We start from the raw sequence: 57,671 nt of genomic DNA, 5'->3' as shown, positions 1-57,671 counted from the left end.
GCGGTTTTCTTGGCCGCGGGCGCCTTGGCTGCTGCCGCTTTTCGGAACGGCTTCTTGGCGCCGCCGCCGCCCTTGGCTTCTTTCTCGGCAATCAACGCCAGCGCGTCCTCGATCGTCACCGACTGCGGATCCTTGCCCTTGGGCAAGGTGGCATTGACCTTGCCGAAATTCACGTAAGGCCCGTATTTGCCGTCGCGTACGACGATCTTGCCACCGCCGTCGGGGTGTTCGCCAAGCTCCTTGAGCGCTGCGGCAGTGCCGCCATTGCGGCCGCCCTTGCCCTTCAACTGCTTCTCGGCGATCACCGACACGGCGCGGTTCAGCCCGATCGAGAACACGTCCTCGATGCTGTCGAGATTGGCGTAGGTGCCGTCATGCAGGACGAACGGGCCGTAGCGGCCGAGCCCGGCCGAGATCATCTTGGCCGTTTCCGGATGCTGGCCGACGTCGCGCGGCAGCGACAGCAGCGCCAGCGCCTTCTCGTGGTCGATCGATTCTGCCGTCCAGCCCTTGGGCAGACTGGAGCGCTTGGCTTCCTTGCCGTCGCCGCGCTGCAGATAGGGGCCGAAGCGGCCGCTGCGCAGCGTGATTTCCTCTGACGTATAAGGATCCTTGCCAATGACTTTGGTACCGTCTTCGCCGCCGCCATTCTCGCCATTGGGGTTGGCAGCGTCGCCGAGCTGGCGGGTGAAGGAGCATTCGGGATAGTTCGAGCAACCGACGAACGCACCGAACTTGCCGAGCTTCAGCGACAGGTTGCCGGTGCCGCATTTCGGGCAGATGCGCGGATTGGAGCCATCCTCGCGCGCGGGAAACACCAGCGGCGCCAGTTCCTCGTTGAGCGCATCCAGCACGTCGGTGACGCGCAACTCCTTGATGTCGCCGACGGCGCCCGAAAAATCCTTCCAGAAATCGCGCAGCACATCCTTCCAGGCGAGCTTGCCGTCGGAAATCTCGTCGAGCTTTTCCTCGAGGGACGCGGTGAAGTCGTACTCGACATAGCGCTTGAAGAAGCTTTCGAGGAAAGCCGACAGCAGGCGGCCCTTGGCCTGCGGCACCAGCCGGCGCTTGTCGATGGTGACGTAGTCGCGGTCTTCGAGCGTCTTCAGGATCGCCGTGTAGGTAGAAGGCCGGCCGATGCCGAGCTCTTCCAGCTTCTTGATCAGCGAAGCCTCGGAATAACGCGGCGGCGGTTCGGTGGTGTGCTGGGTGGCGTTGATCGCCTGGCGGGCAAGCTGCTCGCCGGCGCGGATCTCGGGCAGGCGACGGTTTTCCTCGTCTTCCGCGTCGTCTTCCTTCTGGTCGGTGTAGGCGGCAATGAAGCCGTCGAAGCGAACGACCGAGCCGACGGCGCGAAGTTCGGCTGTGCGCGATCCGTTGACCGCCTCGATTTCGGCGGTGGTGCGCTCGATTTCGGCCGGCTGCATCTGGCTGGCGATGGCGCGCTTCCAGATCAACTCATAGAGGCGCATCTGGTCGGAATCGAGATATTGCCTGACCGATGCCGGAGTGCGCATGAAATCCGTCGGGCGGATCGCTTCGTGCGCTTCCTGGGCATTCTTGGCCTTGGTCGTGTAAAAGCGTGGCTTTTCCGGCAGGTATTTCGGACCGAATTCCTTGGCGATGGCGTCGCGTGCGGCGTCGATCGCCTCGGGTGCCATCTGGACGCCGTCGGTTCGCATATAGGTGATCAGGCCGGTGGTCTCGCCGCCGATCTCCATGCCTTCATAGAGCCTCTGCGCCACCTGCATGGTGCGGCTGGCCGAGAAGCCAAGGCCCGATGAAGCGGCCTGCTGCAACGTCGAGGTGGTAAAGGGCGGGCCGGGATTGCGCTTGGTCGGCTTGGCTTCGACCGACACGGCCTTGAAGGTTGCGCCTTCGAGCATCGTCTTGATGTCGTCGGCCTGCGCCTTGTTGGAAATGTCGAGCTTTTGCAGCCTCTTGCGATCGAAGGCGGTCAGCCGCGCTTCGAAATTCTCGTTGCGCGGCGTGCCCAGCAGAGCCGCGATCTGCCAGTATTCCTCGCGGATGAAGCGCTCGATCTCGGATTCGCGGTCGCAGACCAAGCGCAGCGCAACCGACTGGACGCGTCCGGCCGAGCGGGCGCCCGGCAGTTTGCGCCACAGCACCGGCGACAGCGTGAAGCCGACGAGATAATCCAGCGCCCGACGGGCGAGATAGGCATCGACCAGCGGCGCATCGATCTGGCGCGGATTGGCCATCGCTTCCAGCACCGACGACTTGGTGATGGCGTTGAAGACGACGCGGCTGACCGGCTTGTCCTTCAGCGCGCGCTTCTGCTTCAGCACCTCCAGCACATGCCAGGAGATGGCTTCACCCTCGCGATCCGGGTCAGTTGCGAGGATCAGGCCGTCGGCATCCTTGACCGCCTTGGCGATGTCGGCAAGCCGCTTGCCCGAAGCGGTGTCGACCGCCCAGGACATGGCGAAATCCTCGTCCGGACGCACTGAGCCGTCCTTGGCTGGCAAATCGCGGACATGGCCGAACGAGGCCAGAACCTTGTAGTTCTTGCCGAGGTATTTGTTGATTGTCTTTGCCTTGGCCGGCGATTCGACGACGACGACGTCCATGAGGTCTCATATCAGCTGTGGTGCGGCAGAAGAATTCCGCTGCGCGCGACGAAATCTCGTTCATGTGTCGCTCACATGGCGGCGCTTTTGCATCCGGTCAAGGGGAAGCGCCCAAATTGCGGGGCTCTCCGCAGCAATACACTCTTAGAGTGTATGGAGGAAATCACAGAATTTTGGAAAAGGGGATGGTGATCCCTAGTCGTCGGAAATGACCCTATGTCATCGGAAACGACCCGATCTGCTTTCCACCCGAGTCGCTGAACCGAAACCGGAGGTTTGTTGCAAGGTGGTCGACGCCGGTGGCCCGCTGCATGAAGATTGCCCGGCGACCAGCCCTTGTACCGCCATCAGGCGGCTGGGTACCGAGTACGCTAGTCGGCCTTGACGATATGCCAGACCTCGCCGACGCCGTCGCCGCTCACATCGCCGGGCTTCTTGTCCTTGATAAAGGTATAGACCGGCTTGCCGTCATAGGCCCACATCTTGGTGCCGTCGGTGCGGCCGACAACGCTCCATTCGTCTTCCGGCTTGGCGCCGGCTGCGGCCTTCAGCGGCGGCCAGTTGGTGGCGCATTTGTCGTAGCAGTTGCTCTTGCCCTTTTCGTCCTTGTCATAGGTATAAAGCGTCATGCCGTTGGCGTCGGTGTAGATCCTGGTGCCATTGACCTCGGCTTCCTTCCACGCGTCGGCGGCGAAGGATGCAGCGGTGCTGAGCAACAGCGCTGCCAGCCCAACGGTTATGGTTTTCATGGAAATCTCCCTGACTGATATATGGAGACGCGCGGGAAATCGCGGCCTCATCGCATCAACGCCTGCGGGTCGCCGTTTCTTCCCCGGCAAGTGCGTTCGGCAAGGGATGATCTTGCCAACACAATGGTGATTGGTGGACAAGGCTGCGCGTCGCTATATCAGCCACGGCACTGGAGTTCTTGGAAATGGCATTGGACATCGGCTATGTCAGCGCGGTCGGGGCGGGAGCGATCTCGTTCCTGTCGCCTTGCGTGCTGCCGCTGGTGCCGCCCTATCTCTGCTATATGGCAGGCGTCTCGGTCGACGATTTCCGCGGCAATGCGGGTGCGACGGCGCGCGAAGGCGCGCGCGGTGCGCTGCTCTATTCCTCGATCGCCTTCGTGCTAGGCTTTTCCACAGTGTTCGTTGCGCTCGGAGCCGGTGCATCGACCATCGGCCGGCTGCTGCGGGTCTGGCAGGAGCAACTGGCGATGGGCGCCGGTGTGCTGATCATCCTGATGGGCCTGAACTTCCTCGGCATCCTGCGCATCCCGCTTTTGTCGCGCGAGGCGCGCTTCCAGGCGCAAGGCAAGCCGGCGAGTGTGATCGCCGCCTATGTGATGGGGCTGGCTTTCGCGTTCGGCTGGACGCCATGCATCGGCCCGGTATTGGGGCCGATCCTGACACTGGCCGGCGGCCGCGAGACGGTGGGTGAGGGCGCGCTGTTGCTTGCCGCCTATTCGCTCGGCCTGGGCGTCCCATTCCTGATTGCGGCGCTGTTTTCGGGCGCCTTCATGCGCTTCCTCGGCAAGTTCCGCGTCCATCTCGGCGTAGTCGAAAAGGCGATCGGCGCGCTGCTGGTCGTCGCCGGCGTGTTCTTCCTCACCGGCGGCGTGCAGGCCGTGTCTTATTGGCTGCTGGAGAATTTTCCGGTGCTGGGAAGATTGGGGTAGGCACCCGACATTAGATCTGGACCCACGATTGGGAGTCAGCTGCTCCACCATCTCACCGGAATTTAACCGCATTGGTGCAGCATGGCGCCACTGTTAGCATGTCCTGATTCCCAACCCCTTCACATGGTTGTCCTTCCATGAGCCAGAGATCCTGCCTGTCCGTCATCCTCGCCGCCGGCGAAGGCACGCGCATGAAGAGCGCGTTGCCGAAGGTGCTGCACCAGATTGCCGGGCTGCCGATGGTCGCCCATGTGGTGAAGGCTGCCGAGGCCGCAGGCGCCGGCAGCCAGGTGCTGGTGATTGGCCATGGCGCGGAAGAGATGCGCAAGGCGGCGGCAAAATTCGCTCCGAAAGCCGAGACCTTTGTGCAGGAAAAGCGCCTCGGCACCGCGCATGCCGTTCTTGCTGCTCGCGAAGCGATATCAAAGGGTTATGACGATATCCTGGTGATGTTCGGTGACACGCCGCTGATCGACGCGGATGCGCTCACCGTGGCGCGGCTGAAACTGGCGGAAGGTGCTGCCGTCGTCATCATCGGCTTTCGTACCCCCAATCCAACTGGCTATGGCCGGCTGATCGAAAAGAGTGGCAAACTGGTCGCCATCCGCGAGGAGAAGGATTGCAGCGAGGAAGAGCGCAAGATCACTTTCTGCAATGGCGGGCTGATGGCGGTGGCCGGCGCCCAAGCTCTGATGCTGCTCGAAGCCGTCGGCAACAAGAATGCCAAGGGCGAGTATTACCTCACCGACATCGTCGAGATAGCCAGCGGGCGCGGTCTCGATGTCGTTGCGACTGAGGCCAGTTTCGAGAATGCGCTCGGCATCAACAATCGCGCTGAACTGGCGCAGGCCGAAGGCATCTGGCAGCAGCGTCGGCGCCAGGAGGTAATGCTGTCGGGCGTGACGCTGATTGCGCCCGAGACCGTGTACTTCTCGCACGATACCGAGATCGGCGCCGATACGATCGTCGAGCCCAATGTCTGGTTTGGTCCGGGCGTGAAGATCGCCACGGGCGCCAAGATCCATGCTTTCAGCCATATCGAAGGCGCCACCATCGCTTCCAACTGCGATATCGGACCATACGCTCGCCTGCGGCCGGGTGCCGATCTTAGACAGAAGGCCAAGGTCGGTAATTTCTGTGAGGTCAAGCAGGCTGTTATCGAGGAGGGCGCCAAGGTCAATCATCTGACCTATATCGGCGATGCGCGGGTTGGCGCGGGCGCCAATATCGGCGCTGGCACCATCACCTGCAACTATGACGGCTATTCGAAGTTTTTCACCGACATCGGCGCGGGCGCCTTTGTCGGCTCGAATTCCTCACTGGTGGCCCCTGTCACCATAGGCATGGGCGCCTACATCGCCTCGGGCAGCGTGATCACCGAAAGCGTGCCTGAAGACGCGCTGGCCTTCGGCCGCGCCCGCCAGAAGACGATCCCAGGCAAGGGCAAGGAGCTGCGCGAACGCTTTGCTTCGGCCGCGGCTGCGAAGGAAAAGTAAGTAAGCCCGGCCCCTGCAAAAACGCGAACGATTGCAGTAACCGGATTGCAAGAGCGGTCTGTCATGGTGCATCGACAGGAAGAAGCGTTCCGTTACACGGGGCGAAATACAATGTGACTTTCGCGGCAGGCCGGCCATCCCTAGATAGCGCTGGTTTTCCATGGGGAATCGGGGGCTGTCTGGATGTGCGGAATCGTTGGAATTGTCGGCCACTCGCAGGTTGCGCCGCTCATCGTCGATGCGCTGAAGCGGCTCGAATATCGCGGGTATGACTCGGCCGGCGTCGCTACCATCGAGCACGGCCAGCTTGGCCGCCGCCGCGCCGAAGGCAAGCTGGTCAACCTCGAACGCTTGCTGAAAAACGAGCCGCTCGACGGCACGATCGGCATCGGCCACACGCGCTGGGCGACGCATGGCGTACCCAACGAGACCAATGCGCATCCGCATTTTTCCGACGGAGTCGCTATCGTCCACAATGGCATCATCGAGAATTTCGCCGAGTTGCGCGAAGAACTGATCCGCGACGGCTATTCTTTCTCGTCGCAGACCGACACCGAGGTCGTGGCGCATCTGGTGGCTCGCGAACTTGCCAAGGGGCTGAAGCCGGTTGATGCCGCGCACCAGGCGCTGAAGCGACTGGAAGGCGCTTTCGCGCTGGCCATCATGTTCAAGGGCGATGAAGACCTGATCGTCGGCGCCCGCAACGGTCCGCCGCTGGCTGTCGGCCATGGCGATGGCGAGATGTTTTTAGGGTCCGACGCCATCGCGCTCGCCCCGTTCACCAATTCGATCACCTATCTCGAAGATGGCGACTGGGCGGTGGTGCGCAGCGATGGCGTCGCAATCTTCGACATTGACGGCACAAAGGTCGACCGGAAGCGCCAGCAGTCGCTCTCGACCAGTTTCATGGTCGACAAAGGCAATAGGCGCCACTTCATGGAGAAGGAAATCCATGAACAGCCCGAGGTGATCTCGCACACGCTGGCGAATTATCTCGACTTTGTCGGCGGCGTCTCCAAGCCGCTCGATCTGCCGTTCGATTTCGCAGCGATCGACCGGCTGGCGATTTCGGCTTGCGGTACGGCGTATCTCGCCGGCCTGATCGGCAAATACTGGTTCGAGCGCTATGCGCGGCTGCCGGTCGACATCGATGTCGCCTCCGAATTCCGCTACCGCGAAATGCCGCTGTCGAAGAGCGACGCGGCTTTCTTCATCTCACAGTCGGGCGAGACCGCCGACACGCTGGCCTCGCTGCGCTACTGCCGCAAGGCGGGGATGAAGATTGGCGCCGTCGTCAACGTGCGGGAATCGACCATGGCGCGCGAATCCGACGTCGTGCTGCCGACGCTGGCCGGGCCGGAGATCGGCGTCGCCTCGACCAAGGCGTTCACCTGCCAGCTTTCGGTGCTGGCATCGCTCGCCGTGCGCGCCGGTGTGGCGCGTGGCACGATTTCGAAGGAGCAGGAAAAGATCTTTGTGCGCGAGCTTTCGGAGGCGCCGCGCTTTGCCAACCAGGTGCTGAAGCTCGATCATCAAATCGAAAAGATCGCGCGCGAGCTCGCGCACTACAAGAACGTGCTCTATCTCGGCCGTGACACCAATTTTCCGCTGGCCATGGAAGGTGCGCTAAAACTCAAGGAAATCTCGTATATTCATGCCGAAGGCTATGCAGCGGGCGAGCTGAAGCATGGCCCGATCGCACTGATCGACGAGAACATGCCGGTCATCGTCATCGCGCCGCATGACCGCATTTTCGAAAAGACCGTGTCGAACATGCAGGAAGTGGCGGCGCGCGGCGGCAAGATCATCCTGATCACCGACAGCAAGGGTGCGGCGCTGACGAGCGTGAAGACGATGGAGACGATCGTGCTGCCGGACGTGCCGGAAATCATCTCGCCGATCATCTACGCGCTGCCGATCCAGATGCTGGCCTATTTCACCGCCGTGTTCATGGGCACCGATGTCGACCAGCCGCGCAATCTGGCGAAATCGGTGACGGTGGAGTAAGTTCTGCCTCCCAAATTGGGAGGTTGAGCCGAGTGGCATCGAAATTCGCACGTCCAGTTCATCCTGGAGAATTCCTGCGCGAAGAATATCTCGCCCCGCTCGGCATGAGTGCCGGCGCGCTGGCAAAAAAGCTCAATCTTCCGCGCACCCGTATTGAACGCATTGCCAAGGAGGAGATCGGCTTGACCCCCGATACGGCCCTCCGCCTCGCCAGATTTTTCAACACCACACCCGAATTCTGGATGAATTTTCAACAGGCCTATGAGCTTGAAACCGAAGCCAGGAAACTGGCGCCGGAACTTGAGAAAATCGAACCGCTGGAAACGGCGGCATAATCGGCGCTTTAAAAACTTCGCAGTTCCAATACGCCCTCTGGTTCACTATGTTGCGCTGCAACCCGCGCCCCGGTGAACCATGTCCGATGCTCCCAAGACCTCCGGCGTGACCCGGCTGAGGAACTATTTCCTCACAGGCTTCGTCGTCTGTGCGCCACTGGCGATCACCGCCTATATCGCCTGGTCGTTCATCGGCTGGGTCGATTCCTGGGTGAAGCCCTATATTCCGTTGCGCTACAGTCCTGATACGTACCTGCCGTTTCCGGTTCCGGGGTTCGGGCTGATCGTGGCGCTGATCCTGATCACGCTGATCGGTTTCCTGACGGCCAACATCGTCGGCCGCGCCATCGTCAATTTCGGCGAACGCCTGCTTGGCCGTATGCCGCTGGTGCGCGGCATCTATGGCTCGCTGAAGCAGATTTTCGAGACCGTGCTGTCGAACAAGGGCGACATGTTCCGACAGGTCGGGCTGGTCGAATATCCGCGCAAGGGCGTCTGGTCGCTGGTGTTCGTCGCCAGCGAGAAGGAGACCGAGATCAACCAGAAGCTCGACCAGGCAGGCGATCCGCTGATTGCCGTCTTCATGCCCTGCACACCGAACCCGACGACCGGCTTTCTGATGTATGTGCCGAAGTCGGACATCGTGCTGCTCGACATGACGATCGAGGACGGCGCCAAGCTGATCGTCTCGGCCGGGCTGGTGGCGCCCGAGGTCAAGCAAATGGTCGTCGTGAATGGCGAGCCGATCGAGGGAATGCTAGCCAACCCGTCGGTTGCCGCCTTGGCTCAGCCGGCGCGCAGGAGCCGCACGGCCTCGTCGCGTCCGAACAAATAAAGCAGCAGACGCAGCGCCTCGCCACGCTCGGATTGCAGCTCCGGGTCGCGCGACAGGATCAGCCTGGCGTCGTCACGGGCGGCCTCCAGAAGGTCGGCATGCGCCTCGATGCGCGCCACCTGGAAACCCGGCGTGCCGGACTGGCGGGTGCCCAGCAATTCGCCTTCGCCGCGCAACTTCAGGTCTTCCTCGGCAATCAGAAACCCGTCTTCGGTCTCGCGCATTACCGACAGCCGGCGTTTCGCGGTCTCGCCGAGCGGGTCCTTGTAGAGCAGCACGCAGGAGGACGGCTTGTCGCCGCGCCCCACACGCCCGCGCAACTGGTGCAACTGGGCGAGGCCAAAGCGTTCGGCATGTTCGATGACCATGACGGTGGCGTCCGGCACATCGACGCCGACCTCGATGACCGTCGTTGCGATCAGGATGCGTGTCTCGCCCTGCTTGAAGGCGCGCATCGCCTCGTCCTTGTCGGCACCCTTCATGCGGCCATGGACAAGGCCGATGCGGTCGCCGAACAGCGGCTTCAGCGAGGCAAAACGGTCCTCGGCCGACATCAGCTTGATCTCTTCGGATTCCTCGACCAGCGGACAGATCCAGTAGATCTTCTGGCCGCCGGCAACGGCGTCGACCATGCGGCCGACCAGTTCGTCCAGCCTTTCCAGCGGCAAGGTGACGGTGCGGATCGGCTGGCGGCCGGCCGGCTTTTCCGTCAGCTTCGACACGTCCATGTCGCCGAAGGCGGTCAGCACCAGCGTGCGCGGGATTGGTGTCGCCGTCATCACCAGCATGTCTGGTGCATCGCCCTTGGCGGTGATGGCAAGGCGCTGGTGGACGCCGAAGCGGTGCTGCTCGTCGATGACGGCGAGGACCAGGTCGTGGAAGGTGACGGTCTCCTGGAACAGCGCGTGGGTACCGACGACGATATCGATCTCGCCGCTGGCCAGGCCTGCCAACGTATCGGTGCGCTCGCGGCCCTTTTCACGGCCGGTTAGAATGGCGATGCGCAGTCCGACCTTGGCGGCAAGCGGCGCGATCGTCGCCAGGTGCTGGCGCGCCAGGATTTCCGTCGGCGCCATCAAGGCGGCCTGGCCGCCGGCCTCGACGGCACGCGCCATGGCCAGCAGCGCCACAACCGTCTTGCCGGAGCCGACATCGCCCTGCAAAAGCCGCAGCATGCGTTCGGGATCGGCGAGGTCGGCATTGATTTCGGCCAGCGCAAACTCCTGGCTTGATGTCAGCAAGTAGGGCAGTGCGGCACGCAGTTTCTCGACGATGCTGCCGTCGCCGACCAGGGGACGGCCAGACAGGCGGCGGACTTTTGCCCGCACCAGCGCCAGCGATACCTGGCCCGCCAGCAACTCGTCATAGGCCAGCCGCCGCCATGCGGCGGCGTCGACAGAGACGTCGATCGGGTCTGCCGGATTGTGGATGCGGGCGAGCGCATCGCCAAAGGCCGAAAAGGTGTGCCGGCGCATGAAGGCGCCGTCCTGCCATTCGGGAAATTCAGGCACGCGCGCAAGCGCCTGGCCGATCGCCCGGCGCAGCACCTTGCCCGAGAGCCCTGCGGTGAGCGGATAGACCGGTTCGACCAGCGGCAGGTTCTCCGCTTCGCTGGCCAGCGCTATATGATCGGGGTGGACCATGGTCGGGCGGCCGTTGAACCATTCCATGCGGCCGGAGACCACCACATGCTCGCCCTCGGGCATCGCCTTTTCGAGATAGGAAGCATGCGCATGAAAGAAGGTCAGCGCGATCTCACCGGTGTCGTCATGGGCATAGACCCGGTAGGGTACCGACCTGTTGCCGCGCGGCGGCGGCTGGTGGCGGTCGATGCGCACGTCGAGCGTTACGATCTGGCCTTCAGCGGATCCTGCGATACCCGGACGGCTGCGGCGGTCGATGACGGTGTGCGGCAGCACGAACAGAAGGTCGGCGGCGCGGGCGGCGCGATCACCGAGATCGGCGGTGACGACTTTCTCGATCAGGGCGCCAACCTTCGGCCCGACGCCGGCAAGCGAAGTGATCGGGACAAACAAGGGATCGAGGATGGTGGGGCGCATGATGTCAGCTTATGTTGCGACGGGTACAGCGCAAGGCTGACAGCACCTTCTATCCACGCTATATGCGCCGCAGCAAGCGAGGATGCGGCACAATGACCGGAACGACGAGATCAAGCGAGGGGCTGGACGCCCACCGCCGTAAGCTTCTGTTTCGCTCCTGGCATCGCGGCATGCGCGAGATGGACCTGATCCTCGGCACTTTCGCCGACGCCGAGATCGGTGCCTTGACCGGCGAGGAAATCGACCAATATGAGAAGCTCCTCGACATTCCCGACACTGAATTCCTGCCCATGGTCACCGGCGAACGCCCGGTCCCGGCAGATATCGATTGTGCCGTCCTGCAAAAGATCCTGGCTTTCCGCCACTCCATGACATTCTGAACACAAGCAATTCCAGGAAAAGTGCGAAGCGGTTTTCCGTCCGGAATTGCGACAAGCAAGACAGTGATTTCATGAGCCTCATTCCCATCATCGGTCTGCCGAAAGGCCGCGCCGGCCAGTTCATCGTCGACGGCGTCGCCGACGGCTACGAAGCCTTCGCGCTTGTGCAGGCGGCACTCGAGATCGCGCCCGACAAGCCGGTGCTGTTCGTGGCGCGCGACGGCCAGCGGCTGCCGGCGATCATCGAGGCACTGTCCTTCGCGGCACCAGGTCTGCCGATCCTCGAACTACCGGCCTGGGATTGTCTGCCCTACGACCGCGTGTCGCCCGGTTCGGACGCGGCCGCCAAGCGCCTCGATGCGCTGACCGCCATGACCGCGCTGGCGAAAAAGCCTCATCGCGCCGTCATCCTCACCACTGCCAATGCACTGCTGCAGCGCATTCCGCCGGCCGAACTGGTCGAGGCACAGACTTTCCACGCCAGGCCCGGCAACCAGATCGACATGAACGCACTGGTGTCGCGGCTGGAAACATCCGGCTTCGAACGCGTGCCGACGGTGCGCGGCATCGGCGAATTCGCGGTGCGCGGCGGCATTCTCGACCTGTTTGCCCCCGGCTGGACGGAGGCGCTCAGGCTAGACTTCTTCGGCGACACGCTGGAATCGATTCGTGTCTTCGATGCCGCCACCCAGCGCACCACCGGCCAACGCAAGTCGATGGCGCTGCAGGCGATGAGTGAAGTGGCGCTGACGCCGGAAACGATCAGCCGCTTCCGCCGCTCCTATATCGAAGCTTTTGGCGCGCCGCAGCGCGACGACGGGCTCTATGCGGCGGTCAGCGAAGGCAGGCGCTTCGCCGGCATGGAGCACTGGCTGCCGTTCTTCTACGAGCGGTTGGAGACAGTGTTCGACTATCTAACCGATACACCTGTCGTCTTCGACCATCTGGCGCATGAGGCGCTGGCCGAACGCCACACGCTGATCCTCGATCACTACGAGGCGCGCAAGAAGCAGGCCGACGGTGCGCTCAGGGATGCCGTGCCCTACAAGCCGGTGCCGCCGGATCTGCTCTATCTCTCGCCGGAAAACCTGATCGCCTCGCTCGGGCCGCGCGAAGCGATCGATTTCACGCCGTTCGATGCGCCCGATGCCGGCGCGAAGAAAGTCTACCACGCCGGTTCGCGGCACGGCCGCAGCTTCGTCGAGGAACGCGCCGACCCCAGCATCAATGTGTTCGACGTCGTGGTCAAACACATCGCCGACGAGCGCGCGGCGCGCCGCCGCGTCGTCGTCGCCGGCTGGACCGAAGGTTCACTCGACCGGCTTGGCCAGATCCTTGGCGAGCACCATCTCGGCAACCTCAAGCAGGTCGCGACCCTGGCGGAAGCCGAAAAGCTCGAGCCGGGGCAGGCGGCGCTCGCCGTGCTGCCGCTCGAATCCGGCTTCGAAACCGAGAAACTGATCGTCGTCGCCGAACAGGATATTCTCGGCGACCGGCTGATCCGGCGCTCGAAGCGCAAGAAGCGTCCCTCGGATTTCATTGCCGAAGCCTCGGCGCTGTCGGCGGGCGACATCGTCGTCCATGCAGACCATGGCATCGGCCGTTTCGTCGGTCTGCGTACCATCGAGGCAGTCGGCGCGCCGCATGATTGCCTGGAACTCCACTATGCCGGCGACGACCGGCTGTTCCTGCCAGTCGAAAACATCGAGCTTTTGTCGCGCTACGGTTCTGACACCGCCGAGGCGACGCTGGACAAGCTCGGGGGCGGCGCCTGGCAGTCGCGCAAGGCGCGGCTGAAGAAGCGCCTGCTCGACATGGCCGGGCAATTGATCCGCATCGCCGCCGAACGGCAGATGCGCGCCGCACCGGCGCTGGTGCCGGCCGAAGGCCTCTACGGCGAGTTCTCCGCCCGCTTCCCCTACGAGGAGACCGACGACCAGCAGACGGCGATCGACTCGGTGCGCGACGACCTTGGCGCCGGCAAGCCGATGGACCGGCTGATCTGCGGCGATGTCGGCTTCGGCAAAACCGAGGTAGCGTTGCGGGCCGCCTTCATCGCGGCGATGGAAGGATTTCAGGTGGCGGTGGTGGTGCCGACGACACTGTTGTCGCGCCAGCATTTCAAGACGTTTTCGCAGCGTTTCTCAGGCCTGCCGATCCGCGTTGCCCAAGCCTCGCGTCTGGTCGGTGCCAAGGAACTGGCGGAAACGAAGAAGGGCATTGCCGAGGGCCAGGTCGACATCGTCATCGGCACCCATGCGCTGCTTGGCTCCGCGATCTCGTTCAAGAACCTTGGCCTGCTGATCATCGACGAGGAGCAGCACTTTGGCGTCAAGCACAAGGAACGGCTGAAGGACCTGAAGACCGATGTGCACGTGCTAACGCTGTCGGCGACGCCGATCCCGCGTACGCTGCAACTGGCGCTGACCGGGGTGCGCGAGCTGTCGCTGATCGCCACGCCGCCGGTCGACCGCCTGGCGGTGCGCACCTTCATCTCGCCCTTCGATCCGCTGGTGATCCGTGAGACGCTGCTTCGCGAACGCTATCGCGGCGGGCATTCCTTCTATGTCGTTCCGCGCATCAGCGATCTCTCAGAAATCCATGATTTCCTGAGAGAATCCGTACCTGAACTGAAAGTTGCGGTGGCCCATGGCCAAATGCCGTCGGGCGAACTCGACGACATCATGAATGCCTTCTACGACGGCCAGTACGACGTGTTGCTGTCGACCACCATCGTCGAATCCGGCCTCGACATCCCAACGGCCAACACGCTGATCATCCATCGCGCCGACATGTTCGGCCTGTCGCAACTCTACCAATTGCGCGGCCGCGTCGGGCGTTCGAAGGTGCGCGCCTATGCGCTGTTCACGCTGCCGGCCAACCGCAAGCTGACCGACACCGCTGAGCGCCGACTGAAGGTGCTGCAATCGCTCGACACGTTGGGCGCCGGCTTCCAGCTGGCCAGCCACGACCTCGACATCAGGGGCGCGGGCAATCTTCTGGGCGAAGAGCAGTCCGGCCACATCAAGGAGGTCGGCTTCGAACTCTACCAGCAGATGCTGGAAGAGGCCGTCGCCGAGGTGAAGGACTCCGGCGAGGTGCAGGATGGCGGCTGGTCGCCGCAGATTGCCGTCGGCACGGCGGTGATGATTCCGGAAGGCTATGTGCCGGACCTGCAGCTCAGGCTGGCGCTTTATCGGCGTCTCGGCGATCTCGAAAACACCGAGGAAATCGATGCTTTCGGCGCCGAGCTGATCGACCGCTTCGGCCCGCTGCCGGAGGAAGTCAAGCATCTCTTGAAGATCGTCTTCATCAAGGCGCTGTGCCGCAAGGCCAATGTCGAGAAGCTCGACGCCGGGCCGAAGGGCGTCGTCATCCATTTCCGCAAGCGTGAATTCTCAAACCCGGTCGGGCTGGTCCGGTTCATCGGCGAGCAGGGTTCGCTGGCCAAGATCCGGCCGGATCACAGCGTCGTGTTCGTGCGCGATTGGCCAACGGCCGAGAAGCGGCTGGCGGGCTCCGCGGTCGTCATGACACAACTGGCGCGGCTGGTGGAGAAGGCGGCGGCGTAGGGCAGGGATAGGACACCGCCTCGCCAGGCGGGCATTCGCCACGCAGCCAAATCCGGTCTAGAATAGGAAATCGGCTTCGTGTATGGAGCCGCGATCCCTTTATGGGGCGGGTTGGCGGGCGATGGCGCCCATTTGTTTGTTAGACGCAATTCCGGGCGGAAAACCGCTTCATACTTTTCCTGGAATTGCTCGGAGAGAGCGTTGGGTGCAGCGATGACGAAATGGTCGCCGAATTCTTGGAGAGCAAAACCGATCAAGCAGGTTCCTGCCTATCCGGACCTTGCCGCGCTGAAGACCACGGAAGCCCAGCTCGCGACCTTTCCGCCGCTGGTTTTTGCAGGTGAGGCACGCAAGCTGAAGAAGCAGCTTGCGGCCGTCGCTGCCGGTGACGCATTCCTTCTCCAGGGTGGCGATTGCGCCGAGAGCTTCGCCGAGCATGGCGCGGACAACATCCGTGATTTCTTCCGCGTCTTCCTACAGATGTCGGTGGTGCTGACCTTCGCCGGCGCACAGCCGGTGGTGAAGGTCGGCCGCGTAGCCGGCCAGTTCGCCAAGCCGCGTTCGTCCGACAACGAGACCAAGGGCGGGGTGACGCTGCCCAGCTATCGCGGCGACATCATCAACGGCATCGAATTCGACGCCAAGTCGCGCATTCCCGATCCTGCCCGCCAGGAGATGGCGTACCGCCAGTCGGCGGCGACGCTCAACCTTCTGCGCGCCTTCGCGCAGGGCGGCTATGCCAGCCTGGAGAATGTGCATAGCTGGATGCTCGGCTTCGTGTCCGACAGCCCGCAGGGCGAAAAGTATGAATCGCTCGCCAACCGCATCACCGAGACGATGGACTTCATGAAGGCCGTCGGCATCACCTCGGAAACCAATTACGCCCTGCGCGAAACCGATTTCTACACCAGCCACGAGGCGTTGCTGCTCGGCTACGAGGAGGCGCTGACACGCGTCGATTCGACCTCCGGCGACTGGTATGCCACCTCGGGCCATATGATCTGGATCGGCGACCGCACACGCCAGCCCGACCATGCGCATGTCGAATATTGCCGCGGCATCAAGAACCCGCTCGGCCTGAAATGCGGCCCGTCGCTGACGCCGGACGGGTTGCTGGAACTGATCGACCTGCTCAACCCCGAGAACGAGCCAGGCCGGCTGACGCTGATCGCGCGCTTCGGTTCCGACAAGGTCGCCGACCATCTGCCGAAGCTGGTGCGCGCGGTGCAGAAGGAAGGCCGCAGCGTGGTGTGGTCGTCGGACCCGATGCACGGCAACACGATCGAGGCCGCCGGCTACAAGACGCGGCCGTTCGACCGAATCCTGAAGGAGGTGCAGACCTTCTTCGAGGTGCACCGCGCCGAAGGCACGCATCCGGGCGGTATCCATGTCGAGATGACCGGCAAGAACGTCACCGAATGCACCGGTGGCGCGCGCGCCATCACCGCCGAGGAGTTGCAGGACCGCTACCACACCCATTGCGATCCGCGCCTCAACGCCGACCAGGCGATCGAACTGGCCTTCCTGGTCTCGGATCTGTTGAAGAAGAGCCACCCGGTGCAGCACAAGCACGCCGTCAACGGCTGATTTTCGCCGCGATCCGGATGAATTCATGAAAAGGCGCCCGAGAAATCGGGCGCTTTTTGTTTTCAGCCCTGCGTTCGTGCTGCCGGCACAGGCGCGAGGGGCAGGCAGGAACCGAAGGTATCAGTCCTTCTTGTAGAGCAGCCAGCTCTTGCCGGCCCGACCGGCCATCGTCGAGTGCCTGGTGACGCGGTTGCGGCCACTGACCTTCGAGCGATAGAGCGCCCGGTCGGCCTTGGTGTAGAGGTCCTCGGGCCCCTCGGCCTCGGATGCCATGCAGATGCCCATCGAGACGGTGACGGTGCCGTAATTGGTACCGGTCTGGCTGCTGGTGAACGGCGTCTCCTCGATCAGGGCGCGAATGCGCTCGGCTATCTCGTAGGTGGCATCCTCGCTGGCGCCCTCGATGATCAGCGCGAACTCCTCGCCGCCGGTGCGGGCAACGAACATGTCGCCGCGAATGCCTGTCTGGAAAATGTCGGCTATGATCTGGATGATCTTGTCGCCGACCGGGTGGCCGTAGCGGTCGTTGATGTCCTTGAAACGGTCGATGTCGGCAAGGATCAAGGCGTTGAACAGGATACCCTTGTTGCTGTTGTAGATCTTCGTAATTTCCTTGTCGAAGGCGCGGCGATTCCAGATATGGGTCAAGGGATCGGTATCGGCCAGCCGCTTGTATTCCTCGAGCTTCGACTTGACGCTCTCCAGTTCGGCAGTCTTGTCGCGGAGCGTCGAGGCCACCTGCCGACCGTGATCGATCGTCGAATTGGTGGCAACCGACATGGCATTGGCAATCTTCTGCAAAAGATCCTGAGACAGAAGGCTGCGGCCGCTGAGGCCACTCGATGTCTCATCGAGGATCCTGCCGTATTTCTCGATGTGGCTACGCTCGCTCCGCAACAGCGAGGCGACCTCTTCAAGCTCCCTGGCAATAACGTCCCTGGCATGCTCGACGATGCCGGGGCCATGGTTCTGGGCAAAGAAAGTGCGCCCGATCTGGTCCAGTTCATCCTGTGTCGGCCGGTTGCTCAGCGAAACGACGGCGAGGCTGAGTTCGCGATTCGTGCCGCTCAGGGCCTCGTAGAAGATCTCGTAGTTGCGCGGCAGGCCGAGCACGCCCAGCTGGCGCATTGTGGCGATGACACTGGCTGCGATGTCGGTCTTTCGTTCTGTGGGGACGGCTGCCAGCTGCATGTTCTGATCACTCTTCCCCTCGGATCCCGCCGTAGAATTTGCAGGTTCCACGTGTCGCCGTCCTGGGGAATGCCACCCGATAGTCCACAATTTGCGACGAGACGCGTCCCCACCCACGACCTTCGCTTGCCGTGACCATAAATGCGCCGGCGCTAAAGTTTCCTTAATTTGTAAAGTGCGGACACGTTTTTCTCTATTTGCGGCTGTAGAAGCTTGAATGAAACTGAATTTCGGGTTCGCGGCGCCAGCATGTGTCGCATTTGCTGGCGCGTGGCTGCCGCAAAGCTGGAAACGTGATGGCGAAGCTCGTGCCAGGCAGAGTTTTCTCCAAGAAGGAGTCGCCATGAGTGATGGTCATCAAGGCTCGTGTCTGTGCGGAGCGGTCCGCTTCAGAACGCACGGAGCGCTGCGTGGCGTCGTCTATTGTCATTGTTCGCAATGCCGCAAGCAGAGCGGACATTTCTACGCCGCGACCAATGTTGCCAATGCCGATATCGTGATCGAGGGCAAGGAAAACATCACCTGGTACGAGGCGTCTGCCTTCGCCAGGCGTGGTTTTTGCAAGGCGTGCGGATCGGTGATGTTCTGGGAGCCGCGACACCAGGACTACATCTCAGTCATGGCAGGGTCGTTCGACAAGCCGACAGGCCTTGAGGGCGAATGCCATATTTTCGTCGGCGACAAGGGCGACTATTATTCGATCGACGACGGCCTGCCACAGTTTGAGAAATCGACACCGTCCATACCGGTCGCCGAATGATTCTTGGAAAAATCGCCTTATTTCGTTGATCTGGCCAGCAATTGCATTATCCCGTGCCGGTGATTCGGAAAGGGGTTTGGCATGCAGCGGCTGATCGGCGCTTATTTCAATTCGGTGCGGGCGTTTCGCAAGCTGGCGGCCAGCGAGAAGGCTTTCCAGCAGGAACTGGTGCTGCTTGCGCTTGCCTTGCCGCTCGGCTGGTTCGTTTCGATCTCATGGCGCGGTTATGCCTTGTTGATCGGCGCGGTGCTGCTGCTGATTCTGGTCGAAGTGCTGAACACCGGCATCGAGGCGGCATGCGATGCCTTCAGCCGCGAGTTCAATGTCGACATTCAACTGGCGAAGGACTGCGGTTCGCTGGCGGTGCTGATTTCGGTGCTCATCGTCGCCGGCGTCTGGGGCATCGCCATCATCGAGCGGATCACGGGCCTACCGATTTAGCAGGAGGTGCTGGAATATCCAGGTGATGGCGGCATGACCTGAATCTCAAGCACATCCAGCTCAGCTCTCCCTGGCGTGCTCCCTGTTAGCGATGTGACGGGCAACGAACCAAGCAAGGATCGCCACGGTCAGGCCGATGCCCAGCCCGACCAGCAACCGCTCGTGGCGCATCAATGCCGGGCCGATGAAGTGCTCGGCTCCCAGTCCAAAGACATAACCTATCGTGCCGAACAGCACCGCCCAGATCGCCGACGAAATAGCGTTGAGGATGACGAAGAGCGGCGCGGGGATATTGGAAAGCCCGGCCGCGATGCCGCCGACGAGGCGCATGCCGTAGATATAGCGGTTCGACAGGACGAAAATGTTCGGATGGGTGTTGAGCAGGCGAAAGGCGCGGCGAAAGCCGGGTCGCTTGCGCAATCTGACGACATAGCGATGGTCGGCAAAGCTTCGTCCAAGGATGAAGAAGAAGGTATCGCCGACGAAGGCGCCGAGGCCAGCCGCGACAAAGGCGTGCCACAGGACGAAGACCTGCTGATGCGAGAAGAAGCCGCCGAGGATGGCGGCACTTTCACCCTCGGCAACGCAGCCGAGAAATATGGCAAGCAGTCCATATTGTTCGATGAAATGATGGATGGCCTCCGTCATGAGGGCTGGGTCTGGGGGGCAAGTCGCTCGTCAATCCGCTTCACCTGTTCGGCTATCTGCGCGATCTCGTCGCGCATGCGATGATCTGGCTGTGGCGCAGCTCGTCCAGCTTTTCGTGCAGCGCCATGATCTCGATCTCGGCTTTGAGGTTGACCTCGTAATCGTGCGCGGCGTCGATCCGATCGCGCGCCGCTTGTCGGTTCTGCGACATCATGATCACCGGCGCCTGCAAGGCGGCAATCATCGAGAGGACGAGGTTGAGGAAGATGAAAGGGTAGGGGTCGAACGATTCTCGCCCCAGCAGCCACCAATTGGCACCGATCCAGAGGATCAGGAAGGCTATGAAGGACAGGATGAACGTCCACGAGCCGCCGACGCGCGCAATGGCGTCGGCGATACGGTCGCCCACGCCCTGAAGGCCGGCAAGATTGACATTGATGTCCTGCGCTATGGGCTTGCGGTCGACGGTACTCTGCAGCACCCGCCTCTCAAGTTCGCTCAGGCTCTCCGGGTTTCGCCTCAGCCAGCGATTGGCGAGTTCCGGCACGGTCTTGTTCATGGATGTCTCCATACAAAGCATCGGCTTGGCAGCCTGATTTCCATATAGGAAGATGCCGATCGTCAAAAGCACGACGCGAGGACGCAAGCAGAATGGCCGATTTCGCAAAAATCCGCGCACGTGCCGCAAAACGCAAGGGTGGCGAAGCGGAGCTTTCGTCACTGCTGGGCCCCGCGCCCGACAATGCCGCCGTGGCTGAGATCGCGGACGATCGCATTCTGTCTGTTATGGCCGAGCGCGTGTTTGCCGCCGGTTTCGTCTGGCGCGTCATCGAACAGAAATGGCCGGGCTTCGAAGAGGCGTTTCTCCACTTCGAGCCGAAACGGCTGTTGTTCCAGCCCGATGATTTCTGGCACGATCTGGCTTCCGACCAGCGCATCGTGCGCAATCCGCAGAAGATCAAATCCGTTCGCGACAACGCTGCCTTCGTCGAGCGCGTGTCGAAGGAGCATGGTGGCTTCGGCGAATTCCTCGCCAACTGGCCGGCCGACGACCAAGTCGGGCTGATGGCCTATCTCGGCAAACATGGCAGCCGGCTCGGCGGCAACACCGGCCAGTATTTCCTGCGCTGGCTGGGCTGGGATGCCTTCGTCATTTCGGGCGATATGGCGGCGGCATTGCGCGACTCGGGGCTCGAAATCGCCGAAAGCCCGACCTCGAAGAGAGATCTCGACAAGATCCAGGCCCAGATCAACCAGTGGGCGGCACAGACACATCTGCCGCGCCGCCACATATCGCGCATCCTGGCGATGTCGATCGGGGAGAACCATTCTCCGCAATCGTTGCGCGAATATATGGGTGACGACTGATCGCCGGCAGTGCGGCCACGATCAGTCAGAATTGGTCCAAACGAACGCCATTGCCCGACGAAATTTGCCGCGCTAAGTCAGCAGGCATGACCAAGATCCTCGACATCCTGCGCATTGCAATCGCCCAGCTAAACCCGACCGTCGGTGACGTCGCCGGCAATCTCGCCAAGGCCCGCGAGGCGAGAGCCGATGCTGCCCGCCAAGGCGCCGATCTCGTGCTCTATACCGAGCTTTTCCTTGCCGGCTATCCGCCGGAAGATCTGGTGCTGAAGCCGGCTTTCCTGAAGGCCTGCGAAAAAGCGGCACAGGACTTTGCCGCCGATACCGCCGACGGCGGTCCGGGCGTCATCATCGGCACGCCACTGAAGCGCAAGAGCGGCACGCACAATTCGATTGTCTTCGCCGATGGCGGCAAGATCATCGCCGAGCGCTACAAGCTCGATCTGCCGAATTACGGCGAATTCGACGAGAAGCGCGTTTTCCAGGCCGGGCCCGAAATTCAGGGGCCGGTCAATTTCCGCGGCGTGCGGATCGGAATTCCGATCTGCGAGGACATCTGGGGCGATGTCGACATTTGCGAGACGCTGGCCGAAAGCGGGGCGGAAATCCTGCTGGTGCCGAACGGCTCGCCCTATTATCGCGCCAAGATCGATGTTCGCCACCAGGTCGTCATCCGCCAGGTCATCGAATGCGGGCTGCCGATGATCTATGCCAACCAGCTTGGCGGCCAGGACGAGCTGATCTTTGACGGCGCCTCGTTTGCCATAGGTTCTAACAAGACACTGGCCTTCCAGATGAGCCAGTTCGAGGAAGCAATCGACGTCACCACCTGGAAACGGCAAGCCGAAGGGTGGGTCTGCTCGGAAGGGCCGATGTCGAAAATCCCGGACAGGGAAGAGGCCGACTATCGCGCCTGCATGCTCGGCCTGCGCGACTACGTCAACAAGAACGGTTTCAAGAATGTCGTGCTTGGTCTCTCGGGCGGCATCGATTCGGCGATATGCGCGGCCCTTGCCGTCGATGCACTCGGCGAGGAGCGCCTTCGCGCGGTGATGATGCCTTACCGCTATACCTCGAAGGACTCGCTGAAGGACGCCGAGGACTGCGCCCGCGCGCTCGGCTGCCGCTATGACATCGTGCCGATCTTCGAGCCGGTCGAAGGCTTCCTGCACGCTTTGACGCAGATGTTCGAAGGAACCAAGGAAGGCATCACCGAGGAGAATTTACAGAGCCGCGCGCGCGGCACCATCCTGATGGCGATCTCCAACAAGTTCGGCTCGATGGTCGTCACCACCGGCAACAAGAGCGAGATGTCGGTCGGCTATGCCACACTCTATGGCGACATGAATGGCGGCTTCAATCCGATCAAGGACCTCTACAAGATGCAGGTCTATGCGCTGTCGCGCTGGCGCAACAGCCATGTGCCGCCGGGCGCGCTCGGGCCTTCTGGCGAGGTGATCCCGAAGAACATCATCGACAAGGCGCCGTCGGCGGAATTGCGCGAGAACCAGACCGACCAGGACTCGCTGCCGCCCTATCCGGTGCTGGACGACATCCTCGAATGCCTGGTCGAGAACGAAATGGGCGTCGACGACATCGTTGCGCGCGGCCATGACCGGGCGACGGTGACGCGCATCGAGCACTTGCTCTACATCGCCGAATACAAGCGCCGGCAGGCGGCTCCGGGGGTGAAGATCACAAAGAAGAATTTCGGCCGCGACCGCCGCTACCCCATTACCAATCGTTTCAGGGATGGAGGCTAGACGCTGAAAGCCCGCGGCTGGCTTACATCAGCCATTGTTGCAAAATAATCGCAGTGGTTGGGCCAGATACACTTTTGGCGTGCGCTGATCTTGGCGATGCATCGGGGCGTCTCTATAAGGGGCCTCTCCGCGATTCATTTGCGGGAGGTCTGAATGGCAGTATTTCAAATGGTAATGCGAGGCCGCGAAGCTTAGGTCTCACCCGGCGCTCCGCGAAGGTTTGCCCTTCGAGCCGATGCCGGATTGAGCACAGGCTTATGCCGATGCCGGTCGCCGCCCGATTACGGGCGAGACGCCAAATATGCCGCTCCGCTTTCCGGGCACTCGTTGGCCCCTTGCGCGGCTACTTCAATTTTCGACCTTACTGGGATCGGGCTCGTTTGCGCCCGAATGACATCATGGCTCGTTTTCGAATCGATTTGCGCGCGGGCGCGTTTCGCAGCGTTCTTGGCTTCACGCTCACCCATTGGCGGCGCCAGCCGTGGCGGCTTTCGCTCATCATGGGCGGCTTCCTGCTGTCGACGCTGGCCGACGTCCTGACGCCGCTCTATTCCGGCCGGCTGGTCGACGCCGTCGCCAGCAGCGCCGGTGCCGACGCGATTGCCTGGAATGCCGCGATGACTGCGTTTTCGATGCTGATGACCCTTGCATTGACCGGCGTTGTTTTGCGCAACCTTGCCTTCATGGGCATCGTCGAATTGACGCTGAAAATGATGGCGGATATCGCTGCCGACGCGTTCCATCGCGTCCAGCGCTTTTCCACCGACTGGCATGCCAACAGCTTTGCCGGCTCGACCGTGCGCAAGGTGACACGCGGCATGTGGGCGCTCGACCTGCTCAACGACACGATCCTCATCGCGCTGCTGCCGTCCGTCGTCATGCTGGTCGGCTCGACGCTGCTGCTCGGCTGGTTCTGGCCGCTGATGGGCGCGGTCGTTGCCGCCGGTTCGGTGCTGTTCATCATGGTCACGACGATGCTGTCGCTTGGCTATGTCGCGCCGGCGGCAAGGCTCGCGAACACCTGGGACACGCGCCTCGGCGGCTCGCTGGCCGATGCGGTGAGCTGCAACGCCGTGGTCAAGGGCTTTGGCGCCGAGGAGCGCGAGGAGCGACGCCTCGCCAGGGTCGTCGCCAAATGGCGTGCGCGCACACGGCGCACCTGGGTGCGCGGCACCATCAACGGCACCACGCAAGGGGCGCTGCTGGTGGCCATGCGCGCCGCGGTGATCGGCCTGGCGCTGATGCTGTGGTCGTGGGGTCAGGCGAGCGCCGGTGACGTCGCCTTCGTTCTGACCTCGTTTTTCGTGCTGCAGGGCTATCTCAGAGATATCGGCACGCATATCCGCAATCTGCAGCGCTCGATCAACGATATGGAGGAGCTGGTCGATTTCCAGTCCGAACCGCTCGGTATCGAGGACCGGCGCGGCGCCAAGCCGATCCGGATCACTGAAGGACGGATCGGCTTCGATAACGTCACCTTTCACTACGGCAGTCACCGATCGGCGCTCTATCGTGATTTTTCGGTCGACATCGCGCCGGGGGAACGTGTCGGGCTCGTCGGCCATTCGGGTTCGGGCAAGACGACCTTCGTCAAGCTCATCCAGCGGCTCTATGACGTGAATGCGGGAAAAATCCTGGTCGACGGCAAGGACATCTCGCAGGTGGCGCAAGCGTCGCTGCGGGGGCAGATCGCCATCGTCCAGCAAGAGCCGATCCTGTTCCATCGGTCGCTGGCCGAAAACATCGCCTATAGCAGGCCGAGCGCGACGCAGGATGAGATCGAGCATGCGGCGCGGCTGGCGAGCGCGCATGATTTCATCACCAACCTGCCGAAGGGCTACGGCACTCTGGTCGGCGAGCGCGGTGTGAAACTGTCGGGCGGCGAGCGTCAGCGCGTGGCGATCGCGCGAGCCTTTCTTGCCGATGCGCGCATCCTGATCCTGGACGAGGCGACATCGAGCCTCGATTCCGAATCGGAAGTGCTGATCCAGCAGGCGATGGAGCGGCTGATGGTCGGTCGCACCACGTTGGTCATCGCGCACCGGCTTTCGACGGTGCGGGCGCTCGACAGGCTGCTGGTCTTCGATCGCGGCAAGATCGTCGAGGAAGGCTCGCATGACGAGCTGATCCGGCTGAAGGGCGGCATTTACCGCCGTCTGTTCGAGCGCCAGGCGCTGGAACTGACCAAGGGTCTAGTGATCTGACCCTGAGATGGCCGCCGGCTTCGGCCGACGGCCAGCTCGATTAGGCACTATCAGCCAGCGAAAGCGGCGCAGCGCAAATCTGTCACCCAGCGTATACCGGCCAAGCAAATCCGACTGTGGAGTGCCTTTCCAGCTCCTGGGTTTGAGACGTCTGTTTACGTTACCCACCGAAGATGCGTTGTTTCTGTCATTGCCTAATATAAACATACACAAGCAGCCCGGAGCGGTCCTTACGATGCATCTTGTTTCCGCAAATGGCGGTCCCGAAAAGCTTGCTGCGCCGTCGGTGCTGGAATCTCGGCACGGCTCGGTTCGGCCGCTCGCTGCCTCAGATCTCGAGGGCGTCGCCGCACTCTTCCTGACCAAGTTTCGCCGACGGCGGCGGCGTCGTCTCTTTGAACGCGCGATCGCGGAGACGGCCGATTATATGAGAGAGATTTATCTTGACCCTGCCAGCCAGACCGGCGTGAGCAGCGCTCTCGTCCAGATCAACCGGCAGGGTCGTCTGGGTGGTTTCCTCGGCGTCCTGAAAGCCCGCTACGAGCTCAAGGGAGCGGCATTGAACGCGGCGATCATCGGTCCACTCATGGCCGACCCCGGCACCGATGACGGTACGGCCGGACCGCAATTGCTGCGCGCATTGCACCAAGGCGAATTCGATCTGCAGCTGACCGATTCGGCCAACCGGACATCTTTGGCCTTCGCGCGCCCGATGAAATATCAGCTTCTGCCGGTGCATTGTCTCGGATGGACCTATGTTTTCCGGCCGGCCGCGATGGCCGCCGCCACGCTGCACCGTAAATGGCCCGGCCTGCTTCGCTTGGCGCTCGATCCCTGCGCACGAGCACTGGATAGTCTTGCGAAAAGACGGTTCGAGCCCCCCGTCCAGGCTTCGCCGTCGCAACGCGTCTACTGCAAGCCGATCGATGCCGCACAATTTGCCGAGCGGCTGCCGACCCTCCTGTCCGATTACTCCCTTCGTCCAAGTTGGAAGAATGGCGAGTTGCCACGGCTGCTCGCACTGGCGGCCGAGAAGCGGGCCGACGGCCCACTTCATTTTGGTGGAAGCTACGACGAGACGGGCAAAATGCTCGGTTGTTATGCCTTCTACGGTCAAGCCGGCGACATCGCGAGTCTGTTGCAAATCCAGGCGTCCGGATCGCACTGGCGCGCGACGCTGGACGGTCTCATCGCGGCTGCGTGGGCAATGGACTGCGTGGGTATCACCGGGCAGACACAGAGCAGATTCATGCCTCAACTCTTCGGCTATAAGAATCTCTTCTTCCGCTATGCCGGGGGGACGATGGTCCGCTCGCGAATCGCCGAGGTTGCGGAAGCGGTCCGCTCCGGCGATGTCTTTATCGGTGGGGTGATGGGCGACCGCTGGACCCGCCTCAGTTCCGATGACTTCGGCCGCTGATCGCCTTCAACGACCCGTTCCGGCCGGCTGCGGTCGGACGTGGCGGGCGCCGCCGGATTGGCCGCCACCAGCGGCGACCGAGGCGCACGGCGCCCGGTCTTTTCATTCCAGTCGCCATGTTCTATGTCTGCCGGGCAGCGTGGGGGCGCGTCTTGTCAATCGCAAAAGCATCCGGTACGCCCCGTTTATGACAGTTACCGTTCGTTTCGCCCCGTCGCCAACCGGCCGCATCCATATCGGCAATGCGCGCACGGCCTTGTTCAACTGGCTGTTTGCCATGAACAACAAGGGCCGCTTCATCCAGCGCTTCGACGACACTGACATGGCCCGCTCGAAGCAGGAATTTTCCGACGCCATCCTCTATGATCTGCATTGGCTGGGCATTTTCCCGGACGCCACCGAGTACCAGTCGCGGCGTTTCGAAATCTATGACGCGGCGGTTGAGAGGCTGAAGGCATCAGGTGTTCTTTATGCTTGCTACGAAACGCCGGAGGAGCTCGATCTCCGCCGCAAGGTGCGCCGAACGCGCGGGCTGCCACCGGTCTATGGCCGCGAGGCGCTGGCCCTGACGCACGAGCAGATCGCCGAATACCGGGCCGATGGACGCCGGCCGCACTGGCGTTTTCTCCTCCCCAATTTCTCGGGCGATCCGCAACAGCCGGAACGCACCGAAATCCAGTGGAACGATCTGGTGCGCGGCGAGGAAACCGTCGATCTCGCCTCGCTTTCCGATCCAGTGCTGGTTCGCGAGGACCGTACTTACCTCTATACGCTTCCCTCCGTGGTCGACGACATCGAGATGGGCATCAGTCATATCATCCGTGGCGACGACCACGTCACCAACACCGGCGTGCAGATTGCGCTGTTCAAGGCGCTGGCGGCCGAGCCGCCAGTATTCGGCCACCACAATCTGCTGACCACCGCATCGGGCGAGGGGCTGTCGAAGCGCACCGGCGCGCTCTCCATCGAAAGCCTGCGCGAGGACGGCATCGAGCCGATGGCGGTCGCTTCGCTGGCCGTGCTGGTCGGCACCTCGGAGAATGTCGCGGCGATGCCGACGATGAGTGAACTCGCCGAACATTTCGATCCCTCGGCGACATCGAAATCCGCGGCCAAATTCGATCCGGACGAGCTGTTCGTGCTCAACCGGACGCTGCTGCACCACATGCCATTCGCCGAGGCGCAAGACCGGCTGATCGTGCTCGGCGTCTCGGGCGAAGAGGCCGAACCGTTCTGGCTGGCAGTGCGTGGCAATCTCGACAGGCTGGCCGATGCGGCCAACTGGTGGCGTATCCTGCGCGAAGGACCGCAGGAGAAGCCGGAATTTTCCGATGACGACCGCAATTTCCTTCAACAGGCGTTCGATCTGCTGCCGGAGGAACCCTGGACCGCGACGATCTGGAAGGATTGGACGGGCAAGATAAGGGAAGCGACCGAGCGCAAGGGCAAGGCCTTGTTCATGCCGCTCAGGCTTGCCCTTACCGGGCTGCCTTCGGGGCCTGAGCTTGCAGATCTATTGCCGCTGATGGGTCGGGAAGGAACGTTGGCCCGACGACCCTGATTTTGCGCTGGTCCGGCGGCAAGGCTGATACCGGCGACGTCACCGGTTTGGCGGAAAGCCTCTTGATCGCCTCGCGGTCGAGCCCGCCTTGCAGATTGGCCAAGGTTTCCGGATCGGAACCGGGGTCCGGCTTGGAAACCGGGACCGGGATGATCGGTGCAGAATTCGTTTCGGGCTGGGATCGTTCCGGATTCGGCGGGTTGCCGGCGATGATCCGGAAATTCTGCGCGGCATTGCAGCCGCAGGCCGGCGGCCGCGACATGTCTGGCTGCTTGTAGAGATAGGCGGTCGGCAATTCGCTGTAGGGCCGGCCAGTGACTGACGATGTCATCGAGGCCGAATCGTCGTCCATGCCGCGCGAATAGAAGACCTGCATCTCGGTGCCGGGGCAGCTCGATTCGCAATTCTTCTGGTCACGTTCGAAATCGCCTGCCGAGGCCGAGTTCGACATCGGGAAGAAGTAGCCGTCGCAGGTGCGCACACAGGAGGTGTGGAATTCGCCGCCGACGCTTGGAAAGTCCGGTACGCCGGGCCGGTTGAGCACCCGGCGGACGCTGCGCTCCTCGCCGGGATCGTCAAGCTGATCAAGCGTATCCGATGTATCGAGCTGCTGGCTGTTGCCGCCGAAAAGCTGATCGAACAGATTTGTGCTGCCGCCTTCGCGGTTGGCTTCCTGCAGCGGCGCGCGCCTTGGCGCAACTGTGTCGTCGCGGCAGCCATTGGCATCAAGCGCCGCCAGGATGCGTCCACGGTCACGGCGCGAGCCGCCGTCGGCCAGCCGCTCGCGCTTGCTCTGCAGCGCATCGAGATTGGCATTCATACGGTCGATCGTGGCGTTGAGCCCGGCACATTGATCGAGGTTGCGGCCAAACAGCGAAAAGCCGCACCCAGCCCGGCTCGCTTGGCTGCGAGCCTTCGAAATCTGCTCGCGTTGCCGGGCAATTGCGGACTCGTATTTCCGGATCAGCGCCGGACCGCCACCGCCACCGCGAGGGGCTGCGGCAAGGTCGTTTTCCAACTGGCGGCAGACCCGCGAGGCGGCCTGTGGCTCGGCTACCCACCATGTTGCGGACAATAGGAGGCCAAGCAGCACGGCAGCATGCGCCTGCTTCCACCCTCCGCTTGGCATCCACCCAAACTCCGCCTGCCCAAATCCCGCCCGCTGGCCCGCAAGGCTACCGTGTTCGCGGTTAACTGCAGTTTACCGCGAAATCCGCGTTCAGCCCAGATTGACGACGGCCTGCGCCTTGTTGGCGGCTTCGACCACGGCCAGTGCCGTCATGTTGACCACGCCGCGTGACGTGACCGAAGGCGTCAATATGTGCGCCGGCATGTCGGTGCCGAGCAGGATCGGCCCGACATGCAGTGCATCCATCATGGTCCTGAGCGCGGTCAGCGTGATGTTGGCTGAATCGAGGTTGGGGAACACCAGCAGATTGGCTTCGCCCTTCAGCCTGGAGTGGGGATAGACGCGTTGACGCAGATGCTCCGACAACGCCGTATCGGCGTGCATCTCGCCGTCGCACTCCAACTCGGGCGCGATGCGCGCCAGGATCGCCGCTGCTTGCCGCATCTTGATCGCGCTCGGCGAATCGCGCGAGCCGAAATCGGAATGCGACAGGAGTGCTGCCTTCGGCTCGATGCCGAAACGCTGGATTTCTTCTGCTGCCAGCACCGTCATCTCGGCGATCTCCTCGGCCGTCGGGTCGACGGAGACATGCGTGTCGGTGAGGAAGATGATGCCGCGCTGCGAGATCAGCATCGAGAGCGTGGAGAGGTCGCGATCCCTGACGCCGGTGCGCGGGCCTATGATCAGGGTGACGTTGCGCAGATGCCGCTCGAAGCGTCCTTCGAGGCCGCAAACCATGGCGTCGGCATCGCCGCGCTTCAGCGCAAGTGCTGCGATCACCGTGTTGTCGGTCCGCACCATGGTGCGCGCGGCCTCCGTTGTCACGCCGCGGCGGCCGGCGAGTTCGATCAGCAGCTCGACATAGTTGCGATAGCGCGGATCGTCCTCTGGATTGATTAGACCGAAATCGACGCCGGGCTTGATGCGCAGCCCATAGCGCTTCAGGCGCACTTCGATGACATGCGGGCGGCCGATCAGAATCGGTTCGGCGATGCCTTCCTCGAGCACCACCTGGGCGGCGCGCAGCACGCGTTCGTCCTCGCCGTCGGCGTAGATGACGCGCTTGGCGGTCGATGCCTTGGCCGACGAGAACACCGGCTTCATCACCAGGCCGGAGCGGAAGACGAAGCGGTTGAGCTTGTCGATATAGGCGGCGAAGTCGGTGATCGGCCTGGTCGCGACACCGGTATCGCAGGCAGCCTTGGCGACCGCCGGGGCGATGCGCAGGATCAGGCGCGGATCGAAGGGCGAGGGGATCAGGAACTCGGGGCCGAAGATCGGCGTCTCGCCGGAATAGGCACGGGCGGCGACGTCGGAAGGTTCTTCACGGGCGAGCGCTGCGATCGCCCGCACTGCCGCCATCTTCATCTCCTCGTTGATGGCGCTGGCGCCACAGTCGAGCGCACCACGAAAAATGTAAGGAAAACACAATACATTATTGACCTGATTGGGAAAATCGGACCGGCCGGTGCAGATCATCGCATCAGGGCGCGCCGCGCGCGCCACCTCCGGCATGATCTCGGGATTCGGGTTGGCCAACGCCAGGATCAGCGGCTTCGGCGCCATATGCTGGAGCAGTTCCGGCTTCAGCACGCCTGCAGCCGACAGGCCGAGAAAGACGTCGGCGCCTGATATGACATCGGCCAGCGTGCGTGCGTCTGTGTCCTTCACATAAGGATCTTTCCAGCGGTCCATCTCGTCGGTGCGCCCCTTATAGGCGACGCCGAATCGGTCGGTGACCCAGATGTTTTCCACCCGCGCACCAAGCGAAACCAGCAAGTTCAGACAGGCAAGGGCGGCAGCACCGGCGCCAGAGCTGACGATCTTGATGTCCGTTATGGTCTTGCCGGCGAATTCCAGTCCGTTGAGCACGGCGGCGGCGACGATGATGGCGGTGCCGTGCTGGTCGTCGTGGAACACCGGTATGCCCATGCGGGCCTTCAACTGCTCCTCGACCTCGAAGCACTCCGGCGCCTTGATATCTTCGAGGTTGATGCCGCCGAAGGTCGGCTCCAGCGCCGAGATCGTCTCGACCATTCGCTCTATCCCCGGCGCGTCGATCTCGATGTCGAAGACGTCGATGCCGGCGAACTTCTTGAACAGGACGGCCTTGCCTTCCATGACCGGCTTGGAGGCCAGCGGGCCGATATTGCCGAGGCCGAGCACGGCCGAGCCGTTGGAGACGACGCCGACCAGATTGGCACGCGCGGTGTAGTCGGCGGCGCTCGCCGGATCGTCGCGGATTTCCAGGCAAGGGGCGGCGACGCCTGGCGAATAGGCGAGCGCGAGGTCACGCTGGTTACCGAGCGGCTTGGTCGCCTGGATCTCGAGCTTTCCCGGCCTTGGGTGCTTGTGGAAGTAGAGGGCGGCTTCGTCGAGGTCCGAACGTGCCGTCTTTTTGCTCTCGCCTTCCATGCGGCTGCTCCCTCGGAATCTGCGTGAAGACCCCTTTTAGCATGCAGCCGAGGTTTTTCGCGACGCTAAATGACGCGCCGGCAGCTTTACCCGGCGGTGCGTATAAAACGGTTAACTATCAATGAGTTATGCCGATTCGATAGCAAATGAGTCCTGCTGGTTGGCAGGCGCTTCGATCAGAAGGCGCTGACGTAGAGACCGCCATCGACCGGTATGTTCTGCCCCGTCAGATAGCCGGCATGGACCGAGCACAGGAAGGCGCAGATCTGGCCGAATTCCTCCGGCGTGCCGAGCCGCTTGGCCGGAACATCGGCGCTGATGCGGGTCTTGCGTGCGGCAGCTGCGGCAGGATCTTCTGATGTGCCGGCCTCGTGCGGTCCGCGCAGCCGGTCGGTGTCGAGCTTGCCCGGCAAAAGACTGTTGATGGTCACGTTGCGATCCACCACCGTCCGCGCCACGCCGGCCAGGAACGATGTCAGGCCGGCGCGCGCGCCGGACGACAGGTCGAGGCCAGGAATGGGCACGTAGACCGATAGTGAAGTGATGTTGACGATACGGCCGAAGCCGCGCGCCGCCATGCCGTCGAGGACAGCCTGGACCAGCTCGATCGGCGTCACCATATTCTGGGTGACGCCTTCGAGGATCTTTTCGCGGTCGAGCGTGCGAAAATCGCGAAGTGGCGGTCCACCATTGTTGTTGACGAGGATATCCGGTTCCGGACAGGCCGCGAGCAGCGCCTTCTGCACCTCGGGCTTGGAGACGTCACCAACGACTTCCGTCACCGTGACGCCGTAACGCTGGCGCAACTCCGCGGCGGTTTTCGCCACCAGATCTGCATTGCGCCCGTTGACGACGATGTCGCAGCCGGCTTCCGCCAGCGCCATCGCGCAACCGCGTCCAAGTCCCTTGCTCGAAGCGCAGACGATGGCCTTTTTCCCGCTGATGCCGAGATCCATGATGATTTCTCCTTGTGAGCCGGCGGCAAGCTAGTCCCTCGGCTGGACCAATCGCAACCGTCATACGGTTGTTGCATGAATCGGGGCATAGGCTGTCGCGAAAGCAACGGTGAAAATCGCGATGTCCGGCCAAGAGCCCCGCACTTTCCGCAGCATGTTCATTTCCGATGTCCATTTGGGCTCGAAGGCGGCGAAGGCCGAATTCCTGATCGATTTCCTGCGCCATCACGATGCCGATATCATCTATCTGGTCGGGGACATCGTCGACGGCTGGCGGTTGCGGCGGAACTGGCACTGGCCGCAAAGCCACAATGATGTCGTGCAGAAATTGCTGCGCAAGGCGCGCAAGGGCGCCAACATCACCTACATCGCCGGCAACCATGACGAATTCGCCCGCCAGTTCCAGGGTGTGCATTTCGGCGGCATCGTCGTCGCCGACCGCGCCATCCACGAGACCGCCGACGGCAAGCGCCTGCTCGTCATCCACGGCGACCAGTTCGACACCGTCGTCCACAATGCGCGCTGGCTGGCCTATCTCGGCGATCACGCCTATGACGCGGCCATGCTGGTCAACCGCGTGGTGACGCGGCTGCGCCAGCTGCTCGGACTGCCATACTGGTCGTTCTCCTCCTGGGCCAAGGTCAACGTCAAGAAGGCGGTGAACTTCATCGGCTCGTTCCAGACCATGCTTGCGGACGAGGCGCGCCGCTCGCATGTCGACGGCGTCATTTGTGGCCACATCCATCATGCCGTCATCGAGAATTTTGGCGATGTCCAATACATCAACACCGGCGACTGGGTGGAAAGCTGCACGGCAGTGGTCGAACATTTTGACGGCCGGATGCAAATCCTGACCTGGGCACAGGTGCTGCCCGAGGCGCCGGACGAGCCCTTTATCCCGCTGCTCATCGAAGAACGGGTAGGGCAGGCGGCATAGCGCCGGCGGTCGTCCCGGGTCCGGGATCAATCGATTGGTCCAATCGGTTCCGCCGGGTTTTTGCCCATGTTAAGGGATCGATACACGTTGCCGTCAGGTCGAGTGCAGCGTGATTGGATCGATTCATGTCCCTGCCGCCGCTTTCGCCCGAACAACTCGTCAAGCCGCGCCATTTCGAACTGCGCATGAGCATGATCTTCGCGACGCTGTTCGTGCCGCTCGGAACACATCTGCCATATTTTCCGCTGTGGCTGCAGGCCAAGGGTTTTCATGCCGAGCAGATCGCCGTCATTCTGGCGGCGCCCATGTTCCTGCGCGTGGTGACGACGCCATTGCTGACTGCGCTCGCCGACCGTGCCAGGGACCGCGCCGATGTCTATGTAGCGCTGGTGGCTGCGTCGCTGCTCTTGTCGGCGGGTTATTTCCTGGTGCCGACCTATGCCACGGTGCTGGCGGTGTCGCTGGCGCTGACAATCGTGTGGACGCCGCATTCGCCGATCGCCGATTCGCTGGCGCTTTCAGGCGTGCGCCGCTTCGCCTCGAACTATACGAGCATGCGCAAATGGGGCTCGATCTCCTATCTGTTCGCCAATGTCGCGGGGGGCTTCATTCTGTCGGCGACAGGCTCTCGGGCCGTTCCGGTGATCATTCTCGTGGCGTTTGTCGGCGCTCTTGCCGCCGGCCTGCTGGCGCCGCGTCTTGGCCGTCCGCGGCGCGCCTCGCCGCTGTCGGCCACCGATATCCAGCACGCCGCGCCGAAGCTTCTCAACCCATATTTCCTGTATTTTTCGATCGGTGTCGGCGTCATCACCGCCAGCCACGCATTCCTCTACGGCTTCGTCTCCATCTACTGGAAATCGATCGGTATCAGCGATTCGGTTGTTGGCCTTTTGTGGGCGTGGGGCGTGGTTTCGGAAGTCTGCATGTTCATGATGTTCACCCGCTTTTTCGACCGGTTTTCCGTCGTGTCGATTATCGCGATGGCGGGGATCGGCGCGATCGTGCGCTGGATCGCCTTTCCGCTGGTTTGGCCGCTCGGCCTCGGCGTTGCCGGATTTTTCGGCGTCCAGACGCTGCACTCGGTCTCGGTGGCGCTGGTGCTGATCGGCCTGCAGAAGATGATCGGCGAAACGGTCTCCGAGGAACGAACCGGTGCCGCGCAGGGCATCGCCTATTTCTCCAACGGCTTCTTCATGGCGATAATGACGCTGGCATCCGGCCCGCTTTACGAGCGGTTCGGTGTCGACGGCTTTTTTGCCATGGTCCCGATCGCCTTGATCGGCCTGGTGCTGATCGGGCTTGCGGCGCGCTCAGCCCCACAGCGCCTTCTCAGGCGGTGACACCAGCGATCCCCGATAGACAAGGCCGGGCACACGGTCGCGAGCGAGCAGCAGCGGACCGTCGAGGTCGACGAAATCGGCATCCTGAGCGAGCAGCACCGCCGGCGCCATCGCCAGCGACGTACCGACCATGCAGCCGACCATCACGCCGAAACCGAGTTCGCGGGCGCGATCGCGCAACACAAGGGCGGCTGTCAGGCCGCCGGACTTGTCGAGCTTGATGTTGACGGCGTCGTAGAGGCCGATAAGATCTCCGAGGTTCTTCACCTCGTGCACGCTTTCATCGGCGCAGATCGGCACCGGGTGCGCAATATGGCGCAGGATCTCGTCATGGCCGGCCGGCAGCGGCTGTTCGATCAGCGCAATGCCTTGCTCGGCGGCAAAAGCGAGGTTCGCAACGATATTGTCGTCGGTCCAGCCCTCATTGGCATCGAGAATGATGCGGCTGTCGGGCGCTGCTTGCCTCACGGCACGGATGCGCGCGATATCGTTGTCGCCACCGATCTTGACCTTGAGCAGGGGCCGCGCCGCATTGGCGCGGGCCTGTGCCGCCATCGCCTCCGGTTCGCCGAGCGACAGCGTGTAGGCGGTTTCGAGCGTCCGTAAGGGAGCAGCACCTATGGCATCGGCTACGGATGTTCCGCTGACCTTTGCCTCCAGATCCCAGAGGGCGCAGTCGATGGCGTTGCGGGCAGCTCCGGCCGGCATGGCCGTGAGCAAGGCGGTTCGGCTGATGCCGCCGGCGATCCGGTCGCGCATGGCCTCGATCGCCTCGCGCACGCCGTCCATGGTCTCGCCATAGCGCTTGTAGGGAACGCATTCGCCGCGGCCGGCGTGGCTGCCCTCGCTGATCGTGCAGGAGATCACTTCGGCTTCAGTCTTGGAACCGCGCGAAATCGTGAAGGTTCCGGCGATTGGAAAACGCTCGGCCTCGACCGAAATGACACGCGCCATATTTTTCTGCTCCTGCTGTGCGACAAGGGTTGTCGGCAAATCGACAGGTCAGACCCGTCAAGCTAAACAGGATGCCATGTTCAACATCGGCAAGCGCGACGCAAGCGGCACGACCGCAGGGAAGGCTGACCACGAACCGCGCGTGGCGATCGGCGAGGAGGATGGCGTTCTCGGCTGCGCCTTCTCCGGAACCTGGACGACACGGACCGTGGCGCTGATCGACGCCGACCTGCGCAGAATAGAGAAACGCAGCGGTTTCAAGATTTTGGCGCTCGATCTTTCCAAGATCGAGAAGATGGACACTGCCGGCGCCTGGCTGATCGACCGGCTGGTCAGCGCCTTCGAGAAGAAGGGCGTCAAGATCCAGTTGCAAGGCCAGAGCGAGATCGCGTCGATCCTGCTCGACGCGGTGGGCGAGGCTGTGCGGCGCGACCGCGAATCCGGCCCGGCGCGACCGCCCAACATCGTCATTCGCGCGCTGGAGGCGGTCGGCCGGCGCGTCTACGAGATGCGCGACGATTTCCTTTCTTCGATGAACATCCTCGGCGCCACCATCCGCGGCGCGCAGATGAAGCTCGGCCGTGGTCATGCCGTCAACCCGGCGGCGATCTTCAACCAGATCGACCGCATGGGTGTCGGCGCCATTCCGGTGGTGGTGCTGATGTCGGCGATCGTCGGCGCCATCGTTGCCCAGCAAGGCGCCTATCAGCTCAGCTATTTCGGTGCCGATATTTTCGTCGTCGATCTCGTCGGCGTGCTGATCCTGCGCGAACTCGGCGTGCTGATGACGGCGATCATGATCGCCGGCCGCTCGGGCAGCGCGATCACCGCCGAGATCGGCTCGATGAAAATGCGCGAAGAGGTGGATGCGCTGAAGGTCATCGGGCTCAACCCGATCGGCGTGCTGGTGTTTCCACGGCTGGTGGCGCTGGTGATCGCCTTGCCGTGCCTGACCATCATCGCCAATTTCGCGGCACTTGGTGGCGGCATCGTCGCCGCTTGGCTTTATTCCGATATCCCGCCCGCCGCCTTCCTCGACCGGTTGCGCGTCGCTATCGATCTGAGCACCATCTTTGCCGGCCTGATCAAGGCGCCGTTCATGGCGATGATCATCGGCACGATTGCCTCGGTCGAGGGCATGAAAGTCGGCGGCAGCGCGGAATCGCTTGGCCAGCACGTGACCGCTTCGGTGGTGAAGTCGATCTTCGTCGTCATCATCCTCGATGGACTTTTCGCCATCTTCTACGCAGCGATCGAGTTCTGAGATGAAGCTGCGAAACCGGAAAAAGGCAGGTGCGGTGGCGGACCACACGGGTGAGGGCGACATCGTGCTTTCCGCGCATGACATCACCGTGTCCTTCGCCGACAAGGTCATCCTCGACAAGCTGTCGCTCGATATCAGGCGCGGCGAGATTCTCGGCTTTGTCGGTGCCTCGGGTGCCGGCAAATCCGTTCTGTTGCGCACCATTCTCGGCTTGACGCGCAAACAGTCGGGCACGATCAAGCTGTTCGGCCTCGACATCGAGAAGGCGAGCGAGGTTGAGCGCCTGCGCGTCGATATGCGGCTTGGCGTGCTGTTCCAGCACGGTGCGCTGTTTTCAGCCCTGACGGTGCTGGAGAACGTCCAGGTGCCGATGCGCGAATATCTTGACCTGCCGAAAAAGCTGATGGACGAACTGGCGATGCTCAAGGTCGAGCTGGTCGGATTGCCGCCGGACGCGGCGCATAAGTTTCCGTCGGAACTTTCCGGAGGCATGATCAAGCGAGCGGCGCTGGCGCGGGCATTGGCGCTCGACCCCGATATCGTCTTCCTCGACGAGCCGACATCCGGCCTCGATCCGATCAGCGCGGCGGAATTCGACGAACTGGTCGTCAAGCTGCGCGATACCATGGACCTGACCGTCTATATGGTGACGCATGATCTCGACACGCTTTTTACCGCCTGCGACCGCGTGGCCGTGCTCGGCAACAAGAAAGTGCTGGTCGAAGGAACCATCGACGACATGCTGAAGAGCGAGGAGCCGTGGGTAAAGTCCTATTTCCGCGGAAAACGCGCCCGGCAACTTGATCTTGCGGCGCGCGCATAGCCATAAGTGGGATAATGGAAACCAGAGCCAACTACGTCATCGTCGGCATTTTCACGCTGGCCGCGATCCTGTCGGCGTTCGCCTTCGTCTACTGGACGGCTGCGATCGGCGAAAAGGGCGAGACGACGGTGCTGCGCGTGCGCATCCCGGGTTCGGCGTCCGGGCTTGGCCGCGGCAGTTTCGTGCTGTTCAACGGCGTCAAGGTCGGCGATGTCAGGCGCGTCTATATCGACGTCGACAATCCGACAGTCGCCATCGCCGATACCGAGATCGATCGCCTGACGCCGATCACCAAGTCGACGCAGGCCGATATCGGTCTTGCTGGCCTCACCGGACAGGCCAATATCGAGCTCAAGGGCGCCGACCCCAAGGAAGTAAAACTCCTCGACCAGGCGGAAAAGGAAGGCAAGGTCGCCGAGATCGTCGCCAATCCCTCTGCCGTGACCAACCTTTTGCAGACAGCGCAGAACATCTTCACCCGCGCCGACAAGGTGCTCACGGAGCTGGAAGGCTTCACCAAGGACGTTCGCGGACCACTGACCCAGACCGTGCACAACGTGCAGACCTTCTCCGATGCGCTGGCCAAGAATTCGGACGGCATCGACAAGTTCCTGTCCGCCGCCAGTGCGCTGGCCGATGAGCTGAAAGGCGTTTCCGGCAAGCTCGACGGCACGCTGAAGGCAGCCGAAGGCCTGCTCAATGCCGTCGACAAGGACAAGATCAAGAGCATTGTCGCCAATGTCGACACGGTGACAGGCAACCTCAAGGAAACGTCGCGGCAGCTCGACGGCGTGATCAAGAACGTCGACACGGCGGTCGGGTCGGTCAACGATTTCGCCAAGCAGACGCAAGGCACTCTGGCAAAGGTCGACGGCGTGCTCGACGGCATCGATCCGGCGCAGGTGCGCACAGCGCTTGCCAACATCCAGAAGGCCAGCGAAAGCGCCAACAAGGCCGCCGCCGACATCGCAGAGGTGACTGACAAGTTCGCCAACCGGGCCGACGACATCAACCAGACGATCAAGGATGCCAAGCAACTGGCGCAGCGGCTCAACGATGCCTCGGTGCGTGTCGATGGCATCCTCGCCAGGGTCGACCACTTGCTCGGTTCCGGGCAGGCCGATGGCGTGATGGCCGACGCCAGGGCCACACTGAAATCGTTCAAGCAGGTTGCCGACACGCTGAATGCCCGCCTTGGCGTCATAACCGACAATCTGGCGCGTTTCTCGGGCCAGGGGCTGTCGAATGTCGAGGCACTGGTGCAGGACAGCCGCCGCTCGATCGGCCGTATCGAGGAGGCGGTGACCGATCTCAGCCGCAATCCGCAGCGCATCCTTTCGGGTGGCGAAGGCGAGGTAAGGCAGTTCGATGGCAGGGCGCGGCGTTGACTTCGGAGTTGGTGCGCCCCAATAACATGAGCCGCAAAAGCGGGTTGATCTTACGATCCGGGGACAACGGGGATCGCGCGTGAAGTCTGTGTGGTTGAGAACGGGCGGGTTGACATCGGCTGCGGCACTGCTTGCCCTGACGCTGGCCGGCTGCGCGGTGTTTGGAGGCAAGCCTGCGCCACTCGACACCTTTGAGCTGTCGGCGCCTTCGGTTGAAGCGCGCGGCCACAGCCGTCGCCAGATCCTGATCGCGCAGCCGTCGGCGCTCAAGGCACTGGACAGCCAGAACATCGTCATCAAGCCATCGGATCGCTCGCTCCAGTATCTCAAGGGAGCGCAGTGGGCCGACCGGCTGCCGCTGATCGTGCAGGCGCGGCTGGCCGAGACGTTCCAGCGTTCGGGCAGTTTTGCCGGCGTCGGCAAGCCGGGCGAGGGCCTGGCCATCGATTATCAGGTGATCGTCGAGATCCGATCGTTCGAGGTGAGCGTCGACGGCGGCGAGCATGCGGAGGTCGACCTGTTCGTGCGCATCCTCAACGACCGCAATGGCGAGGTGCGTGCCTCCAAGAGCTTCACCGCCTCAGCGCCTGTTTCAGGCGGTGGCAACCCAGCCTATGTCAGCGCACTCGACAACGCGTTCGGCGATGCTGCCAGGCAGATCGTGCGCTGGACGGATTCGGTGATCTGATTTCCGTAAAGGCTTGATCGCATAACACTTCTGCCAACGTTGTAGTCAGTGGCGCTGCAACAGCCGCAGCGACGTAGATGCGCCAACAATGCAAATAGGTCGACACGAAAAAGGCGGGAAATTTCCCGCCTTTTGTTTGTTGCAGCAGCCGTCCCTAGTGCAGGCGGCCGCTGGCGTGGGCCAGCATGGTGTAGACCTTGCCGGTGTCCGACGTCAGGTAGGTCTGCGCCATGATGTTGTCGCGGTCGTTGCGCGAGACATCCTTGAGCAGCTTCTCGAAATCGTCGCAGTAACGGTCGACGGCGGCGCGGAACTCGGCCTCCGCCTGGTACTTGCGACGGATCTCGTCGAACGTCTGCTGACCCTTCAGCGTGTAGAGCCGCCGCGTGAACACGTCACGCTCGCCGCGCCGGTAGCGGTTCCACAACTCGATCGATGCGTCGTGGTCGATGGCCCGCGCGATATCGACGGACAGCGAGTTCAGCGATTCCACGACATGCAGGGGCGAGCGCTGGGCAGGCGCCGCGCGCGGCGCTTCCGCCGGGACCGAGGGTGCCGCTGGCCTCAGATCCTCTTCATTCGACGCCGCGGTCAGCAGATCGCGCACCCAGCCGCCCTGAGGCGTGCGGGCATTGGCGTCCGGGCGCGGACGCGGTGCCGCGTCGGCCGGACGCTCAAGGTCGAGCGTGCCGCGCAATGCAGGGCCGCCCAAGGGCGCCTGAGGTGAGCGCAGCTCCGGCTGCGGCGCTTCCGGTGCGCGACGCGGCGGTTCGGCGGCTCGTGCGGCAGGCGCTTGCGGCGCCGGGCGCAGATTGCGTGGCTCGGATCCCTCACCATTGCGGGCAGATTTCGCAACGATCTCGGACAGCTCTTTCAGCGCATTGATCTGCTCGGAAACGGCGCGGCGGATGGCCGAGGTCGATTCCTTGGCCTCCTCGGGCATTTCGATGACGCCCTTCTTGAGCTCGGCGCGGGTCAAGTCGAGTTCGCTCTTGATAGAGCCTGCGGTCCGCCGCATCTCCTCGGTCGCATCGGCGAAGCGCTTGGTGGCCGAGTCGACGACGTCGGTGATGGCGTTGCGGATCTTGTCGGCCGACTCCATCGTCTTGCCTTCGGCGTTCTGCAGCGTCTGGCCGACGAGATTTTCGAACGAGCGCATAACCCTTTCGAGATCTTCCGACTTCTTGACCAGGCCGACGGCGAGGTCTTCGAGCGACGACTGCCGTTCGAGCGTGTGTTCCAAATTGCTCTGGGCCGAGCTCAACAGGTCCGAAGCACTGGAGAGCAGGCGGCTATGTTCGTCGAACTTGGTGGCGATCGACGCGACCTCGCGCAAGGTGGACGACGACAGTTCCGTCAGCCTTGTCGTGTTCGAATCGACCAGACGCGCTGAGCTGGCAAAGGTCTGCGCGGCCTTCTCGGTGGTGGCGGCGAAACTTTGCGTGCTGCCGCTGAGGCGTTCATCGACCTGGCCGAGATTGACCGCGGCCTGTTCGATCAGCTGACCGAGCTGCGAGCTTGACTTGGTCATGCGGCCGATGAGGTCGGCGACGCTGTCGGACAGCGACGAGCGGGCGCCTTCGACCGCCGACAAGGTCTCGGCGGTACGGCTGGCGAGTGCGTCGACAAGTGCGGCATTCTCGCTGCGCAGCTTCTCGGTGGCGCGTTCGGTGACCGCTTCCATGCTCTTTTGCAGTTCCGAGCCGCCTTGCGCGAAGCGCTCGACCAAAGGCCGTGCTGTTTCGTCGAGGATCTTCGACATTTCGGCCGAACGTGCCGCGAGCATGGTGTTGAGTTCGCGAGTGTTGGCGCCGATCGTCTTGGCGGCATCGTTGGTGCTCTGGCCGATATGCTGGCCAACCGCGGTGAACGTTTCCGCGATGACGTTGGCGCGCGAGACGAGTTGCGCCTCGGCATTCGACACCTGCTCGTTGAGCTTCTGGCCCATCGTCTCGGCCGTGTGGGCGAGACGGTTCTCGACGCCAGAGACCTGCTCTTCGACACGGGCGGCCGTAGCCGCAGCGCTCGACGCAAGCCGCTCGTCGGCGCCGGCTAGCGCCTGTTCGATTTCACGGGCATGCACGGCCATCTCCTGGCCGGTCCGCCTTGCGCGTTCGGCGACCCGTTGCTCGGTATCGGCAAAGGCACCGACGATGGTCTCGGCGTGCTCGCCGATCGTGGCGGTGCTGTTGGCGATGCGCGATACCAGGCGCTGATCCGCGTCGTCGAAGATGCGGCCGATTTCCGAGGCACGGCTCGACAATGCTTCCGACCCTTCGGCGATGCGCGAGACCAATTGCTGGTCGGCGGCATCGAAGATGCGGCCTAGGTCCGAAGCACGGGCGGCAAGCGCTTCGGCCGACTCGCCGATGCGCATGCCGAGCTGCTGGTCGGCGCCTTCGAAATTGCGCAAGATGTCGCCGGCGCGCGCGGCCAGCGACTGGGCCGTTTCGATGGCACGGGCGACCAGCTTCTGGTCGGCTGCGTCGAACGTGCCGGCGATCTCGCTTGCACGGGCGGCCAGATGGTCTGCGGTGTCCTGGGCCCGGGCGGTCAGTTGGTCGGCGGTTTCCTGGGCGCGGGCGGCGAGCTTCTGGTCCGCCACGTCGAAGGCGCCGGCGATCTGGCTTGCTCGAGCAGCCAGCTGGTCGGCGGTTTCATGGGCGCGTGCCAGCAGCGAGCTGGACGTGTCGTCGGCGCGGGCGAGCAAGGCGTTCGACGTATCTTCAGCGCGGGCGTGCAGGCGACGGTCGGCGTCCTCGAAGGTGCGGGCGATGTCTTCGGCCCGTGCCAGCAGGGCGGCGGAGGTCTGCTCGGCGCGCTCGGCGATCTTGCGGTCGGCGTCACTGAACGCGGCACCGGCCTGCTCATGCAGCGTGCTGGTGACTTCCAGCACCTTCTCACGCAGGGCGCCGGCGACAAATACGGCGCTCTTCTCAAGTACGCCGCGGATATTGTCGACGCCTGTCGAGAGGGCACGCTCCATGGTGCCCGCGCGTTCTTCGATGATACCGGTCTGACGGTTGAACGCCTGCTCTATCTTCTCGACGTCGCCGGCGATTGCCGCTGAGATATCGGTGCTCCTCGCGGCGATCTGGTCGATGTGGCCCGACAGCGAGCGATCGACGTCCTTGCGGGTCTCGGCGAGCTTGCCAAGATCGTCTTCCAGCGCCCGGGTCAGCATGGTGCGGCCTTCAGAAAGCTTGCCGACATGCCCGGCGATTACGTCATCGATGTCGCTGCGGCTTTCGGCCAGCCTCTGCAGGTCCGCTTCGAGGGCTCGTTTGAGGATGTCGCGGCCCTCGGCCAGCTTTTCCACCTGACCAGCGACCAAACCGTCAATGCTGGAGCGGCTTTCGGCCAGCTTGGCCAGATCGGCTTCCAGCGCGCGCTTGAGAATATCGCGGCCTTCCGCGAGTTTCTCGACCTGGCCGGCGACCAGGCCATCGATGCTGGAGCGGCTCTCGGCGAGCTTGGCGAGGTCGTCTTCAAGCGCCTTCGACAGGGTCGACCGCTCCTGGACAAGCCTTTCCGCGTGGCTGTTGACGAGGCCACCGACGTTTTCGAGATCCGCCTCAAGCGACCTCGACAGGGTCGAACGATCCTGGGCGAGCCGTTCGGAATGACTGTTGACCAGGCCGTTGACCCTGTCCAGATCAGCCTCGAGCGACTTCGACAGGGTCGAGCGATCCTGGGCGAGCCGTTCGGAATGGCTGTTGACCAAGCCGTTGACGCTTTCGAGATCAGCCTCGAGTGCCTGGGCGAACTGTGCCCGGTCGTCGACCAGTTTCTGCGACTGGTCGGCAATGGTGCCCTTGATCGCATTAAGGTCGGATTCCAGGGCGCGCCGCAGGATGTCGCGGCCTTCGGCAAGCTTCTCGACCTGGCCGGCGACCAGCCCGTCGATGTTGGAGCGGCTCTCCGCCAGCTTGGCGAGGTCGTCCTCAAGGGCCTTGGACAGCGTCGAACGATCCTGCACCAGCCTGTTCATGTGGTCGGCGATGACGCTGTTCACATTCTGCAGGTCGGTTTCCAGCACCCGCGAAAGCTGGCCGCGATCCTCGGCCAGCTTTTCCGACTGGCTCGATATGACGCCCTTGATCGTGTTCAGATCGGATTCCAGCGCGCGTTTGAGAATGTCGCGGCCTTCGGCCAGCTTCTCGACCTGACCGGCGACCAGCCCGTCGATGCTGGAGCGGCTCTCCGCCAGCTTGGCAAGGTCGGCTTCGAGGGTCTGCGACAGCAGGCTGCGGTCTTCGGCCAGCCGTCCCGAATGGCCTTCGATCAGGCCGCGTATGCCGGACAGATCGCCCGCCAGCGAATGGGAAAGCTGCGTGCGGTCTTCCGCCAGTTTGGCGGAATGGGTTTCGATGAGGCTCTTGATGCCGACGATGTCGTTCTCCAACGCCTTGGCGAGCACGGCGCGGCCCTCGGCGATCTTTTCCACCTGACCGGCGACCAGACCGTCGATATCGGCGCGGCTGTCGGACAGTTTGCCGAGGTCGGCTTCCAGGGCGCGCGACAGGATGTTGCGGCCTTCGGCGAGTTTTCCGACGTGACCGGCAACCATTTCATCAATGATCGTACGGGCTTGCACCAATTTCCCTGAGTCTTCATCCAGGGCAGCGGAAAGCCTGTTGCGGCCTTCTTCCAGCCTTTCGAGATGGCTGCCGAGCGACGCGTCGATAGCCGCCCGCGATTCATTGACCTTGCGCAGATCCTCTTCGAGCGCACGCGAGATCAGGCTGCGGCCTTCGGCCAGCTTCTGCACCTGGTTCGTCACCGCCGCATCGATGCCGGCGCGGCTTTCGTCGAACTTCGCCAGATCGGCCTGCATGGCCTCGGCCATGCGCTCGCGGCTTTCGGACAGCTTTCTGCTGTGGTTCTCGACGGCTTCCTCGATGCCGACCCGGGCGTCGGCGAGGCGCTGGATGTCGCTGTCGAACGAGCGCGAAACGACGTGACGGGCAGCTTCCATGCGCCCGGCGAAGTCGCTGGCGCGGGCTTCGAGCATGGAGGAGGTCGAGGTGACGATGTCGGCCATATCGGCGCCGATCTGGGTCTTGCCCCGATCGATCATCGCCGACAGCGTGTCCTTGCTCTCGGCAAAGGTGTGAGCGATTTCGCGGGCGCGCTCGACCAGTGTCTCGTTGATCTGACGGGCGCGGGCCTCGAGGGCCGCATTGAGCTTCTGCGTTCCGGTATCCAGCGCCTCGGCGCGGGTCTGGAACTCGCTGATCAGCGCCTGGCCGCGTTCGGCGAGCGTGCGTTCGATGCCGTTGAGGCTGGCCTCGAATTCAGAATTGAGGGTGCGCGCGGCGCCGCCAAGCAGCGACACCATGCCAGTGGTGCGATCGTCGAGCAGATCGGTCAACGACCGCGTCAGGCCGTCCGTGGTGTCCGTCAGCTTGGCAATGCGGGTGTCGAGAAGGCTGGCGAAAGCCTCGCCGGAGGTCGACAGGCGATCGGTGATCGAATCGAGCCGGCCTTCCACCGAATCGAAGATCGACATCGAGCTTTCGTTGATGCGGTCGATGAGCGTGTCGCCAGAATTGGTGATGGTCATCGACAATTTGGTCGACGCATTGAGGATGCTGTCGCGGATGATGTCGGAGGCGGCGCCGATCTCGTCCTTCAGCGTCTCATGCGCGCCGCTGATCGAGGCTCGGACGCGCTCGGCATGGGTGACGACGGCTTCGCGTTCGCTGCCGAGCCCGTCGACCAGCGAACGGATGCGGGATTCGTTCTCGGAATAGGAGCGTTCGATCTGGTTGACTTCGCTGTGAACCAGCGTTTCCAACTCGACGGCGCGGGCAAGCGTGCGTTCGATGCCTTCGCCCATGGCCGCGACCTCGCGGCGAACAGCCTGGCCGATCATCATGACGCGATCCTGGGCAAGGTTTTCCGGCTCCGTCAGGCGGAAGGCCACTTCGGTCATCGACTGGGCGGCCATGCGCATTTCCTGGGCGCGGCGAATCATGGCCGCGAAGGCCCAAAACAGGATGACGGGCACGATCGCCGCAACCGCCAGACCGATCAGCTCCGGACGGGCAAGGAACTGGTCTAGCGTGCGGATTGTCCAGATGCTCGGTCCGAAAAGGACATTGGCCAAACCGCCGGCGCCGGCGAACCAGGCGAGCGAAACGAAGGCGACAACCCAGTAAATGGTGTTCGAGGCACGCCTGTTGAGGCTGTGCAGGAGCGTTTTGTAGTCCTTCTGGCGATCGTCATTGGCCGGCGAGAAACCCCCGGGCTGGGCACCATTGCGTGTTTCCACGGGGCGCAACTCGGCAGGCTTGGCCTTGGGCGCGGGTTTCGCAGCCTGGCTCTGGGCCTGGCTCTGATTGACGACGGACTCAGATTTCTGATTGCGTCCCTCACGTGCCAACTCGTCGGCGGCCTGGGAAATCTGCGCTTCCAGATCCTCCATCGAAGCCGCGATGTCGAGGTCGCCACTGCCGACATCATTGCTGAGGTCGATATCAAGCGCCTTCTCCAGTTCCCTGGCCACGTCGCTGTCGAGAGTTCTCGTCGTCGTTGGTTTCTTTGCCATGCCTTCGCTACCCTGTACTAGCTGCCGCGGGCCTTATAATTCTGTTTGTCGTACCACGCGCAGGAGGCTGAAAATGGACCCCTCGTATCGTAATGACACAGGGGGGTAAAGAAAACATGCATTCCGCGGGATACGTAAAACTTTAAATATAAGGTTAACGCAACCGTGATTTGGGCGCCGTTTTCGCAACATTTTTCGCGGCCATCCATTAACCCGTTGTCCACTGGAATCGCCTAGGTTTTTGGGGCGATCGAAGAAACGGAGTTCGAGTTCATGCGTGGCGAAAGCGGCATTGCCTTCTCAATGCCCGGGGGCGACGTATCCGGATCGAGGCGGTCACGACCGGTCGATTTGGCACACCTTGCCCGACAGACGATGGGCGACCGCAGCCTCGAACAGGAGGTGCTGGCGCTCTTTGTACAACAGGCGCTGTCGGTGCGCGATAGAATAGTCGATGCCGACATTAAGGACCGGCTTCTGCTCGCCCATGGGCTCAAGGGCTCGGCTCGGGGCGTGGGTGCCTTTGCCATCGCCGATTGCGTCACCGAGATCGAGCGCCGGCCGGAAGACAACCAGACGCTCAAGCAGCTCGGCACCCTGATCGACGAAGTGCGCGATTTCATCGCCGCCATCAGTCGCTGAATCCGACGCCAAACCCGGTTTGCGGAAAAACGTCGCGGGGCGGCGCTTTCGCGCGGCAGTTGACTTGCTCGCCGGAGTGATTATCTCGGCTGCAACTCCCTTCAGGTGACAAATGACCAAGCTGACTTTCATCGCCCATGACGGCACGCAGTTCGACGTGGACGCCGAAAACGGCTCGACGGTCATGGAGAACGCGATCCGCAACGCTGTGCCCGGGATCGAGGCGGAATGCGGCGGCGCCTGCGCCTGTGCAACCTGTCACGTCTATGTCGACGAAGCATGGACGGCCGAGGTCGGCGAGCCGGAAGCGATGGAAGAGGACATGCTGGACTTCGCCTACGACGTCCAGCCGAACTCGCGCCTGTCCTGTCAGATCAAGGTGCGCGACGCGCTTGACGGCCTGGTTGTCCGTGTGCCCGCCCGCCAGGGCTGAGACTTTGGTTTTTTGCCGGCTGCTGCTTGGCAGCGGCGGCTTGCTCATGCAGTGTCTCGACAACACGCAGCGAGGCACATCGCATGACCGGCACCATCACCACAGACGTCCTCATTGTCGGGGCAGGGCCCATCGGCCTCTTCGCCGTGTTCGAACTCGGCCTGTTCGACATGAAGTGCCACCTGATCGACATTCTCGACCGGCCGGGCGGCCAATGCGCGGAACTCTATCCGGAAAAGCCGATCTACGACATTCCCGGCTGGCCTTCGATCTCGGCGCAAGGACTGGTCGACAAACTGCTCGAGCAGATCGCGCCGTTCAAGCCTGACTTCACCTTCAACCGAATGGTTTCCAGCCTCGAAAAGCTGGAGGACGGCAGCTTTCACGTCACCACCGACGAGAACGAGGTGTTCGAAGCCAAGGTGGTGGTGATTGCCGCGGGCGGCGGCTCCTTTCAACCCAAGCGTCCGCCGATCCCCGGGATCGAGCCCTATGAAGGCAAGAGTGTCTTCTATTCGGTGCGCCGGATGGAGGATTTTCGCGGCCACGACCTCGTCATTGTCGGTGGCGGCGACTCGGCGCTCGACTGGACACTGAACCTGCAGCCGGTGGCAAAGAGCGTGACGCTGGTGCACCGGCGGCCTGAGTTCCGTGCCGCGCCCGACAGCGTCAACAAGATGTATGCCATGCAGGAGATGAAGCAGCTGCATTTCCAAGTCGGGCAAGTGACCGGATTGACCGGCACCGAGAGCCAGCTGTCATCGGCCACCATCAAGGGGCCGGACGGCGATGTTGAGGTGCCGTGTACGCGCATGCTGCCGTTCTTCGGCCTGACCATGAAGCTTGGACCGATCGCGGAGTGGGGGCTCAATCTTCACGAGAACCTCATTCCGGTGGATGCCGAGAAGTTCCAGACATCGGTGCCCGGCATCTTCGCGGTCGGCGACATCAACTGGTATCCGGGCAAGCTGAAGCTGATCCTATCGGGCTTCCACGAGGTGGCGCTGATGGCGCAGGCCGCCAAGCGCATCATCAGCCCCGGCGAGCGTATCGTGTTCCAGTACACGACCTCGTCGACCAGCCTGCAGAAGAAGCTCGGCGTGGTGGAAGCTTCCTGAACGCGTCGCTTTGATTCAAATGCAGCCGACGCGCTTCACGTCTTTTGTCAGTCAGCCAGCACCGGAGCCTCGGGATGGCCGCGCAGCGGCTTTTCCGGCATCAGCACCAGCGCGACGAGCGCCATGACCAGCATCGCTGCCGCGGTGATGAAGATCATCACGAATGCCAGTGCCTCGACGGCGGTGCTGGCCGCCTGGACGTTTTCTCCGGCAAGCGGCAGGCCGTAGCCGAGCGCGACCGCACCAAGGATGGCGACGCCAAGCGCGCTGCCCAAAGAACGAAGGAAGATCAGTACGCCGGTGGCGACGCCGAGATGGGCCCGATCGACGGCATTCTGAACCGACACGGTGGCAACCGGAAATGTCGTGCCGCTGCCCAAGCCGATGCACGTCGTCAGAACCTCGACGATCAGCAGGGAAACATGCCCCGCCACAAGGCTGAGTATGCCGAGGCACAGGATTGCGAAGGTCACCCCCATCATCGCGATCCGCTTGTAATGAACGAACCGGGGAATCGTGCGGCCGCTGAATGTCGCACCCGCAACGGTGCCGAGCATGAGCCCAAGCATGGCGGTTCCCGATTCACTGGCCGAAAGCCCGAGGATGGACTGCAAATAGACCGGCAGGTAGACCGCGAGCCCGATATTGGCGGCCTGCAACAGGAACAATGACAACGTGCCGGCAAGGACGATCGGGTTGCCAAGCACTTCGAGCGAGATCAGCGGCTCGGCCGCACGCAGCAGCCGCAACGCAAAGGCGCTCCAGATGACAGCCGAACAGGCGAGCAGCCCGAAGATTTCACGCGACAGCCATGGATATTCGCTGCCACCCCAGTTCAACGCCAGCAACAGCAAGGCGGTGGCCGCGACGAGCAACAAAGCGCCAAGGCCATCGATGCGATGGTGCTTTGCCGCGATCGGCAGCTTTCTCAGCGGCTTGTTGATGATGGCCATGGCGATGAGACCAAGCGGCATGTTGATCCAGAAGATCAGCGACCAGTGGAGATGCTCGGCGAAGGTGCCGCCCAAAAGCGGGCCCGCGATGCTGGCGACCGCCCAGGTTCCCGCGATCCAGGCCGAGTAGCGCGCGCGCTCGCGCGGCGGCACGAGGTCACCGATCACGGTCTGCGCCAGCGCAAACAGGCCGCCGCCGCCGCCGCCCTGGATCGCGCGACCGACGATCAGGACCAGCATGTTAGGCGCCATAGCGCTAACCAGTGATCCGGCAAGGAAGATGAGGATTGCCGCGTAAATCGTTGGCCGGCGGCCATAAACGTCCGATATCTTGCCATAGAGCGGCGCCATCGCTGTGGCGGTCAACAGGTAACCGGTCACGATCCAGGGCAGATATTCGGCATGGCCGAGCAGGCGCGCCATGGTCGGCATCGCAGGTGCGACGATGGTCTGGTCAAGCGCTGCCAGAAGCATCGACAGGAGTACGCCACCGATGATGGCGTTCTTTTCGCTTTCGCTGAGAGGCGAGTCGGTCTTCACCACCGTCTGCCTGTCGACAGTCTGGTCCATGTCCATTCATCCGTATGCTTGCGACTGGCCGCCATTCAGCCCTTCCGGCGTGTTGACCGCGTTAGCCGCATTGATCCTTCGAAGGTCGCCCTGGCGAACATGACATATGTCGTCCCGTATAGGCCGATTTCGACCGGTGCTCGAAAATTTTTCGAAGCTGGCACTACGCTTCAGTGCAATTGGCCTGCGCCGCCATACAACGCCTGGGCACGATTCACGTCGGCGGCAGTCTACCGTTCCCGATGCGCTCCATCCGGTAGCGCAGCAGCTTGAGGATGCGGCTTTCGAAATTGACACTTTCGACACGGTCGAACTGGACCTGGGCACGGTCATGCTTGCCCAGAACGGCCGCCGTGATTGCGGCGGCCTTGGCCTTTGCGGCGTCGCAGTTTCTTTGCGGGTAGGTGGCTTCCAGCGCCTCTTCGAGTTCGCGGCCATAGTTCTTCGCGATCTCGACGTGGCGCTCCTCATGTCGCTTGATGTCGGCCGACAAGGTGTCCCAAAACAGCCTTACATCGGCATCGGCCTTGCGTGTCCGGCGCCATTCGGGAAGGATCACCTTCACCTTGACGGTCACCACGGCATCGGTGATCCGGCAGGAGCTCGATGTCCGCGCATAGCTGATGCGGGTGGTGAAAGCCATTTGTGTGGCGCCCGGATGGCGCGTGCCCGTGCTTTTCACCTCCGGCCCGCGTTTGAAGAGCTGTGCCTCGATTTCGTCGAGCGTGCTGCCGCCGACGGCGAAGTAGCTATACGTCTTGACGAGATTGGCCGCACCCGCCGGGATCGGTGTGATGGCGAGCAGCAGCGCGCCAAGCAGGAGTTGTTTCATGCCAAGCATGGATCGTTTCATTATGTTGCCTCTTCGACCACCTTGCTTTACGGCCGTTGCCGGCGCAACGGAATTGATCCGCTGGGGATCACACATGATTGATGAACTCCATGGTTGATGAGCAATGACGGCCAGGCGGTGGCAGTTGGCGCATGGGCGCCATCTCGAGCTTGGCGGCAAGGCCGTGGTCGTCGGCATCCTCAATGTCACGCCCGACAGCTTTTCGGACGGCGGTCTGTTCGAGGCCCCCGAAAAGGCATTGACCCAGGCACGGCGCATCGTCAGGGAAGGGGCATTGGTCGTCGACATCGGCGGAGAATCGACCCGCCCCGGTGCCGCCGCCGTGTCGGCAGGCGAGGAACAGGCCCGCATCCTGCCGGTGATCGAAGCGCTGGCGAGCACCGGCGAGGTGCTGATTTCGGTCGACACCTATCGCGCCGACACCGCACGGCTTGCGGTTGCCGCCGGTGCGCATATCGTCAACGATGTTTGGGGTTTGCAGCGTGAGCCCGACATTGCGCGTGTTGCCGCCGACACCGGCGCCGGGCTTGTCATCATGCATACCGGACGAGATCGCCAGAAGTTGCCGGACGTGATTGCCGATCAATTGGCGTTCCTGCAGAAATCGCTGGAGATCGCCCGCCAGAACGGTATTGCCGACGATCATATCGTGCTCGATCCCGGATTCGGCTTCGCCAAGGAGACGGCGGAGGAAAATCTCGACCTGATGGCTCGCTTTTCCGAGTTGCATACATTGGGCTTGCCGCTGATGGCCGGCACGTCTCGAAAACGCTTCATCGGCACGGTTACCGGCCGAGATGCGGCCGACAGAGGGGTTGGAACTGCGGCGACCAGCGTCATCTTGCGGCTCAAGGGCGCCGATCTGTTTCGCGTCCATGATGTCGCATTCAACGTGGACGCGTTGGCGCTCGCAGATGCTATGCTGGCGCGTCAAACCGACCGGGCGAGAAACTGAGCGATGTATGTCATCCGCATGAAGAACTGCGCTTTCTTTGCCCGGCACGGTGTGCTGGACGAGGAGGAGAGGCTCGGCCAGCGCTTCTATGTCGATGCCGCTCTCACCGTCGATCCCGGCCGGGCGCTTGTCGAGGATTCCATTGAGGACACCGTCAACTACGGCATTGCGTTCACGGTGATCGAAAGGATCATCACCGGGCAGCGTCGCTTTCTGATCGAGTCGCTGGCGCTCGAAGTGGCCCGTGCGCTGACGGCGCGTTTTCCGCAGATCAAGAAAGCCGAAATCACGGTGCGCAAGCCGAACGCTCCGGTGCCCGGCGTGATCGATTACGTCGAGGTGACCGTTGTCTGGCCCGAATAGTACTGTCTATCTCAGCCTCGGCGGCAATCTTGGCGACCCGGCAAAATCAATGGGCGCGGCATTGCGCATGCTGGATGCCGACGCAGACACGCGTGTCACCGGCGTCTCCTCGCTTTATCGCACACCGCCCTGGGGCAAGCTCGATCAACCCGACTTTCTCAACGCGGCCGCGGCAATTTCCACCGGGCTTGCTCCGCGTGCCTTGCTCGACCTCTGCCTCGATGCAGAGCGCAAGCTGAAGCGCGTACGCGAGGAGCGCTGGGGGCCGCGGCTGATCGACATCGACATTCTGGTTTTCGGCGATCGCGTCATTCACGAGACCGGGCTGGAGGTGCCGCATCCGCGCATGCTGGAGCGCGCCTTCGTGCTGGCGCCGCTGGCGGAGATCGCGCCCGGCCTGGTGGTCAGCGGTCGCAGCATCGCGGACCGGCTGGTCGCCGTCGACACCTCTGGCATCGAGCGATTGTCGTCCGGCCGCGATTGGTGGTTGGCCTGACATCCAAACGAGGTGGCAGCCGAACTTTCAGCCCGAGAATCCGCCGCCGTCCAGGAACGACTGCTCCCGCGGGGTGGTTTCGCGGCCAAGCATCCTGTTTCGGTGCGGAAAACGGCCGAAGTTCCGAATGATATCGCGGTGTTCGACGGCATAGCTGAGATAGGGTTCGGCCCGGGCCTGGGTCAGATCGACCGATATGTGCTGGTCGGCGAGCAGTTCCGAATGCTCGTACGGCAGATAGAGGAAGACGCGGACTTCTACTTCGAGCGCCAGATCATGACCGGCCGCGATCGCCTTTGCGGCAAAATATCTGGCGAGCGGGTCGGTCGCGTACATGTGGCCGGTGCCGCGAAAGCAGTTCCGCGGAAACTGGTCGAGCAGGATCATCAGTGCCAGCGAGCCTTCGGCATGCTCCAGCCAGCCGTCGCATTCACGCCGCGCTGCCGCGTAATGCAGATCGAGAAAGCGGTCGCGGAAGTCGGCATCGAAGGCCTCGTTCTTCTCGAACCACGCGTCCTCGCCGGCATCGCGCCAGAACTTGGTGACCGACAGGGCTCTGCTGTCCAATTCCATGCCTAATTCCTTGCTCAGTCGGCGGGTTCGGGTTTGTGCAGCACGCCAGCCGTCTCTTCGTTGAGCGCCTGGCCAGCGCGGCGCGGCGTGGAGAGCGGCGTCGGAATCGGCGTGCCGATATTGCCTTTTAGGAAGCGCTGTCCGGCGCGGACGCCTTCAGCCAGTTGCGTCTCGAAACGGGCGGTGTCGCGGCGCCGCACGTCCTCGATCACTTCGGCGACGTCTTCGGGATCGACACCAAGCGATTCCAACGCCGAGCCGCCAAAGACCAGCGCCGACTCGAAGGTTTCACGCAGCTGGTAGTCGACGCCGGCGCGAATGAGCTGTAGCGCGGTGCCGCGGTCGAAGGCCCGCGCCAGCACCGTCAGAAGAGGAAACTCGGCCTTGACCAGCTGCGCGATGCGGACGGCGGCATCCGGCTTGTCGACGCAGATCAGTACGGCGCGCGCCCGACCGGCGCCGGCGGCATGCAGGATGTCCAGCCGGGTGCCGTCGCCATAGTAGACCTTGAAGCCGAAATCGGCCGCCGCCTGGATCATCTCGACCTCATTGTCGATGATCGAGACGTCGATGCCGCGCAGCAGCAGCGGCTGGCTGGCGATTTGCCCGAAGCGGCCGAAACCGATGATCAGCACGCTGCCGGTTAGGCCATCGGCGACATCGACGCCGTCGAGCGATTGTTCGTCGCGCGGCGTCAGATAGCGCAGCGCGATGATCGCCAGCGGTGTCAGCACCATGGAGATGATGACGATCGCCGTGAGCGTCGCGTTGGCGTTGCCGTCGATGATACTGACCGCCGCCGCGGACGAGTAAAGGACAAAGGCGAATTCGCCGCCTTGCGCCATGAAGACCGCGCGCTCCAAGGCTTCGCGATGACCTGACTTCAGGATGCGGGCGACGATGTAGATGCCGAACGCCTTCATCACCATGTAGGCGACGACATAGATGGCGATCAGCCGCCAGTTCGCGGCGACCACATGCAGGTCGAGTGACATGCCGACCGCGAGAAAGAACAGGCCGAGCAGGATGCCGCGGAACGGTTCGATGTCGGCTTCGAGCTGATGGCGGAAGGTCGATTCGGACAGCAGCACGCCGGCCAGGAAGGCGCCCATCGCCATCGACAGGCCGCTGAGCTGCATGGCGAGCGCGGACCCGAGAACGACCAGAAGTGCTGCCGCCGTCATCACCTCGCGGGCACGGGCTTCCGCCAGGATGCGGAAGAATGGATTGAGCAGATAGCGGCCGGCCACTACCAGGCCGACGATCGCGGCGAGGCCGATGCCGACCTCCGTCAGCCGCTCCGACAGGCTGGTGTCGGCCCCACCGGGCGCCAGGAACGCGATCAGTGCCAGCAGCGGCACAATGGCCAAATCCTCGAGCAGCAGGACCGATACGATGCGCTGGCCTTTCGGCGCGGCGATTTCGCCGCGCTCCTCGAGAAGCTGCATGACGATCGCCGTCGAGGTCAGCACGAAGCCGGCGCCGGCTACGAAGGATTGCGCGATCGGAAATCCTCCCGCCACGCCGACGCCGGTCAGCAGAAGCGCGCAGACGCCGACCTGCAGGGCGCCGAGGCCGAAAATCTCGCGGCGCAGGCCCCACAGCCGCGACGGCTGCATTTCCAATCCGATGATGAACAGGAACATCACCACGCCGAGTTCGGCGACGTGAAGAATGGCTTCCGATTCGGAAAAGACGCCGAGACCGAACGGACCGATCACCACACCGGCGGCGAGATAGCCGAGGATCGAGCCCAGTCCCATGCGCTTAAAGATCGGAACCGCGACGACGCCGGCCGCAAGCAGCGCCACCACCTGGACCAGATCGCTGCTCGATGCCTCTACCGCCATGCCTCTTTTCCCTGTGTCTGACAGCACTCCTTGCATGCACCGGGAGCGGGAGGCAAGGGCACAAAGCTTGACAGGAAGGGTAGGTTGCCGTTGACGCGATTTCCTTGGTGGAACAACGGTCTCCGCTTGCCTGCCGGACGTTCGGCATCTATATCAGCCATATGCCTGACTATTCGTCCCGCCCGTCGTTGCCGCACATCCCGATGGACGCGCTTAGCGAAGTTCTGCAAGACTTTCGCTTGAGTGGTGTCAACTATGGCCGCTGCGAGCTCCGGCATCCATGGAGCATAGACTTTCCGCAACAAAAGCTGCTTCGTTTCCATTTTGTCGGCCAGGGTCCATGCTGGATTCATACCGAAGCGCAAGGCTGGCAGGAGTTGCGCAATGGCGATCTGGTGCTGCTGCCGCAAGGCATCGCCCATCGGTTGGCGAGTGCGCCGGATGTTGCAGGCGACTCGCTCCAGGGTTGCCAGGTGATCAAGTTGGGGGGCAACGTCTGCGAGGTGGTGCGGGAAGGATCGGGCGCGACGAGCACCCTTTTCTGCGGCTCCATGACCTTGGGCTCCTGTGCGCTTAACCCGTTGATCTCGTTGATGCCGCCTATCATCAAGGGTTGCGACGTGGCTGGCAATGACCCGGTCGTTGGTCCTTTGCTGGCGGCCATGACGGTGGAGGCCGCTCATCCGCAGATGGGCAGCGCCACCATCTTGTCGCGTATGGCGGACTTGCTGACAGCCCGGCTCATCCGCTGCTGGGTCAATTGCTCGGGAGCCTCGACCACGGGTTGGCTCGCAGCCATCCGCGATCCCCATATTGGCCGCGCGCTGGCAGCAATGCACCGAGAACCCGGCCGTAACTGGACGCTGGAAAGCCTCGCCGGCGTGGCAGGCCAATCGCGCTCGATTTTCGCCGAGCGCTTCAGCGCTGTATTGGGGGAGGGTGCTGCACGCTACCTCGCTCGCCTGCGTATGCAGCTTGCCCGCGAGTTGCTGGAGCAAAACGGCTTGTCGGTTGCCGAAGTCGCTACCCGTTTGGGCTATGATTCCGAGGCATCCTTCGCTCGCGCGTTCAAGCGCATCACCAATGTCTCGCCGGGCGTTGTGCGCCGCACAATTTCCGGACGAATAGACATGAATTTCGGATTTTGAGATACATATCATCCGGAAGGACTCGTCTATGAAGATCTCTAAACCTTGGAGATCCTTCAGTGACTGACACAACATTACAGCTTGAAGACGCCGCGATTGGCCTTGATGCCGACGCGCCGGTCGCGTGGAGCGCGGCCACCTGGTTCGCGGTCCTTTCATTGGCGGCCACCAGCTTTGCCCTTGTATCAGCCGAATTCCTGCCGGCAGGTCTGTTGACGCCAATGGCGCGTGATCTCGGCATCAGCGAGGGGACGGCTGGACAGGTCGTCACCGCCACCGCCTCCGTCGGCGCCGTGACGGCCATGTTGAGCAATGTTCTCATCGGCCGATTGAACCGCAAGACGGTGCTGGTTGGCCTCATGGCCTTGGCGGTCGGTTCCAATATTCTTGCAGCGTTGGCGCCCAATTTCTGGCTGTTGTTGCTAGGCAGGGCCGGACTGGGGATTGCTCTCAGCGCTTTCTGGGCACTTTCGGTTGCTGTCGTTGCAAGGCTGGTCGGCGCCAATGCAACAGGTCGAGGCATGGCTGTCGTCACCCTCGGGGTCTCGCTCGCCACCATTGCCGCGCCCTCGATGGGTGCGTTGATCAGCGACTGGCTGGGATGGCGCAGCGCCATGGCCATGACGGCGGGGCTGGCCGTGATTGCCATGCTTTTGCAGTTGCTTAGCTTGCCGACCTTGCCTGCAGCAGCAAGCAACAGTCTTGCAGACGTATTTCGGCTGACACGGCGGCGTGGTATTCAACTCGGCATGCTTGCCATTGTCTTGCTTATGACAGGGCATTTTGCTGGCTCTGTCTATGTGCGTCCCTTCCTCGAACAGGTGACGCTCCTTGCAACCGGGCCAATTGCCCTGGCTCTGCTCGGATTTGGCATCGCCGCCGTGATTGGCAATATTGCCGGCGGCCGCATGGCCGACGCCAATATCCGCATTGCTCTCGTGGTGACCGCCGCGCTGATGGCGTTTGCGGCGCTGGCATTGGTGCTTTGGGGCGTGCACATCGGCGTTGCCTTCGGGTTCGTTACACTTTGGGGCCTCGCCTTCGGCATGGGGCCGGTAGTGCTGCCGACCAATCTGTCGCGTGCGGCGCCTGATGCGCTGGAAGCGGCGGGTAGCCTGATGGTCGTCTCTTTCCAGGTTGCCATCACGACCGGCGCGGTTGTCGGTGGTTATGTCGTGGACACCTATGGTGCCACGGCGCCCTTGACTCTGACCGCTGTCCTTGCGGCGGCGACGGCCCTGCTGGCGCTGCTACAGCCTCGCGGCTGAACCTTGCTCTAGTTGACCTAGACGTCATGTTCCGAGGCCTGAGATCGGTGGCCCGCCCTTTCGTGCGATTAAGAGACGAGGGTTGCTCGGATAGGCCGAGCC

43 protein-coding genes and 1 pseudogene (1 of these 44 running past the window's edge) are annotated in these 57,671 nt (G+C 62.7%); 29 read left to right on the top strand and 15 right to left on the bottom strand.

Features of this window, described 5'->3' with window-relative positions; all coding sequences use genetic code 11:
- Together topA and NKI20_RS20420 are read right to left on the bottom strand one after the other, a co-directional pair.
- Positions 1 to 2,591, bottom strand: partial view of a type I DNA topoisomerase gene (topA, locus tag NKI20_RS20425; RefSeq protein WP_352833564.1) — the 5' portion only. It extends 34 nt beyond the left edge of the window; 2,591 of the gene's 2,625 nt are visible here — the first part of the coding sequence; its start codon is at positions 2,589 to 2,591; its stop codon lies beyond the left edge, outside the window.
- A gap of 371 nt (positions 2,592 to 2,962) precedes the next feature.
- On the bottom strand, positions 2,963 to 3,340 hold the full coding sequence (locus NKI20_RS20420; RefSeq protein WP_352833561.1) for a COG4315 family predicted lipoprotein: 378 nt from the start codon (positions 3,338 to 3,340) through the stop codon (positions 2,963 to 2,965).
- Between the two features lie 185 nt (positions 3,341 to 3,525).
- Here NKI20_RS20420 and NKI20_RS20415 point away from each other — a divergent pair, with 185 nt between their 5' ends.
- The 5 genes from NKI20_RS20415 (at position 3,526) to NKI20_RS20395 (ending at position 8,945) form a co-directional block, all read left to right on the top strand.
- Positions 3,526 to 4,272 carry a cytochrome c biogenesis CcdA family protein gene (locus tag NKI20_RS20415; protein ID WP_352833558.1) on the top strand — a complete coding sequence of 249 codons (747 nt, stop codon included), beginning with the start codon at positions 3,526 to 3,528 and terminating at the stop codon, positions 4,270 to 4,272.
- 137 nt (positions 4,273 to 4,409) lie between these two features.
- The gene (gene glmU / locus NKI20_RS20410) at positions 4,410 to 5,768 is read left to right on the top strand and encodes a bifunctional UDP-N-acetylglucosamine diphosphorylase/glucosamine-1-phosphate N-acetyltransferase GlmU (RefSeq protein WP_352833555.1); all 1,359 of its coding nucleotides are present in this window, start codon (positions 4,410 to 4,412) and stop codon (positions 5,766 to 5,768) included.
- A gap of 183 nt (positions 5,769 to 5,951) precedes the next feature.
- Positions 5,952 to 7,775: a glutamine--fructose-6-phosphate transaminase (isomerizing) gene (glmS, locus tag NKI20_RS20405; RefSeq protein ID WP_352833552.1), complete on the top strand. Its 1,824-nt coding sequence runs from the start codon at positions 5,952 to 5,954 to the stop codon at positions 7,773 to 7,775.
- 32 nt (positions 7,776 to 7,807) lie between these two features.
- Positions 7,808 to 8,110, top strand: a complete 303-nt coding sequence (locus NKI20_RS20400) for a HigA family addiction module antitoxin (protein WP_352833549.1) — start codon at positions 7,808 to 7,810, stop codon at positions 8,108 to 8,110.
- Between the two features lie 79 nt (positions 8,111 to 8,189).
- Positions 8,190 to 8,945 carry a DUF502 domain-containing protein gene (locus NKI20_RS20395; RefSeq protein WP_352833546.1) on the top strand — a complete coding sequence of 252 codons (756 nt, stop codon included), beginning with the start codon at positions 8,190 to 8,192 and terminating at the stop codon, positions 8,943 to 8,945.
- Here the strand turns inward: NKI20_RS20395 and recG are convergent.
- The gene (gene recG, locus NKI20_RS20390) at positions 8,897 to 11,005 is read right to left on the bottom strand and encodes an ATP-dependent DNA helicase RecG (protein ID WP_352833543.1); all 2,109 of its coding nucleotides are present in this window, start codon (positions 11,003 to 11,005) and stop codon (positions 8,897 to 8,899) included. The two genes, NKI20_RS20395 and recG, sit on opposite strands and share 49 nt — an antisense overlap.
- A gap of 92 nt (positions 11,006 to 11,097) precedes the next feature.
- Between recG and NKI20_RS20385 the strand changes: the two genes are divergently transcribed.
- The 3 genes from NKI20_RS20385 (at position 11,098) to NKI20_RS20375 (ending at position 16,544) form a co-directional block, all read left to right on the top strand.
- Entirely contained in the window at positions 11,098 to 11,385 is a 288-nt protein-coding gene (locus tag NKI20_RS20385; RefSeq protein ID WP_352726922.1) for a succinate dehydrogenase assembly factor 2, read from the top strand.
- 71 nt (positions 11,386 to 11,456) lie between these two features.
- Positions 11,457 to 14,957: a transcription-repair coupling factor gene (gene mfd, locus NKI20_RS20380; protein WP_352833539.1), complete on the top strand. Its 3,501-nt coding sequence runs from the start codon at positions 11,457 to 11,459 to the stop codon at positions 14,955 to 14,957.
- 213 nt (positions 14,958 to 15,170) lie between these two features.
- Positions 15,171 to 16,544: a class II 3-deoxy-7-phosphoheptulonate synthase gene (locus NKI20_RS20375; RefSeq protein WP_352726949.1), complete on the top strand. Its 1,374-nt coding sequence runs from the start codon at positions 15,171 to 15,173 to the stop codon at positions 16,542 to 16,544.
- A 120-nt stretch (positions 16,545 to 16,664) separates the two neighbouring features.
- Here NKI20_RS20375 and NKI20_RS20370 read toward each other — a convergent pair whose 3' ends face one another.
- Positions 16,665 to 17,735, bottom strand: coding sequence for a GGDEF domain-containing protein (locus tag NKI20_RS20370; RefSeq protein ID WP_352726925.1), 1,071 nt, complete (start codon positions 17,733 to 17,735; stop codon positions 16,665 to 16,667).
- Positions 17,736 to 18,078: 343 nt separating this feature from the next.
- Here NKI20_RS20370 and NKI20_RS20365 point away from each other — a divergent pair, with 343 nt between their 5' ends.
- Both NKI20_RS20365 and NKI20_RS20360 read left to right on the top strand, forming a co-directional pair.
- Positions 18,079 to 18,495, top strand: a complete 417-nt coding sequence (locus tag NKI20_RS20365; RefSeq protein ID WP_352833536.1) for a GFA family protein — start codon at positions 18,079 to 18,081, stop codon at positions 18,493 to 18,495.
- A gap of 81 nt (positions 18,496 to 18,576) precedes the next feature.
- Positions 18,577 to 18,936 (top strand): diacylglycerol kinase, encoded by a 360-nt coding sequence (locus tag NKI20_RS20360; RefSeq protein WP_352485664.1) that lies wholly within the window; start codon positions 18,577 to 18,579, stop codon positions 18,934 to 18,936.
- Positions 18,937 to 18,996: 60 nt separating this feature from the next.
- On the opposite strand, the gene NKI20_RS20355 is transcribed toward NKI20_RS20360, so the two are convergent.
- Positions 18,997 to 19,584, bottom strand: a complete 588-nt coding sequence (locus tag NKI20_RS20355) for a DedA family protein (protein WP_352833533.1) — start codon at positions 19,582 to 19,584, stop codon at positions 18,997 to 18,999.
- Positions 19,581 to 20,143 (bottom strand): annotated as a pseudogene (locus tag NKI20_RS20350) (DUF1003 domain-containing protein). Before NKI20_RS20350 ends, NKI20_RS20355 begins: the two are co-directional and overlap by 4 nt.
- A gap of 92 nt (positions 20,144 to 20,235) precedes the next feature.
- On the opposite strand from NKI20_RS20350, the gene NKI20_RS20345 reads away from it, so the two are divergent.
- The 5 genes from NKI20_RS20345 to gltX all read left to right on the top strand — a co-directional run bounded on the left by NKI20_RS20345 (position 20,236) and on the right by gltX (position 27,900).
- Entirely contained in the window at positions 20,236 to 20,952 is a 717-nt protein-coding gene (locus tag NKI20_RS20345) for a DNA-3-methyladenine glycosylase I (RefSeq protein WP_352833530.1), read from the top strand.
- 86 nt (positions 20,953 to 21,038) lie between these two features.
- On the top strand, positions 21,039 to 22,715 hold the full coding sequence (locus NKI20_RS20340) for an NAD+ synthase (protein WP_352833519.1): 1,677 nt from the start codon (positions 21,039 to 21,041) through the stop codon (positions 22,713 to 22,715).
- Between the two features lie 398 nt (positions 22,716 to 23,113).
- Positions 23,114 to 24,919: an ABC transporter ATP-binding protein gene (locus NKI20_RS20335; protein ID WP_352833516.1), complete on the top strand. Its 1,806-nt coding sequence runs from the start codon at positions 23,114 to 23,116 to the stop codon at positions 24,917 to 24,919.
- A 235-nt stretch (positions 24,920 to 25,154) separates the two neighbouring features.
- The gene (locus NKI20_RS20330) at positions 25,155 to 26,339 is read left to right on the top strand and encodes a hypothetical protein (protein WP_352833513.1); all 1,185 of its coding nucleotides are present in this window, start codon (positions 25,155 to 25,157) and stop codon (positions 26,337 to 26,339) included.
- A gap of 187 nt (positions 26,340 to 26,526) precedes the next feature.
- Entirely contained in the window at positions 26,527 to 27,900 is a 1,374-nt protein-coding gene (gltX, locus tag NKI20_RS20325) for a glutamate--tRNA ligase (RefSeq protein ID WP_352833510.1), read from the top strand.
- On the opposite strand, the gene NKI20_RS20320 is transcribed toward gltX, so the two are convergent.
- The 3 genes from NKI20_RS20320 to NKI20_RS20310 form a co-directional block, all read right to left on the bottom strand.
- Positions 27,818 to 29,029, bottom strand: coding sequence for a DUF2865 domain-containing protein (locus tag NKI20_RS20320; RefSeq protein ID WP_352833508.1), 1,212 nt, complete (start codon positions 29,027 to 29,029; stop codon positions 27,818 to 27,820). The two genes, gltX and NKI20_RS20320, sit on opposite strands and share 83 nt — an antisense overlap.
- A gap of 90 nt (positions 29,030 to 29,119) precedes the next feature.
- Positions 29,120 to 31,444: an NADP-dependent malic enzyme gene (locus tag NKI20_RS20315; protein ID WP_352833505.1), complete on the bottom strand. Its 2,325-nt coding sequence runs from the start codon at positions 31,442 to 31,444 to the stop codon at positions 29,120 to 29,122.
- 176 nt (positions 31,445 to 31,620) lie between these two features.
- Complete coding sequence (locus NKI20_RS20310) at positions 31,621 to 32,400, bottom strand: SDR family oxidoreductase (protein WP_352726939.1); 780 nt, start codon at positions 32,398 to 32,400, stop codon at positions 31,621 to 31,623.
- Between the two features lie 121 nt (positions 32,401 to 32,521).
- Here NKI20_RS20310 and NKI20_RS20305 point away from each other — a divergent pair, with 121 nt between their 5' ends.
- Positions 32,522 to 33,337, top strand: coding sequence for a UDP-2,3-diacylglucosamine diphosphatase (locus NKI20_RS20305; protein ID WP_023757476.1), 816 nt, complete (start codon positions 32,522 to 32,524; stop codon positions 33,335 to 33,337).
- Positions 33,338 to 33,462: 125 nt separating this feature from the next.
- The gene (locus NKI20_RS20300) at positions 33,463 to 34,677 is read left to right on the top strand and encodes an MFS transporter (RefSeq protein WP_352833502.1); all 1,215 of its coding nucleotides are present in this window, start codon (positions 33,463 to 33,465) and stop codon (positions 34,675 to 34,677) included.
- Here NKI20_RS20300 and dgcA read toward each other — a convergent pair.
- Complete coding sequence (gene dgcA, locus NKI20_RS20295) at positions 34,648 to 35,631, bottom strand: N-acetyl-D-Glu racemase DgcA (RefSeq protein WP_352833500.1); 984 nt, start codon at positions 35,629 to 35,631, stop codon at positions 34,648 to 34,650. The two genes, NKI20_RS20300 and dgcA, sit on opposite strands and share 30 nt — an antisense overlap.
- 76 nt (positions 35,632 to 35,707) lie before the next feature.
- On the opposite strand from dgcA, the gene NKI20_RS20290 reads away from it, so the two are divergent.
- The 4 genes from NKI20_RS20290 (at position 35,708) to NKI20_RS20275 (ending at position 39,794) form a co-directional block, all read left to right on the top strand.
- On the top strand, positions 35,708 to 36,895 hold the full coding sequence (locus tag NKI20_RS20290) for an ABC transporter permease (RefSeq protein ID WP_352833497.1): 1,188 nt from the start codon (positions 35,708 to 35,710) through the stop codon (positions 36,893 to 36,895).
- A gap of 1 nt (position 36,896) precedes the next feature.
- A complete protein-coding gene (locus NKI20_RS20285) occupies positions 36,897 to 37,718 on the top strand; it encodes an ABC transporter ATP-binding protein (protein WP_023757472.1) in 822 nt (273 codons plus the stop codon).
- 14 nt (positions 37,719 to 37,732) lie between these two features.
- Entirely contained in the window at positions 37,733 to 39,106 is a 1,374-nt protein-coding gene (locus tag NKI20_RS20280) for an MlaD family protein (protein ID WP_352833493.1), read from the top strand.
- Positions 39,107 to 39,185: 79 nt separating this feature from the next.
- A complete protein-coding gene (locus NKI20_RS20275; protein WP_352833490.1) occupies positions 39,186 to 39,794 on the top strand; it encodes an ABC-type transport auxiliary lipoprotein family protein in 609 nt (202 codons plus the stop codon).
- 154 nt (positions 39,795 to 39,948) lie between these two features.
- Here the strand turns inward: NKI20_RS20275 and NKI20_RS20270 are convergent, their stop codons facing one another.
- Positions 39,949 to 46,347 (bottom strand): kinesin, encoded by a 6,399-nt coding sequence (locus NKI20_RS20270; RefSeq protein WP_352833487.1) that lies wholly within the window; start codon positions 46,345 to 46,347, stop codon positions 39,949 to 39,951.
- 273 nt (positions 46,348 to 46,620) lie between these two features.
- Between NKI20_RS20270 and NKI20_RS20265 the strand changes: the two genes are divergently transcribed.
- The 3 genes from NKI20_RS20265 (at position 46,621) to NKI20_RS20255 (ending at position 48,540) form a co-directional block, all read left to right on the top strand.
- Positions 46,621 to 46,989: an Hpt domain-containing protein gene (locus NKI20_RS20265; protein ID WP_031261376.1), complete on the top strand. Its 369-nt coding sequence runs from the start codon at positions 46,621 to 46,623 to the stop codon at positions 46,987 to 46,989.
- 112 nt (positions 46,990 to 47,101) lie between these two features.
- Positions 47,102 to 47,422 (top strand): 2Fe-2S iron-sulfur cluster-binding protein, encoded by a 321-nt coding sequence (locus NKI20_RS20260; protein WP_023762917.1) that lies wholly within the window; start codon positions 47,102 to 47,104, stop codon positions 47,420 to 47,422.
- Between the two features lie 83 nt (positions 47,423 to 47,505).
- Entirely contained in the window at positions 47,506 to 48,540 is a 1,035-nt protein-coding gene (locus tag NKI20_RS20255) for an NAD(P)/FAD-dependent oxidoreductase (RefSeq protein ID WP_352833482.1), read from the top strand.
- A 47-nt stretch (positions 48,541 to 48,587) separates the two neighbouring features.
- Here NKI20_RS20255 and NKI20_RS20250 read toward each other — a convergent pair whose 3' ends face one another.
- Together NKI20_RS20250 and NKI20_RS20245 are read right to left on the bottom strand one after the other, a co-directional pair.
- Complete coding sequence (locus NKI20_RS20250; RefSeq protein WP_352833479.1) at positions 48,588 to 50,063, bottom strand: MDR family MFS transporter; 1,476 nt, start codon at positions 50,061 to 50,063, stop codon at positions 48,588 to 48,590.
- A 214-nt stretch (positions 50,064 to 50,277) separates the two neighbouring features.
- Positions 50,278 to 50,916 (bottom strand): DUF922 domain-containing Zn-dependent protease, encoded by a 639-nt coding sequence (locus NKI20_RS20245; protein ID WP_352733653.1) that lies wholly within the window; start codon positions 50,914 to 50,916, stop codon positions 50,278 to 50,280.
- 103 nt (positions 50,917 to 51,019) lie between these two features.
- Between NKI20_RS20245 and folP the strand changes: the two genes are divergently transcribed.
- From folP to folK, 3 genes are read left to right on the top strand one after another with little or no spacing between them, the layout of a single operon-like run.
- Positions 51,020 to 51,871: a dihydropteroate synthase gene (folP, locus tag NKI20_RS20240; protein WP_352833475.1), complete on the top strand. Its 852-nt coding sequence runs from the start codon at positions 51,020 to 51,022 to the stop codon at positions 51,869 to 51,871.
- Between the two features lie 3 nt (positions 51,872 to 51,874).
- Entirely contained in the window at positions 51,875 to 52,234 is a 360-nt protein-coding gene (folB, locus tag NKI20_RS20235) for a dihydroneopterin aldolase (RefSeq protein ID WP_023762922.1), read from the top strand.
- Entirely contained in the window at positions 52,218 to 52,730 is a 513-nt protein-coding gene (gene folK, locus NKI20_RS20230; protein WP_352833471.1) for a 2-amino-4-hydroxy-6-hydroxymethyldihydropteridine diphosphokinase, read from the top strand. The genes folB and folK overlap by 17 nt, the downstream gene beginning before the upstream one ends.
- A 27-nt stretch (positions 52,731 to 52,757) precedes the next feature.
- Here the strand turns inward: folK and NKI20_RS20225 are convergent, their stop codons facing one another.
- Positions 52,758 to 53,303 carry a DUF924 family protein gene (locus tag NKI20_RS20225; protein WP_023762924.1) on the bottom strand — a complete coding sequence of 182 codons (546 nt, stop codon included), beginning with the start codon at positions 53,301 to 53,303 and terminating at the stop codon, positions 52,758 to 52,760.
- Positions 53,304 to 53,317: 14 nt separating this feature from the next.
- Positions 53,318 to 55,153, bottom strand: coding sequence for a monovalent cation:proton antiporter-2 (CPA2) family protein (locus NKI20_RS20220; RefSeq protein WP_352833468.1), 1,836 nt, complete (start codon positions 55,151 to 55,153; stop codon positions 53,318 to 53,320).
- A gap of 161 nt (positions 55,154 to 55,314) precedes the next feature.
- On the opposite strand from NKI20_RS20220, the gene NKI20_RS20215 reads away from it, so the two are divergent.
- Positions 55,315 to 56,301 (top strand): AraC family transcriptional regulator, encoded by a 987-nt coding sequence (locus NKI20_RS20215; protein ID WP_352833582.1) that lies wholly within the window; start codon positions 55,315 to 55,317, stop codon positions 56,299 to 56,301.
- Positions 56,302 to 56,360: 59 nt separating this feature from the next.
- Positions 56,361 to 57,569, top strand: coding sequence for an MFS transporter (locus NKI20_RS20210; protein WP_352833465.1), 1,209 nt, complete (start codon positions 56,361 to 56,363; stop codon positions 57,567 to 57,569).
- Positions 57,570 to 57,671 lie beyond the last annotated feature (102 nt).

It is taken from the genome of Mesorhizobium sp. M0830 (assembly GCF_040319965.1).
GTDB lineage: Bacteria > Pseudomonadota > Alphaproteobacteria > Rhizobiales > Rhizobiaceae > Mesorhizobium.
The sequence above is the reverse complement of the archived record's forward strand: the minus strand, read 5'-3'. Positions and strand labels throughout refer to the sequence as shown.

Bases quoted from the DNA above. Each gene is read 5' to 3' on its own strand.
- NKI20_RS20420 (WP_352833561.1), bottom strand. From the start codon at position 3,340: ATGAAAACCATAACCGTTGGGCTGGCAGCGCTGTTGCTCAGCACCGCT.
- NKI20_RS20415 (WP_352833558.1), top strand. From the start codon at position 3,526: ATGGCATTGGACATCGGCTATGTCAGCGCGGTCGGGGCGGGAGCGATC.
- glmU (WP_352833555.1), top strand. From the start codon at position 4,410: ATGAGCCAGAGATCCTGCCTGTCCGTCATCCTCGCCGCCGGCGAAGGC.
- glmS (WP_352833552.1), top strand. From the start codon at position 5,952: ATGTGCGGAATCGTTGGAATTGTCGGCCACTCGCAGGTTGCGCCGCTC.
- NKI20_RS20395 (WP_352833546.1), top strand. From the start codon at position 8,190: ATGTCCGATGCTCCCAAGACCTCCGGCGTGACCCGGCTGAGGAACTAT.
- recG (WP_352833543.1), bottom strand. From the start codon at position 11,005: ATGCGCCCCACCATCCTCGATCCCTTGTTTGTCCCGATCACTTCGCTT.
- NKI20_RS20385 (WP_352726922.1), top strand. From the start codon at position 11,098: ATGACCGGAACGACGAGATCAAGCGAGGGGCTGGACGCCCACCGCCGT.
- mfd (WP_352833539.1), top strand. From the start codon at position 11,457: ATGAGCCTCATTCCCATCATCGGTCTGCCGAAAGGCCGCGCCGGCCAG.
- NKI20_RS20375 (WP_352726949.1), top strand. From the start codon at position 15,171: ATGACGAAATGGTCGCCGAATTCTTGGAGAGCAAAACCGATCAAGCAG.
- NKI20_RS20370 (WP_352726925.1), bottom strand. From the start codon at position 17,735: ATGCAGCTGGCAGCCGTCCCCACAGAACGAAAGACCGACATCGCAGCC.
- NKI20_RS20365 (WP_352833536.1), top strand. From the start codon at position 18,079: ATGAGTGATGGTCATCAAGGCTCGTGTCTGTGCGGAGCGGTCCGCTTC.
- NKI20_RS20360 (WP_352485664.1), top strand. From the start codon at position 18,577: ATGCAGCGGCTGATCGGCGCTTATTTCAATTCGGTGCGGGCGTTTCGC.
- NKI20_RS20355 (WP_352833533.1), bottom strand. From the start codon at position 19,584: ATGACGGAGGCCATCCATCATTTCATCGAACAATATGGACTGCTTGCC.
- NKI20_RS20345 (WP_352833530.1), top strand. From the start codon at position 20,236: ATGGCCGATTTCGCAAAAATCCGCGCACGTGCCGCAAAACGCAAGGGT.
- NKI20_RS20340 (WP_352833519.1), top strand. From the start codon at position 21,039: ATGACCAAGATCCTCGACATCCTGCGCATTGCAATCGCCCAGCTAAAC.
- NKI20_RS20335 (WP_352833516.1), top strand. From the start codon at position 23,114: ATGGCTCGTTTTCGAATCGATTTGCGCGCGGGCGCGTTTCGCAGCGTT.
- NKI20_RS20330 (WP_352833513.1), top strand. From the start codon at position 25,155: ATGCATCTTGTTTCCGCAAATGGCGGTCCCGAAAAGCTTGCTGCGCCG.
- gltX (WP_352833510.1), top strand. From the start codon at position 26,527: ATGACAGTTACCGTTCGTTTCGCCCCGTCGCCAACCGGCCGCATCCAT.
- NKI20_RS20320 (WP_352833508.1), bottom strand. From the start codon at position 29,029: ATGCCAAGCGGAGGGTGGAAGCAGGCGCATGCTGCCGTGCTGCTTGGC.
- NKI20_RS20315 (WP_352833505.1), bottom strand. From the start codon at position 31,444: ATGGAAGGCGAGAGCAAAAAGACGGCACGTTCGGACCTCGACGAAGCC.
- NKI20_RS20310 (WP_352726939.1), bottom strand. From the start codon at position 32,400: ATGGATCTCGGCATCAGCGGGAAAAAGGCCATCGTCTGCGCTTCGAGC.
- NKI20_RS20305 (WP_023757476.1), top strand. From the start codon at position 32,522: ATGTCCGGCCAAGAGCCCCGCACTTTCCGCAGCATGTTCATTTCCGAT.
- NKI20_RS20300 (WP_352833502.1), top strand. From the start codon at position 33,463: ATGTCCCTGCCGCCGCTTTCGCCCGAACAACTCGTCAAGCCGCGCCAT.
- dgcA (WP_352833500.1), bottom strand. From the start codon at position 35,631: ATGGCGCGTGTCATTTCGGTCGAGGCCGAGCGTTTTCCAATCGCCGGA.
- NKI20_RS20290 (WP_352833497.1), top strand. From the start codon at position 35,708: ATGTTCAACATCGGCAAGCGCGACGCAAGCGGCACGACCGCAGGGAAG.
- NKI20_RS20285 (WP_023757472.1), top strand. From the start codon at position 36,897: ATGAAGCTGCGAAACCGGAAAAAGGCAGGTGCGGTGGCGGACCACACG.
- NKI20_RS20280 (WP_352833493.1), top strand. From the start codon at position 37,733: ATGGAAACCAGAGCCAACTACGTCATCGTCGGCATTTTCACGCTGGCC.
- NKI20_RS20270 (WP_352833487.1), bottom strand. From the start codon at position 46,347: ATGGCAAAGAAACCAACGACGACGAGAACTCTCGACAGCGACGTGGCC.
- NKI20_RS20265 (WP_031261376.1), top strand. From the start codon at position 46,621: ATGCGTGGCGAAAGCGGCATTGCCTTCTCAATGCCCGGGGGCGACGTA.
- NKI20_RS20260 (WP_023762917.1), top strand. From the start codon at position 47,102: ATGACCAAGCTGACTTTCATCGCCCATGACGGCACGCAGTTCGACGTG.
- NKI20_RS20255 (WP_352833482.1), top strand. From the start codon at position 47,506: ATGACCGGCACCATCACCACAGACGTCCTCATTGTCGGGGCAGGGCCC.
- NKI20_RS20250 (WP_352833479.1), bottom strand. From the start codon at position 50,063: ATGGACCAGACTGTCGACAGGCAGACGGTGGTGAAGACCGACTCGCCT.
- NKI20_RS20245 (WP_352733653.1), bottom strand. From the start codon at position 50,916: ATGAAACGATCCATGCTTGGCATGAAACAACTCCTGCTTGGCGCGCTG.
- folP (WP_352833475.1), top strand. From the start codon at position 51,020: ATGACGGCCAGGCGGTGGCAGTTGGCGCATGGGCGCCATCTCGAGCTT.
- folB (WP_023762922.1), top strand. From the start codon at position 51,875: ATGTATGTCATCCGCATGAAGAACTGCGCTTTCTTTGCCCGGCACGGT.
- NKI20_RS20225 (WP_023762924.1), bottom strand. From the start codon at position 53,303: ATGGAATTGGACAGCAGAGCCCTGTCGGTCACCAAGTTCTGGCGCGAT.
- NKI20_RS20220 (WP_352833468.1), bottom strand. From the start codon at position 55,153: ATGGCGGTAGAGGCATCGAGCAGCGATCTGGTCCAGGTGGTGGCGCTG.
- NKI20_RS20215 (WP_352833582.1), top strand. From the start codon at position 55,315: ATGCCTGACTATTCGTCCCGCCCGTCGTTGCCGCACATCCCGATGGAC.